48 protein-coding genes, 1 tRNA gene and 1 pseudogene (2 of these 50 cut by a window edge) are annotated in these 57,671 nt (G+C 73.8%); 25 read left to right on the top strand and 25 right to left on the bottom strand.

Annotated features, from left to right (window positions below):
* The 7 genes from ACWCPN_RS25770 to ACWCPN_RS25740 form a co-directional block, all read right to left on the bottom strand.
* Positions 1–641, bottom strand: the 5' portion of a protein-coding gene (locus ACWCPN_RS25770; protein ID WP_451210455.1) for a PP2C family protein-serine/threonine phosphatase. Its footprint begins 466 nt before the window's first position; the window shows 641 of its 1,107 coding nt (coding positions 1–641); its start codon is at positions 639–641; the stop codon falls past the left edge of the window.
* A 179-nt stretch (positions 642–820) separates the two neighbouring features.
* Entirely contained in the window at positions 821–1,711 is an 891-nt protein-coding gene (locus ACWCPN_RS25765; protein ID WP_451210452.1) for a Gfo/Idh/MocA family protein, read from the bottom strand.
* Positions 1,712–1,746: 35 nt separating this feature from the next.
* Positions 1,747–2,727 (bottom strand): ATP-grasp ribosomal peptide maturase, encoded by a 981-nt coding sequence (tgmB, locus tag ACWCPN_RS25760; protein WP_451210449.1) that lies wholly within the window; start codon positions 2,725–2,727, stop codon positions 1,747–1,749.
* Positions 2,728–2,744: 17 nt separating this feature from the next.
* The gene (gene tgmA / locus ACWCPN_RS25755) at positions 2,745–2,936 is read right to left on the bottom strand and encodes a putative ATP-grasp-modified RiPP (protein WP_020938095.1); all 192 of its coding nucleotides are present in this window, start codon (positions 2,934–2,936) and stop codon (positions 2,745–2,747) included.
* A gap of 158 nt (positions 2,937–3,094) precedes the next feature.
* Positions 3,095–3,961 (bottom strand): fructosamine kinase family protein, encoded by an 867-nt coding sequence (locus ACWCPN_RS25750; protein WP_451210445.1) that lies wholly within the window; start codon positions 3,959–3,961, stop codon positions 3,095–3,097.
* Positions 3,962–4,056: 95 nt separating this feature from the next.
* Positions 4,057–4,932 (bottom strand): SCO6745 family protein, encoded by an 876-nt coding sequence (locus ACWCPN_RS25745; protein WP_451210442.1) that lies wholly within the window; start codon positions 4,930–4,932, stop codon positions 4,057–4,059.
* A gap of 136 nt (positions 4,933–5,068) precedes the next feature.
* Positions 5,069–6,070 carry a Vgb family protein gene (locus ACWCPN_RS25740; RefSeq protein WP_451210439.1) on the bottom strand — a complete coding sequence of 334 codons (1,002 nt, stop codon included), beginning with the start codon at positions 6,068–6,070 and terminating at the stop codon, positions 5,069–5,071.
* A 343-nt stretch (positions 6,071–6,413) separates the two neighbouring features.
* Here ACWCPN_RS25740 and ACWCPN_RS25735 point away from each other — a divergent pair, with 343 nt between their 5' ends.
* Together ACWCPN_RS25735 and ACWCPN_RS25730 are read left to right on the top strand one after the other, a co-directional pair.
* Positions 6,414–7,097 (top strand): hypothetical protein, encoded by a 684-nt coding sequence (locus ACWCPN_RS25735; protein ID WP_392294553.1) that lies wholly within the window; start codon positions 6,414–6,416, stop codon positions 7,095–7,097.
* A gap of 111 nt (positions 7,098–7,208) precedes the next feature.
* Positions 7,209–7,940 carry a class F sortase gene (locus ACWCPN_RS25730; RefSeq protein ID WP_451210436.1) on the top strand — a complete coding sequence of 244 codons (732 nt, stop codon included), beginning with the start codon at positions 7,209–7,211 and terminating at the stop codon, positions 7,938–7,940.
* A gap of 22 nt (positions 7,941–7,962) precedes the next feature.
* On the opposite strand, the gene ACWCPN_RS25725 is transcribed toward ACWCPN_RS25730, so the two are convergent.
* Both ACWCPN_RS25725 and ACWCPN_RS25720 read right to left on the bottom strand, forming a co-directional pair.
* A complete protein-coding gene (locus ACWCPN_RS25725; RefSeq protein ID WP_451210433.1) occupies positions 7,963–9,159 on the bottom strand; it encodes a GDSL-type esterase/lipase family protein in 1,197 nt (398 codons plus the stop codon).
* Positions 9,160–9,191: 32 nt separating this feature from the next.
* A complete protein-coding gene (locus ACWCPN_RS25720) occupies positions 9,192–9,761 on the bottom strand; it encodes a TetR/AcrR family transcriptional regulator (protein WP_199209344.1) in 570 nt (189 codons plus the stop codon).
* Positions 9,762–9,987: 226 nt separating this feature from the next.
* On the opposite strand from ACWCPN_RS25720, the gene ACWCPN_RS25715 reads away from it, so the two are divergent.
* Positions 9,988–10,941 (top strand): LysR family transcriptional regulator, encoded by a 954-nt coding sequence (locus ACWCPN_RS25715; RefSeq protein ID WP_451210429.1) that lies wholly within the window; start codon positions 9,988–9,990, stop codon positions 10,939–10,941.
* Positions 10,942–11,099: 158 nt separating this feature from the next.
* Positions 11,100–13,037 (top strand): collagenase, encoded by a 1,938-nt coding sequence (locus ACWCPN_RS25710; RefSeq protein ID WP_451210427.1) that lies wholly within the window; start codon positions 11,100–11,102, stop codon positions 13,035–13,037.
* 71 nt (positions 13,038–13,108) lie between these two features.
* Here ACWCPN_RS25710 and ACWCPN_RS25705 read toward each other — a convergent pair whose 3' ends face one another.
* A complete protein-coding gene (locus ACWCPN_RS25705) occupies positions 13,109–14,566 on the bottom strand; it encodes a glyceraldehyde-3-phosphate dehydrogenase (RefSeq protein ID WP_392294557.1) in 1,458 nt (485 codons plus the stop codon).
* Positions 14,567–14,735: 169 nt separating this feature from the next.
* Here ACWCPN_RS25705 and ACWCPN_RS25700 point away from each other — a divergent pair, with 169 nt between their 5' ends.
* From ACWCPN_RS25700 to ACWCPN_RS25670, 7 genes and pseudogenes are all read left to right on the top strand, one after another.
* On the top strand, positions 14,736–15,944 hold the full coding sequence (locus tag ACWCPN_RS25700; protein WP_392294558.1) for a hypothetical protein: 1,209 nt from the start codon (positions 14,736–14,738) through the stop codon (positions 15,942–15,944).
* Positions 15,945–16,099: 155 nt separating this feature from the next.
* A complete protein-coding gene (locus ACWCPN_RS25695) occupies positions 16,100–16,222 on the top strand; it encodes a hypothetical protein (protein WP_451210423.1) in 123 nt (40 codons plus the stop codon).
* A 124-nt stretch (positions 16,223–16,346) separates the two neighbouring features.
* Entirely contained in the window at positions 16,347–16,667 is a 321-nt protein-coding gene (locus ACWCPN_RS25690; RefSeq protein WP_451210420.1) for a hypothetical protein, read from the top strand.
* A 117-nt stretch (positions 16,668–16,784) separates the two neighbouring features.
* Positions 16,785–17,660 carry a PP2C family protein-serine/threonine phosphatase gene (locus tag ACWCPN_RS25685; RefSeq protein WP_199209342.1) on the top strand — a complete coding sequence of 292 codons (876 nt, stop codon included), beginning with the start codon at positions 16,785–16,787 and terminating at the stop codon, positions 17,658–17,660.
* 59 nt (positions 17,661–17,719) lie between these two features.
* Positions 17,720–18,727: an MASE1 domain-containing protein gene (locus ACWCPN_RS25680; protein WP_451210416.1), complete on the top strand. Its 1,008-nt coding sequence runs from the start codon at positions 17,720–17,722 to the stop codon at positions 18,725–18,727.
* Between the two features lie 570 nt (positions 18,728–19,297).
* Complete coding sequence (gene selA, locus ACWCPN_RS25675) at positions 19,298–20,638, top strand: L-seryl-tRNA(Sec) selenium transferase (RefSeq protein ID WP_451210413.1); 1,341 nt, start codon at positions 19,298–19,300, stop codon at positions 20,636–20,638.
* Positions 20,548–22,383 (top strand): annotated as a pseudogene (locus ACWCPN_RS25670) (SelB domain-containing protein); the annotation flags it as partial. The gene selA and the pseudogene ACWCPN_RS25670, both read left to right, overlap by 91 nt.
* A gap of 35 nt (positions 22,384–22,418) precedes the next feature.
* Here the strand turns inward: ACWCPN_RS25670 and ACWCPN_RS25665 are convergent.
* Positions 22,419–22,511, bottom strand: a tRNA-Sec gene (locus tag ACWCPN_RS25665).
* A 35-nt stretch (positions 22,512–22,546) separates the two neighbouring features.
* Between ACWCPN_RS25665 and selD the strand changes: the two genes are divergently transcribed.
* Positions 22,547–23,557, top strand: a complete 1,011-nt coding sequence (gene selD / locus ACWCPN_RS25660) for a selenide, water dikinase SelD (RefSeq protein WP_451210410.1) — start codon at positions 22,547–22,549, stop codon at positions 23,555–23,557.
* Between the two features lie 52 nt (positions 23,558–23,609).
* Here selD and fdh read toward each other — a convergent pair whose 3' ends face one another.
* The 3 genes from fdh to ACWCPN_RS25645 all read right to left on the bottom strand — a co-directional run bounded on the left by fdh (position 23,610) and on the right by ACWCPN_RS25645 (position 29,089).
* Complete coding sequence (gene fdh / locus ACWCPN_RS25655) at positions 23,610–26,891, bottom strand: formate dehydrogenase (protein ID WP_451210407.1); 3,282 nt, start codon at positions 26,889–26,891, stop codon at positions 23,610–23,612.
* Positions 26,892–27,035: 144 nt separating this feature from the next.
* Positions 27,036–28,055: an NrfD/PsrC family molybdoenzyme membrane anchor subunit gene (gene nrfD / locus ACWCPN_RS25650; protein WP_451210404.1), complete on the bottom strand. Its 1,020-nt coding sequence runs from the start codon at positions 28,053–28,055 to the stop codon at positions 27,036–27,038.
* Positions 28,052–29,089: a 4Fe-4S dicluster domain-containing protein gene (locus ACWCPN_RS25645; protein WP_451210401.1), complete on the bottom strand. Its 1,038-nt coding sequence runs from the start codon at positions 29,087–29,089 to the stop codon at positions 28,052–28,054. Before ACWCPN_RS25645 ends, nrfD begins: the two co-directional genes overlap by 4 nt.
* Before the next feature lie 459 nt (positions 29,090–29,548).
* Here ACWCPN_RS25645 and ACWCPN_RS25640 point away from each other — a divergent pair, with 459 nt between their 5' ends.
* Positions 29,549–33,799: a HAMP domain-containing protein gene (locus ACWCPN_RS25640; RefSeq protein ID WP_451210398.1), complete on the top strand. Its 4,251-nt coding sequence runs from the start codon at positions 29,549–29,551 to the stop codon at positions 33,797–33,799.
* 133 nt (positions 33,800–33,932) lie between these two features.
* Positions 33,933–36,344, top strand: a complete 2,412-nt coding sequence (locus tag ACWCPN_RS25635) for a SpoIIE family protein phosphatase (protein ID WP_451210550.1) — start codon at positions 33,933–33,935, stop codon at positions 36,342–36,344.
* Between the two features lie 21 nt (positions 36,345–36,365).
* On the opposite strand, the gene ACWCPN_RS25630 is transcribed toward ACWCPN_RS25635, so the two are convergent.
* On the bottom strand, positions 36,366–36,815 hold the full coding sequence (locus ACWCPN_RS25630) for an ATP-binding protein (protein WP_451210395.1): 450 nt from the start codon (positions 36,813–36,815) through the stop codon (positions 36,366–36,368).
* A gap of 175 nt (positions 36,816–36,990) precedes the next feature.
* Positions 36,991–37,164 (bottom strand): CsbD family protein, encoded by a 174-nt coding sequence (locus tag ACWCPN_RS25625; RefSeq protein WP_199209338.1) that lies wholly within the window; start codon positions 37,162–37,164, stop codon positions 36,991–36,993.
* A 273-nt stretch (positions 37,165–37,437) separates the two neighbouring features.
* Between ACWCPN_RS25625 and ACWCPN_RS25620 the strand changes: the two genes are divergently transcribed.
* Positions 37,438–38,634 carry an ANTAR domain-containing protein gene (locus tag ACWCPN_RS25620; RefSeq protein WP_451210392.1) on the top strand — a complete coding sequence of 399 codons (1,197 nt, stop codon included), beginning with the start codon at positions 37,438–37,440 and terminating at the stop codon, positions 38,632–38,634.
* 34 nt (positions 38,635–38,668) lie between these two features.
* Here ACWCPN_RS25620 and ACWCPN_RS25615 read toward each other — a convergent pair whose 3' ends face one another.
* The 4 genes from ACWCPN_RS25615 to mgrA all read right to left on the bottom strand — a co-directional run bounded on the left by ACWCPN_RS25615 (position 38,669) and on the right by mgrA (position 41,863).
* A complete protein-coding gene (locus ACWCPN_RS25615; RefSeq protein ID WP_451210389.1) occupies positions 38,669–39,934 on the bottom strand; it encodes a cation:proton antiporter in 1,266 nt (421 codons plus the stop codon).
* A gap of 5 nt (positions 39,935–39,939) precedes the next feature.
* Positions 39,940–40,425, bottom strand: a complete 486-nt coding sequence (locus ACWCPN_RS25610; protein WP_451210387.1) for a cation:proton antiporter regulatory subunit — start codon at positions 40,423–40,425, stop codon at positions 39,940–39,942.
* A 111-nt stretch (positions 40,426–40,536) separates the two neighbouring features.
* Entirely contained in the window at positions 40,537–40,719 is a 183-nt protein-coding gene (locus ACWCPN_RS25605; protein WP_451210384.1) for a hypothetical protein, read from the bottom strand.
* A 100-nt stretch (positions 40,720–40,819) separates the two neighbouring features.
* Positions 40,820–41,863, bottom strand: coding sequence for an L-glyceraldehyde 3-phosphate reductase (mgrA, locus tag ACWCPN_RS25600; RefSeq protein ID WP_199209334.1), 1,044 nt, complete (start codon positions 41,861–41,863; stop codon positions 40,820–40,822).
* Positions 41,864–42,139: 276 nt separating this feature from the next.
* Between mgrA and ACWCPN_RS25595 the strand changes: the two genes are divergently transcribed.
* Positions 42,140–43,684: an MFS transporter gene (locus tag ACWCPN_RS25595; protein WP_451210381.1), complete on the top strand. Its 1,545-nt coding sequence runs from the start codon at positions 42,140–42,142 to the stop codon at positions 43,682–43,684.
* 145 nt (positions 43,685–43,829) lie between these two features.
* On the top strand, positions 43,830–44,675 hold the full coding sequence (locus tag ACWCPN_RS25590) for a chitosanase (RefSeq protein WP_451210378.1): 846 nt from the start codon (positions 43,830–43,832) through the stop codon (positions 44,673–44,675).
* Positions 44,676–44,690: 15 nt separating this feature from the next.
* Here ACWCPN_RS25590 and ACWCPN_RS25585 read toward each other — a convergent pair whose 3' ends face one another.
* A complete protein-coding gene (locus tag ACWCPN_RS25585; RefSeq protein WP_451210376.1) occupies positions 44,691–45,308 on the bottom strand; it encodes a DUF4328 domain-containing protein in 618 nt (205 codons plus the stop codon).
* 186 nt (positions 45,309–45,494) lie between these two features.
* Between ACWCPN_RS25585 and pgm the strand changes: the two genes are divergently transcribed.
* Positions 45,495–47,135, top strand: coding sequence for a phosphoglucomutase (alpha-D-glucose-1,6-bisphosphate-dependent) (pgm, locus tag ACWCPN_RS25580; RefSeq protein ID WP_451210373.1), 1,641 nt, complete (start codon positions 45,495–45,497; stop codon positions 47,133–47,135).
* A 59-nt stretch (positions 47,136–47,194) separates the two neighbouring features.
* Here the strand turns inward: pgm and ACWCPN_RS25575 are convergent, their stop codons facing one another.
* Both ACWCPN_RS25575 and ACWCPN_RS25570 read right to left on the bottom strand, forming a co-directional pair.
* A complete protein-coding gene (locus ACWCPN_RS25575) occupies positions 47,195–48,112 on the bottom strand; it encodes an SGNH/GDSL hydrolase family protein (RefSeq protein ID WP_451210371.1) in 918 nt (305 codons plus the stop codon).
* A 161-nt stretch (positions 48,113–48,273) separates the two neighbouring features.
* Positions 48,274–48,609: a DUF5133 domain-containing protein gene (locus ACWCPN_RS25570; protein WP_451210369.1), complete on the bottom strand. Its 336-nt coding sequence runs from the start codon at positions 48,607–48,609 to the stop codon at positions 48,274–48,276.
* Between the two features lie 208 nt (positions 48,610–48,817).
* Between ACWCPN_RS25570 and ACWCPN_RS25565 the strand changes: the two genes are divergently transcribed.
* A complete protein-coding gene (locus ACWCPN_RS25565; RefSeq protein WP_451210366.1) occupies positions 48,818–49,471 on the top strand; it encodes a maltokinase N-terminal cap-like domain-containing protein in 654 nt (217 codons plus the stop codon).
* 86 nt (positions 49,472–49,557) lie between these two features.
* Complete coding sequence (locus ACWCPN_RS25560; protein WP_199209330.1) at positions 49,558–50,409, top strand: lysozyme; 852 nt, start codon at positions 49,558–49,560, stop codon at positions 50,407–50,409.
* 47 nt (positions 50,410–50,456) lie between these two features.
* Here the strand turns inward: ACWCPN_RS25560 and ACWCPN_RS25555 are convergent, their stop codons facing one another.
* Both ACWCPN_RS25555 and ACWCPN_RS25550 read right to left on the bottom strand, forming a co-directional pair.
* The gene (locus ACWCPN_RS25555; RefSeq protein WP_451210362.1) at positions 50,457–51,581 is read right to left on the bottom strand and encodes an FUSC family protein; all 1,125 of its coding nucleotides are present in this window, start codon (positions 51,579–51,581) and stop codon (positions 50,457–50,459) included.
* Positions 51,582–51,649: 68 nt separating this feature from the next.
* A complete protein-coding gene (locus tag ACWCPN_RS25550) occupies positions 51,650–52,762 on the bottom strand; it encodes an AI-2E family transporter (RefSeq protein ID WP_451210359.1) in 1,113 nt (370 codons plus the stop codon).
* A 274-nt stretch (positions 52,763–53,036) separates the two neighbouring features.
* On the opposite strand from ACWCPN_RS25550, the gene ACWCPN_RS25545 reads away from it, so the two are divergent.
* The 5 genes from ACWCPN_RS25545 to hypF form a co-directional block, all read left to right on the top strand.
* The gene (locus ACWCPN_RS25545; RefSeq protein WP_451210356.1) at positions 53,037–53,198 is read left to right on the top strand and encodes a hypothetical protein; all 162 of its coding nucleotides are present in this window, start codon (positions 53,037–53,039) and stop codon (positions 53,196–53,198) included.
* 380 nt (positions 53,199–53,578) lie between these two features.
* Positions 53,579–55,297, top strand: coding sequence for an enoyl-CoA hydratase-related protein (locus ACWCPN_RS25540; RefSeq protein WP_451210353.1), 1,719 nt, complete (start codon positions 53,579–53,581; stop codon positions 55,295–55,297).
* Positions 55,294–55,884 (top strand): hydrogenase maturation protease, encoded by a 591-nt coding sequence (locus tag ACWCPN_RS25535; RefSeq protein WP_365128298.1) that lies wholly within the window; start codon positions 55,294–55,296, stop codon positions 55,882–55,884. Before ACWCPN_RS25540 ends, ACWCPN_RS25535 begins: the two co-directional genes overlap by 4 nt.
* 63 nt (positions 55,885–55,947) lie before the next feature.
* Positions 55,948–56,673, top strand: coding sequence for a hydrogenase nickel incorporation protein HypB (gene hypB / locus ACWCPN_RS25530; protein ID WP_451210349.1), 726 nt, complete (start codon positions 55,948–55,950; stop codon positions 56,671–56,673).
* Positions 56,670–57,671, top strand: the start of a protein-coding gene (gene hypF, locus ACWCPN_RS25525) for a carbamoyltransferase HypF (RefSeq protein ID WP_451210346.1). Its footprint extends 1,347 nt past the window's final position; only the first 1,002 of its 2,349 coding nucleotides appear in the window; it begins with the start codon at positions 56,670–56,672; its stop codon lies off the right edge, out of view. The genes hypB and hypF overlap by 4 nt, the downstream gene beginning before the upstream one ends.

The raw sequence follows: 57,671 nt of genomic DNA, 5'->3' as shown, positions 1-57,671 counted from the left end.
ACCGCCTCCAGGTCCGGCTGGTCGAGAGCGGCCTCGCGGAAGGCGCCCAGCAGGGACACCACCGTCGCCATGGCGGCCAGACCGTGCCCCCGCACGTCACCCATGACCGCCCGGACACCGCCGGGCCCGTCCCGTACGTCGAAGAAGTCGCCGCCCACCAGCGTCCCGTCCTGCGCCGCCCGGTAGAAACCGCCGCAGCCGATCCGCCCGACCCGCTCCGGCAGCGGGGGCATCACCGCTCGCTGCACGGCCTCCCCGATCGCCCGCTCCACGACCAGCTGGGCGTCCCGGTGACTGCGCACGTAGGACACGAACACGCTCAGCACGGCGACGAACACGATGGTGAGCAGATCGGTGTTGCCGGGGCGGTTCAGATGCGTGGCCGGCACATGGAGCACCACGACGACCGCGCCGCCCAGCGCTGCCGTCCCCCAGGGGCCGTACGACAGGACCGCGAGCGGCGGGATCGCGCCCAGCAGGAACCCGAGATCGCTCGCCGTCGGGGTGGTGAGCGCGGCCACGGTCACCACCACGAGCAGCAGCACCGGCAGCACCCGCACCCACCGCGGCGGCGGCGCGCCCCGCAGCCAGCCACGATCCTCCGCATTCTGACGCGACGCCCGGCCGCGCACCCCAGTCACATTCCCACGCTACGCCGACCCCGGGGCCCCCACCTCCGTCGGCGCCGCCGCCCGGCGGGGCGGCCGCCCCACGGGGCGGCCGTCGGGGCCCGCCCCTCGTCGATCCGCCGCCCGACCCCGGCGAACCCGCCCCCACGGCGGGCGGCCCGCCGGTCACGGGGGCGGGTTCGCCGGCAGGACTACTCGGTCGTGCGGCCGGCCAGGCGGGCCTCGGCCGTCGCGAGGATCTCGGTGACGCGGAGGCCGAAGCCGGCGTCGCAGGGGTGCCGACGGCCGGTCCGGGCCGCGGCCAGGAGGGCGTCGGCGGCCCTGGCGAGAGCGGGGACCGCGCCCTCGGAGCTCCTCGGCAGCACCGTCGTCCCGGTCTCACCGCGCAGCTCGAGATCGGCCCCGGCCGCCGCCGGCGGTGCCGTCAGGCTCAGGGTGACCGTACTGGACGCGCCGGTGGCGTGGTCGAGGACCAGGTGCACGGTGTCGGCGGGGCCGTGCACCGCGGCCGCGACCTGCCGGACATCGCCGAGCACCGGCAGCAGCAGGGAGAGCGCGTGCGGTCCCACGTCCCACAGCGCGCCCTTCTCCCGCCGCCAGGGGGAGTGCGCGAACGGGCTGTCACCGGTGAACACCGCTCCCAGCCACTGCGCCCGCGCCGTGAACCAGCCCGCCGTGGCGGCCTGTTCCTCGATCCACTCCTCCGGCTCCTTCTGGAAGCGGGTGGTGAAGAACACCACGGAGGCCACCTGGGCCCGATCCACCGCCTCGACGACGGCCCGCCCCTCGGCCACGCCCGCCGCCAGCGGCTTGTCCAGCAGCAGATGACGGCCCGCCCGGGCGGCCCGCACCGCCAGCTCCGCCTGCACGGACGGCGGCAACGCCATCGCGACCGCGTCCACGTCGGCGAGCAGCGCGTCCACGTCGTCGTACGCCCGCACCCCGTACCGCGCCGCCAGCTCGGCGGCCGCCTCCGGGCGGCGGCCCCACACCCCGGTGAAGTCCAGGCCGGGGTGCCCGGCGAGAGCGGGGGCGTGGGCCGCCTGGGCCCACGGGCCCGTTCCCAGCAGTCCGATGCGCATGTCGTCTCCCTTTCTCCGGACCGGATCCGACGGCGTCACGACGCCTCGTCCCGGTCGCCGCCCGCGTCCGGCACCGCCGGCTCGCCGGCCGCCAGCCACCGTGCGATGGTCTCGGCGATCGGCTGGCCGGTATCCATCTCCACGAAACCGAACTGGCCCGACTGGTTGCACTCGAGGAACCACCAGATCCCGTCCGTGTCCTCCGCGAAGTCGAAGGCACCATAGGCGAGTCCGGCGTCGTTCATGTAGCGGTGGACGGCCTCCGCGACGCGCGGCGGCACCTCCGCCGGGAGCCAGGGCGAGACCGACGGCGCGAAGCGCACGTCCACGTCGTCGGGGTGGCCGTCCGGGTCGGCCGGCTTGCGCGCGGCCAGCAGCCGGTCGCCGACGACGGTGAGCCGGATGTCGGCCCGCTTGGGTATCCGCCGCTGCAGCAGGGTCGGGCCGAAGGCGACGGCGGCGAAGTCCGCGTCCGGCGCGACCCGGCTGGTGGGCACGGACCGCGGCGGCTCCTGCGGATGCGCGCCGGAGACCGGCTTGACCACCAGGTCCGGGAAGCGTTCGGCGAACTCCCGGGCCGCCTGCGGGAAGGTCGTGATCAGGGTCGCCGGCACGGCGAGACCGCTGTCCTGCGCGAGCCGCAGCTGCCAGGGCTTGTGCCGGGCGCGGCGGGCCGCGTCCGGATGGTTCATCCAGCGTGCGCCGGTGGAGCGCAGCATGCCGTACAGCGCCTGGGCGGACTCCTCGGTCAGCCAGGCGGACGGCTGGGCGGCGCGGGCGGCCGCTTCCCCCGGCCTGCGCACCCAGACGGAGCGCAGGCCGCTCATGCTCACCAGGCGCCCGCCGACGGACAGATGCCCGCGACAGGCGCCGTGCACGAACTCGCCCGACAGGGCGACGCCGTTGGTGAGGTCTGCGGGATCCAGCCGGACCACGGGCACACCGGTCTGGCGCAGCCGGAGCACCACCATGTCCGCCGTCACGTCCTCTTCACTGGTCAGGATGAGCACGGTCATCTTCCGTGGGTCCGCGGTCAGTCGTCGAAGTGCGTCTTGGACCCGGCCGTCGAGGTCGTCGTCCCCAGTGCTCTCAACGTGGCGTGATCGGTGGCGGCTATCCGACCGTCCGGGAGGACGTTCAACTGCAGTCCGGAGTCGTACGCGTACGGAGTGGTGACGTCCAACTGCACTGCGGGGCGCGCGTAGTTGAGCGTGAACGGTTGCATTGGTCTCTCCCTGATTCGGCTTTCACGTCCTTATACGAATCGAACGGGTGATTGGTTTCCTTACGCTCCGTAACCATGGTCCGGAGCAAGGCCGTTCGCAGGCGTCAGGTACTAGGACGCCCGCCGGGGCCGCGAGGCTGCGCGCGGTCGGCGCGGATTCATCCGGACAGGGCCCCGTGTGCCGCGGCGACGGCGCGGTCGGCGTATCCGCGTCCGAACAGCACCACGTGCACCAGCAGCGGGAAGAGCTGGTGCAGACCCACCCGTCCGCGCCAGCCGTCCGCCAGGGGAGCGGCCTCCGTGTAGCCGGTCAGCACCCGGTCCAGACCCGGGCAGCCGAAGAGGCGGAGCATCGCCAGGTCGGTCTCGCGGTGCCCGCCGTGGGCGGCCGGATCGATGAGCCGCACCTCCCCGTCCGCACCCCACAGCACATTGCCGTTCCACAGGTCGCCGTGCAGCCGGGCGGGCGGCTCGGCCGGTCCCGCGAGGTCCGGCAGCCGCGCGCACACCCGCTCGATCAGGGCGGTCTCCTCGCTCCGCAGGACGCCGGCGTCGGCCGCGGCCCGCAGGTACGGCAGAACCCGCTGTTCGGCGTACCACTCGGGCCAGTCGGCCGCCGGGGTGTTGCGCATGGGCGCGGCGCCGATGTACGCCTCCGCGGGCCCGCCGGGCGGCGGCGCGCCGAACGCGGGCGCTCCGGCGGCGTGCAGGGCGGCCAGGTCGCGGCCGAAGCGAAGCGCCGCCGTGTCGCCCGGCCGCCCGGTCGGCACCCGCTCGGTGACCATCCACCGCTCGTCGTGGCCGAGCACCGCCGGCACCCGCACCGCGTCCGCCTCGCCCAGCCAGCGCAGCCCGGCCACCTCGGCGCGCACCGCGCCCGGGGCGTCACCGCGCTTGACCATCACCACCGTGCCGCCCTCGAGCGTCACTTCGGCCGGCGACCCGGACGGCGCCCGCGCGGCCGTGACCCGGCGCCCGGTGAGCCGGGACGCCGCCCGCCCTGGTTCCTCGTCTCGGTTGACCACGGCCTCAGCGTACGGCCCGTGAATGAGCCCTTTCTGAGGACGCTTCGGCCATTGCTCAGGCCGTTTTCAGCCGGACTCGCGCGCTCCGGCGGCGGTCACGGCCGCGCGGGCTCCCGCGGGGGCAGCCCCACCGGGTTGCCGGCCGGCAGCAGTCCCGACTCCCCGACGGTGCGGGCCAGCGGCTCCAGCAGCCCGGCCAGACGGCCGGTGCGCTCCGCGCCGAGCGCGCGCCAGGGACGCTCGGCCGCCCGGTCCGTCCACTGCTCGACGCGCGCCCGGCCCGCGACGCCCGCGCGGGTCAGCGAACCGTCCGCGGCGAGGAACCCGCGCTCGCGCAGGGTGTCCTCGGCCGCCGTCCAGTCCGCCGGCTCCCACATGCGGGTCTCCCGCAGGAACGGGCCGTCCGACTCGCCGGCGGCCGCCTTGAGCACCATGGCCTCCAGCGGACCGATCCCCACGCTCACCAGCACCGCCACATGGCCGTCGCCCCGGTGCTCCCGCAGCGTCGTCACCGCCTGCCACAGCCGCGCCGTCGCCCGTGCGGGCCGCTCCAGCGCCTGGTTCGCGGCGGCCAGCACCCGGCCCGTGGTGTCCGCCGCTGCCGCCGCCTCCCACGCGAGGTCGGCCGCCTCCGCGAACCGGGCGGACCGCGTCCGCTCCGCGCCGAACAGACGGGTCATTGCCGCGTCCATGGCCTCCTCCCGGGCCGCCAGCACGTCCGCGGGAGCGGCGTACTTCCAGGCGTCGGGGAGGGCGCGGGCGACCCGGGCGGGGTGGAAGACGCTGAAGGAACTCGTCACCACGCACGGGGCCACCGGGCCCAACGGGGCGGCGCGCAGCGCGAAGTACCCCATCCAGTACCCGCGCATCCCGAGGCCGTCCGCCGACTGCCGCGCCTCGGGCGCGAAGTACACCAGATCGTGCACCGGTTCGAACAGCTCCCACATCTCCCGCGCCGTCGTGTCCAGCACCGCTTCCTCCCCGCATGTCGCCCCGCCCGGCCGCCGTCGGCCCGGCCCCGGACCGTCGGACAGCCTGCTCTATGACGCCCGTCATAACAAGAGGCGTCCGGGAACGCGTGCGGACGCGCCGCACGGCGTCGCGGGGTCACCGCGGCATCGCCCGCACCCGTCCCACGGCGTTGCCGAGCAGTTCGGTGAACCACACGCAGCCGTCGGGCCCCGCCGTGACGCGGTACGGCACCCCGTCCGCGCCGCCCGGCACCGGGAAGGAGGTGATGACACCGCCCGCGCCGATCCGCCCGATCCGGCCGGTCTGGTCGGCGTACCACACCCGGCCGTCGGGACCGCGGGTGATACCGGCCGGCACGCTGTCCGGATCGGGCGGCCGGAACCCGGTCACACGGCCGGAGGAGTCGATCCGGCCGACCGGGTCCGGGCCGGACATGGTGAACCACATGCCGCCGGGCCCGGCGACGATCGCGTCGGGGAAGGCACCGCCCCGGGGCAGCGGGAACTCGGTGATCCCCCCGGTGACGCCGATCCGCCCGACCCTGCCGCCGGCCGGCTCCGTGAACCACAACGCGCCGTCGGCGCCCGCCGTGATGGAGCGGACGGCGGCGTCCGGGGTCGGCACCGGGTACTCGGTGACGCGGCCGGAGACGCTGATCCGGCCGATCCTGTTGCCGTTCTGCTCGGTGAACCACAGGGCGCCGTCCGGCCCGCTCGCGATGCCGGCCGGGAAGGCGTCCGGCGTCGGCACCCGGAACTCCGTGAGCCGCCCGGAAGTGGTGATCCGGCCGATCCGGTTCGCCTTCGCCTCGGTGAACCACAGCGCCCCGTCGGGGCCGGCCGTGATGTCGAGGGGGAGGCTGTCCGGGCCGCCGGCGGGGAAGTCGGTGACGTCGCCCCCGGCACTGATGCGCCCGATGCGGCCCGCTCCCGATCCCGCGAACCACAGTGCCCCGTCGGCCCCGGTGGTGATGCCGGCGGGAAGAGTGCCGGCCGTGGTGGTGATCGGATGCACCGTCATATCGCCCACGTCGGCCCGGGCCGGCGCCGCGACCACAAAGGCCCCGGTCAGCGCGCCCAGAAGGGCCACGAGGAAGCGGCAAAGCGGGTGCCGCCCGGTCAGGGTGAGACGCGGCATGGAGCCGCCCCTTTCTCGGCGGGCCGGGGGACGGGTGCGCCGCCGTCATGTGATGCATCGTCGGGTTCCCGGCACGCGCGCCGCCGCCGCACGGCCGGACCGGCCCGGAGGGGGGACCCCGTGTCCGGGACCATGGGCCGGCCGGCGCGCGCCCGGGTGACGAGTGGTGCCCCGGACGGGGCCTGCTCCGGCGTGTCGATGGGGCAGACGGGTGGCGCGATGACCCGGCTGGGCCGCCCGGATGGTGCGCCGCCACGGCCTGGCTGACGGTGGTTCATGTCGCGACCGGGTCCATTCAGCTGATGACGTATCCGCTGCCCGGCCACGGCGGAAGGACACCGATATGCGCTCTGCCCGCATTCTTCTCGCCACGGCGGCCGCCTCCGCCGCCCTGGCCTTCGCCACGCCCGGTGCGGCTTTCGCCGCGCCGGCCGCGGACGGCGGCGGCCGGGACGACTCCTCGTACAGCAAGGAGCACGACAGCGACTCCGACAGCGGTTACGACAAGGGTTCCGGCCGGGACCACGAAAAGGGCTCCGGCAAGGGTTCCGGCAAGGACTACGACAACGACTACAGCAGCGAGGACGACGGTGGCCGCAGCCACGACGGACCGCGCGGCGGAATGCACACGGGCGGCGGTGCGCTCGCCGCGGTCCGCGGTGGTGACGACTGGGGCTCGGGCGACGACAGCCGGTTCGACCCCGAGACCTACCGGGACAAGGGCAACGGCGGCGGCAAGGAAGGCGGCGGCGGTAAGGAAGGCGGGGGCAAGGAAGGCGGCGGTGGCAAGGAAGGCGGGGGCAAGGAGGACGGCGGCGGAAAGGACGACTGGGGCGGCAAGGACAGCGGAGGAGGCAAGGACGACTGGGGCGGCGGCGACCACGACAAGCCCCGTGGCGGCATGCACACCGGCGGCGGCGCCCTCGCCTCTCCCGGTGTCACCGCGGGCGGTCTGGCCGTGCTCGCCGTAGGCGCCACCGGCATGTACGCGATGCGCCGCAGGAAGGCCGGCGAGCCCGCGTCCTGACCGGCCCCCTCTCCTCCCAGGGCCGCGTTCGCCGCCGGCGCCCCGCGCCGGCGGCCCGCGCCCGGAGGAGCCCGACGCCTGTGCTGCCGTGCCCGAATGAGGTGATGTCCGATGGCAGCAGACCCCACGTCCCCGGACCCCTCCTCTCCTGACCCCTCGACCCCGGCCACCCCCGCGCAGGACCGGGCCGCGCAGCAAGCCGGCCGCGGCGGGCGGCTGACCCTGTGGGGCGTGGCGATCGTCTTCGTCGCCGTCAGCGTCTTCGGCGGCCACCGCGGTGACGGTGACGTCCCACAGGCGCCCGGCGGCACGACGGTGAGCGCCGGCACACCGGCCGGCACCGAACAGCCCGCCACGGACCAGTCCGGCACCGATCAGGCGGAGCGGTCGCTGCCCCGCGCCACACCGACCCGTCTGGTGATCCCGAAGATCTCCGTGGACGCCCCCTTCACCCCCCTCTCCCTCGCCTCCACCGGGCAGCTCCAGCCACCGCCGGCGGCCGACACCAACCTCGTCGGCTGGTACGTCGACGGCGTCACGCCCGGCGAGAAGGGCACCGCGATCATCGCCGGTCACGTGGACACGGTGACGTCGGCGGCCGTCTTCGCCAACCTCTACGAGCTCGGGCGCGGCGACCGGTTCACCGTGGACCGGGCCGACGGGCAGAAGGCGGAGTTCGTCGTGGACGACACGGAGACGTTCGCCAAGGACGCCTTCCCCAGCGACCGCGTGTACGCCGACGCCGACCGCCCGGAGGTCCGGCTCATCACCTGCGCGGGCGACTACGACCACACGGTGCGGGACTACACCGACAACCTGGTCGTCTTCGCCCACCTGGTGTGAGGTACCGGCCCGGCGGGGCCGGTCAGCCGGTCCGGGCGGCCGGGCGGCCGAGCGGGCCGCCCGGGGCGAGGGCGAGGGAGGCGAAGCGTTCGCCGATCCGGCGGTGCGCGGCGGCGTCCGGGTGGAGCCCGTCGGGCAGCGGCAGTTCGCCGAAGTCGGACTCCCCGTACAGTTCACGGCCGTCGAGGTAGTGCAGCCGCGGGTCCTCGGCGGCCCGTTCCCGCACGATCCGGGCCAGCTCCTCCCGGATGACGCGCAGGGTGAGCTTGCCCTGCGCGACCTCCGCCGGATCCCCGGCGGCCCGGTAGCGGAGCCGTCCGGAACTCAGGGCGGACAGGTCAGGCGCGCTCGGGCCCGGCGTGTCCTCGTGGAGGGGGCACAGGACCGGCGAGACGACGAGCAGCGGTGTGCCGGGATGCCCCTCACGAACGGTGTCGAGGAAACCGTGCACGGCCGGGCCGAGGGCGCGCAGCCGCATCAGGTCCGTGTTGACCAGGTTGATGCCGAGCTTGACGCTGATCAGGTCGGCGGGCGTGTCGCGCAGCGCGCGTGCGGTGAAGGGGTCGAGCAGGGCGCTGCCGCCGAGGCCCAGGTTGATCAGCTCCACCCCGCCGAGCGAGGCGGCCAGCGCCGGCCAGGTGGTGGTGGGGCTCGCGGCGTCGGAGCCGTGGCTGATCGAGCTGCCGTGATGCAGCCACACCGCGCGGCCCCGGTCGGGCACCGGTTCGACGGGCGCGTCGGTGCGCAGCGCGACCAGTTCGGTGGTCTCGTTGTGCGGCAGCCAGATCTCGACGTCCTTGTCCCGGTCCGGAAGGCCGGTGAAGCGCACGGTGGCGACCGGGCCGGGCCGGTGCTCGGCGGTGCCGGTGACCAGGTCGATCGTCAGGGTGTTCCCGCCGGCGGCGGTGGCCCGGCCGGCCGGGCGCCCGTCCACCAGCAGGTCGTACACACCGTCCGGGCGCGGTGGCGCGCCGGTGTAGACGCGCTTGGTGGGCAGGGTGTCGAGTTCGACGGCGGTGGCGCGGGTGCGCAGCGCCAGCCGTACGCCGGAGGGCTGGGACTCCGCCATCCGCAGCTGCGGATCGGCGCACTGGGCCCGGGCCCGGGCGGGCAGCCGGTGCGGCAGCAGCCCGTGCCCGGTGTGCTCCAGGTCGAGGGCGCCGCGCACGAGGCCGGCGGTCAGCGGGGTGGTGATCCAGTCGGACGGGGTGGAGGGCATCGTAAGCGCCTGTCTTGCCGGGGTTCAGGGGGTCAGGGGGCCGGCCACTCGCGCAGCAGCGCGTCGAGGGCGTCGAGGATGCGGGTCCACGACTCCTGGGAGTCGGGGGCGCTGTGGCTGAAGCCGCCGGCCGCCTCCAGATCGACGTAGCCGTGGAACACGCTGCCGAGCAGCCGGACGGCGTGGGTCTGGTCCGGTTCGGCCAGGTCGTAGCCGCGCAGGATCGCCCGGGTCATCTGCGAGTGCCGGCCGCCGGCACTCGCGGCGGCCGTCTCCGGGTCGAGCCGGAACCGTGCCGCCTGGTAGCGGCCCGGGTGCTCCCGGGCGTAGTCGCGGTAGGCGTCCGCGAAGGCGCGCAGGGCGTCCTTCCCGGCCCGCCCGGCCAGCGCCTCGGCGGCGCGGTCGGCGAGTTCCTCCAGCGCGAGCAGGGCGATACGCGTCTTCAGGTCCTGGGAGTTCCTCAGGTGCGAGTACAGGCTGGCCACTTTCACGTCGAAGCGCCGGGCCAGCGCCGACACCGTCACCTGGTCGAAACCGGCCTCGTCGGCCAGCTCCGCCCCTGCCCGGACCAGACGCTCCGTGGTCAGACCTGCGCGCACCATCAGCTTCCTCCTCTTGGCTGAATCAATTATGCACATGCCTAATGCCTTTAGGCAAAGAGGATAACGATATAGCCGGGCCGGACCGGCGCTCGGACCGGCGAGGAGGTGCGCCGGCGCGTCCGAGGAGGCGGTGGGCGGCCCTCTCGCGGGGGGTGGAGAATCGAGCGGGGCCGGTCGTGGACCGGCGCCGACTGTCGACGGTACGGCTGGGACGGGGAGTGGGCCGATGGAGCTGGAGCTACGGCACCTGAGGGTGCTGTGCGCGATCGCGGACGCGGGCAGCGTGGGCCGCGCCGCAACCCAGCTCGGCTACTCGCAGCCCGCCGTCAGCACCCAGCTCCGGCGCATCGAGCGCCATCTGGGCGAGCCGCTCTTCGAGCGCGGCGCGAGCGGGGTGCGGCCCACCCCGTACGGCGCCGAGGTCGTCGCCCAGGCCCGGGACGTCCTGGCCCGTGCCGACGCGATCGGCCACCGGCCGCCCGCCGGCCGCCCGGCCCGCACCCTGCGCGTGGCCGCGACCAACTCACCCATGCTCTCGGGCACCGTGTCCCGCGTCCGCACCCGGCTGCCGGACCTGTCCGTCGCCGTGACCAGCGTCTACGCCTCATCGAGGATCGTGGAACTGCTGGAGGAGGGGGCGGTGGACGCGGCCATCGCCGCCGACTACCCGGGCCGGGAGCTGGCCCACTCGCCCGCGGTGCGCCACCGCGGCATCGTCACCGAGCCGACGTTCGTCGCGCTGCCCGCCCGCCACCGTCTGCGCCAGAGCGCCCAGGTGCAGCTCGCCGACCTGGCCGAGGACCCGTGGTTCGTCACCCCGGACGACGGGGCCGGCTGGCCCGGGGTGTTCTACGACGCCTGTGCCGCGGCCGGGTTCACGCCCGTCACCGTGCACGAGTTCCTCGGCGACCAGACGCAGCTCCAGAGCATGATCGCCGACGGGCTCGGCGTGTCCATGGTCCAGCCCACCCTGCGCCCCATCCCGCACGTCGCGGTCAAGCCCCTGGCCGGATCGCCGCTCTGGTGCCGCTATGTGCTGGCCTGGCGGCCCGACACGGCCGGCGACGACGTCGTGGAGGCGCTGATGCAGTCGGCCACCGGGGCCTACCGCGAACTGGTCGCCGGGGCACCGCACTTGAGGGCGTGGGCCGCGCGCACCTGGAGCATCGCCGGGGCGTAGCGAGACGGCCCGCCGTCTACTCGCGGCACCTGAGATGTTATGAGCGAGCGGTGCCATGTGCTATGTCACACGCCATTGTTGCCGGAGCGGTGCGCTGAGACATTCCTCCCACGCCTCGCACCCCACAGAGGCGCACCCCCTTCGTGGAGGAATCCCCGATGCGCCATCGCTTCGCGCTGCCCGGACGGCTGGCCGGCGCCGCCGCCGTCTGCGCCACCGTGGCCGGCCTGCTGTCGGCCCCGGCCCAGGCCTTACCCGGACACCGGGCCGGCCCGGCGGCCGCTCCCGCCGCACACCTCACCGAGCCGCCGCCCACCGGACCGGCCACCGGCGCCACCGAACGTTCCGCCCCCGGCCGGGCACACCCGATCAGCCCGGCCCAACTGCCGCCCCAGGCGATGCCGTTCACCCACGGCACGGCACCCCTGTCGCCCGCCGCGGCGAAGGCCGCCGCCTGTGCGCCCGGCGACTTCGGCAGCCGTGGCGGGGCGGCGCTCGTGGCGCTCGTGACGTCCTCCACCGCGGACTGCGTCAACACCCTCTTCTCCGTCACCGGCACCGACGCCCGCGACGTGTTCCGCCAGCCGCAGATGCTCAGCGTCGCCCAGGGCTTCGCACGTGCGGCGGGGCGGTACCGGGGCGACAACTCCGCGGGCCTGCTGCAACTCGTCCTCTTCCTGCGCGCCGGCTACTACGTGCAGTTCAACCACCCCGGCGACGTGGGCCCGTACACCTCCCGCCTCACCGCCGCCACCACCGGAGGCCTGGACGCCTTCTTCGCGCGCCGCCACGCGCGGGACGTCACGGCGGTCAACGGCGACATCCTCGGCGAGACCGTGATCCTCACCGACAGCGCCGACCAGCAGGACCGCTATCTGTGGGTCTACCGGCGTCTGCTGGACGCCTACGACCGCTCGTACGACGCGATCGACAGCATGGTCAGGGCCGTCAACGACGTCCACACACCGCTGTGGCGCGGCAACTGGAACCCCCGGTACGTGACGGCGGTCGCCGCCGACCCACGCGTCACCGTTTCCCTGCACGACTTCGCGCTGAGCCACATGGACCTGCTCGGCACCGATCTGGCCTTCCTGGACACCAACGCCGGCATGAACCTGGCCCGTTACGTCGAGCACCCGGAACTGCGCTCCGCCGTAAGGCCGTTGACCAGGGACCTGCTGGACCGGTCGCGGATCACCGGTCCGACGGCCGGGCTCTGGGTGGCCGTCGCCACCCAGGCCTCCTCCTACGACGGCGCCGGCTGCTCCTACTACGAGGTCTGCGACCTGCCCGGCAGACTGACCGAGGCCGCGCTGCCCGTCACCCACAGCTGCGACGCGGACCACACCGTCCGCGCCCAGGCCCTCAGCGCGGACGAGCTGGACGCCGTGTGCGCCAGCGTGCTGAACCAGGGCGCCTACTTCCGCGGCATCGTCAGGGCCGGCGGACCGATACCCGGCCAGTACGTCTCGTCCATCCAGCTCGTCGTCTTCGCGAGCCGCGCCGACTACCGGACCTACGCGGGCGCGATCTACGGCGTCAGCACCGACAACGGCGGCATCACCCTGGACGGAGACCCGTCCGACCCGGCCAACCGGCCCACCTCGATCATGTACCAGAAGGACGTGGACGACGGTTTCCCGGCCCGGGTCTGGAACCTGAACCACGAGTACACGCACTTCCTCGACGCCCGCGACGACATGCGGGGCGACTTCACCGAGCAGACCTCGGTGCCGGACGTGTGGTGGATCGAGGGTCTGGCCGAGTACGTCTCCTACGGCTACCGGGGGCTGGCGTACGACCAGGCGGTCCAGGAGGCGGCGAAGCACACGTACCGCCTGAGCACCCTCTTCGAGAGCACCTACGGCAACAGCGACGTGACGCGCACCTATCCGTGGGGCTACCTCGCCGTGCGCTACATGGCCGAGCGGCATCCCGACGACGTCCAGCGCGTGCTCGCCCGCTTCCGCGCCGGTGACTACGCCGGCGGATACGCCGTGTACCACGACGGCATCGGCACCCGGTACGACGCCGACTTCGACCAGTGGCTCACCGCGTGCGCCGCGGGCGCCTGCGCCCGGCCGCGGCGGGCCTGACCGCGCCGTGCGCGAAGGCCGCCGCCCGGGAGCCCGGTCGGCGGCCTTCGTGTGCGCTGGGCGCCGCGGCGTCAGACCGCCGTCGCCGCCGGGTAGGTCGGGTACTCGACGCCCGAGACGTGCTGGACGACCCGGACGACCTGGCAGGAGTAGCCGAACTCGTTGTCGTACCAGAGGTAGAGGATCGCGTTGTCCCCCTCGACCTTGAGGGCGCCGGCGTCCACGATCGAGGCGTGGCGCGAGCCGATGAAGTCGCTGGAGACCGCGTCGGGCGCCGTGGTGAAGTCGATCTGCCGCTTGAGCGGCGAGGTCAGCGACACGTTCCGCAGGTAGTCGTGGACGTCCTCGCGGGTGGTCTCGCGGGCCAGCTGGAGGTTGAGGATCGCGATCGAGACGTCCGGCACCGGGACGCGGATCGAGCTGCCGGTGATCGGCGCCTTGAGGTCGGGCAGCGCCTTCGCCACGGCCGAGGCGGCACCGGTCTCGGTGATCACCATGTTGAGCGGCGCGGAGCGGCCGCGACGGTCGGCCTTGTGGTAGTTGTCCAGCAGGTTCTGGTCGTTGGTGAACGAGTGGACGGTCTCCACGTGGCCGCGCAGCACGCCGTACTCGTCGTCCATCGCCTTCAGCGGCGGGACGATCGCGTTGGTGGTGCAGGACGCGCAGGACAGGATCCGCTCGTCGGGCTTGATCGTGTCGTGGTTGACGCCGTGCACGATGTTCGGGACGTCGCCCTTGCCGGGCGCGGTCAGCACGACCTTGTCGATGCCGGGGCGCAGATGCTCGGAAAGACCCTCGCGGTCGCGCCACTTGCCCGTGTTGTCGATGAGGATGGCGTCCCGGATGCCGTACTCGGTGTAGTCGATGTGCGACGGGTCGTCGGCGTAGATGACCTTGATCGCGTTGCCGTTGGCGACGATCGTGCTGTTGTCCTCGTCCACCGTGATGGTGCCCTGGAACTGGCCGTGGATGGAGTCGCGGCGCAGCAGCGAGGCGCGCTTGACGAGATCCTCGGCGGCACGGCCGCCCCCGCCGCGGACGACGATGGCGCGCAGCCGCAGGCCGTTGCCCGAGCCGGCCTTCTCGATCAGCAGCCGGGCGACGAGGCGGCCGATGCGGCCGAAACCGTACAGGACGACGTCGCGCGCCTCGCGGCGCTCGATCTTGTCGGCGCCGGTGGCGCCGGCGACGGCCTCCGCGGTGAACTCCGCCACGCTCAGACCGCGGTCGTCGGCCTTGTAGGTGGCGGCCAGCATGCCGAGGTCGATCTGGGAGGGCCCGAGGTCGAGGGTGGTCAGGGCCTGGAGGAACGGCATGGTCTCGGTGACCGACAGCTCCTCACCGGCGATCTGCCGGGCGAAGCGGTGCGTCTTCAGGATGCTGACCACCGACTTGTTCACCAGGGAGCGGCTGTGCAGCAGGACGGTCACGTCCCGCTCGCGGTGCAGCTTTCCGATGATCGGGATCATGGACTCCGCGGTTTCCTCGCGGTGCATCCAGTTGGTGAACGAGTCGTCGTTGACAGTCACAGATCTATCTTTCGAGCTAGGCAGCGCTCATATGGTAACCACACCCTACTTCGATCTTTCCGGGGGTCCCGGCAGGGGGGTCTCCACCGTTCCTGAATCAGGGTGGAAGAGGCCGGGACACGCGGGTCGCGCATTGCACGCCCGTACCGCTCTGGCCAAGGTCGGGGGCGTGAGCACGTCTTCCGTACCCAGGCCCGATCCGGCCGCCCCGTCCGGTCCCCTCCGCCGCTCGGGACCGCCCCTGGTGGCCCGGCACCGGATGCCCGAGGGCGCCCTGGCGGCGCTCGCGCTGTTCGCGGCGGTGCGGCTCGCCGGGATCCTCGTGGTGATCGCCGCCGACCACCTCGCCGGCCGCACCCTGACCCGCAGCCTCGCCCACTCCTGGGACTCCCGCTGGTACCTGCACATCGCCACCCACGGCTACGGGCACCTCATCTGGATCACCCCGTCCGGCGCGGTGCAGACCGACTGGGCCTTCTTCCCCCTGTACCCGGGACTCGTCCGGGCCGTGCTCACGGTGCTGCCGTGCACTCCCGGGCAGGCCGGGCTGCTGGTCGCCTGGGCCGCCGCCGGCGTGGCCGCGTACGGGCTCTACCTCATCGGCCACCACCTGTACGGCCGGGGCGCCGCCACCGCCCTGGTCGCCCTGTGGGCCGTCCTGCCGCACTCCGTCGAGCTGACCATCGCCTACACCGAGTCCCTGTTCGCCGCGCTCGCGGTCTGGTCCCTGTACTGCCTGCTCAGGGGCCGCTGGCTGTGGGCCGGCTCGCTCGCCGCACTGGCCGGGCTGTCCCGGCCGACCGGGTTCGCCGTGGCCGCGGCCCTCGGGGTCGCCGCCGCGCACGAACTGCTGCGCCGGCGCGGCCGGGTACCGGCCGCCCTGTGGGCCGGTGCCCTGCTCGCCCCGCTGGGCTGGCTCGCCTACGTGCTCTGGGTGGGCGCCCGGACCGGCGACCTGTTCCGGGGCTACTTCACGGTCCAGAGCGCCTGGGAGTCGCGCTTCGACTTCGGCGCGGGGGCCGTGCGCTTCCTGCGGCTGCTGTTCCTGTACGGCGGCGGTGTCGTCTACCCCGCCGCGCTGCTCCTCGTCCTGATCGGTGTGGTCCTGTTCGGGCTGCTCTGCCTGGACCGCGCCCCGCTGGCCCTGGTGGTGTTCGCGGGAGTCCTGGTGCTGCTGGTGCTGGGCGGCTCGGGATCCTTCTCCTCCAAGCCCCGCTTCCTGCTGCCGGTCTTCCCGCTGCTGATCCCGCCGGCCCGCGCACTCGCCCGCACCTGGCGGGTGCGGCCGGCCCAGGCCCTGCTCGTCGGCGGTGCCCTCGCCGTCGCGTCCCTGCTCTACGGCGCCTACGTGACGGTGGTGGCGCACTCCCCGCTGTGAGCCGTGCCGGCCGCGCCGGGCGTGATCCGGGGCTTCGACCCGCGCTGGGAGGAAGCCGACGTGGACGTGGAACCGGCGACCATCGCCGACTGGGACGCGGCGACCGTCCAGGCCCTCCCCGACGCCTACGCGGTCAGCCGGACCCGGCGCGGCCCGTGGTGCCGTCGCTCGTGGTGCTGGCCGGCGCGAACAGCCTCGTACCGCCCGCCACGGCCGAGGAGCCGGCGCGGCGGGGCTTCGAGGTGCGCAGGGTGCCGGGCGCGGGCCACACCCTCTGACGACTTCGAGGGGTTCATGACCGCGCCGGACGGGTGGGTCCGACCCGGAGCGGCGCTGGTTCCGCGGCGCCGTGCGAACGCCGTGAAACGGGGTATGCGTGGAAGGCCCGAGGAAAGGATCGTCATGACGACCTACGTCATCACCGTGCCCGGTACCTTCACGACGGGAGTCGGGGACGAGGCCCGCGCGCGGCTGAGCCGGGCGCTCCGGCCGGCCGATCCGCACACCACGCGGATGGGCAGTGCCGAGGACCTGGACGTACTGAACGTCAACGAGGACAACACCTTCACCCTCCGTCTGACCGTCGAGGCGGACACCGGCCCGCACGCCGAGGAGGAGGCCCGCCGGCTCGCGGACTCCGCCCTGCGGGGCGCCGGGCTCGACGAGCGGACGGCGCCGCTGGGTCCCGCGTTCGTCACCGGCATCGACTCGGAGATCCGCTGACCGCGCGGTTCGTGGGGGCCGCACGGATCGGGTGGTTCTCCTCTGGGGGTAATCGCGACGAATGGGTAAAATCTAGGCGTTTGCTCTAAAAGGGTGCCGCCCAGTCGGATGTGATCGATGCCCCGCAAGCGCTCCATGGACGACGACGAGCTGCTGGTACGGCTCGGGATGCTCACCGCCCAGGCACGCGAGCGTGCGGAGCTGCAGCGCACCCAGGTGGAGCTGGCCATCGCCCTGCAGCGCGGCATGCTCCCCCCGGACCTGCCCACCGCCCCCGGTCTGCACCTGGCGGTGCGCTACACCCCCGCCTGCCACGGGCTCAATGTGGGCGGTGACTGGTACGACGCCTTCACCCTGCCCGACGGCCGCATCGGCATCTCCATCGGCGATGTGCAGGGGCACAACATCGAGGCCGCCGCGTTCATGGGGCAGGTGCGGACCGCGTTGCGGGCCCTCGCCTCCGTCAGCACCGAGCCGGGCGAAGTCCTCGCCCGGACCAACGAACTGCTGCTCTCGCTGGGTATCGAGCTGTTCGCCACCTGCACCTTCATGCGGCTCGACCCCGCCACGGGCGTCATGGAGAGCGCGCGGGCCGGGCACATACCCTTCGTCTGGGCCACCGCGGACGGCAAGTCGGGTGTCGCGGACGACGAGGGAGGCCCGCCGCTCGGCATCCAGCAGGGCGCGGCCTATCCCGTCGCCCGGCACCGGCTCACCACCGGCGGGGTGTTCGTACTGCTCACCGACGGCGTGGTCGAGGGGCCGTCGCTCCCCATCGAGGACGGCCTCGACCAGGTGGTCCGGCTCGCCGGCATCGCCGCCGTCGCCGGCCTCGAGGCGCACGCGCTGGCCGCCGCGGTGATCAAGGGCGCCGAGAGCGTGGGGCACGAGGACGACGCCGCCGTACTGGTCGTGGGCCTCGACGGACCCGGCGCGCACTGGCGGGACGCGGTGGCCGGAGGGTCGCGGCAGCGGTCCGGCGTTCAGCCATAGAGCGGGACCGGACGCCTCTCGCCTCGCACAGGGAGGGCCACCGGTGTGAGATTGCTGCTGTGGTGCCATTCCAGGATCCGCGCCGGCCGGGCGGCTACGCCGTCCAGCTTCTGGCGGTCGCCGCCTGCTACTACGGGTCGGCGCGCCTCGGACTCCTGCTCCATCTGGCCGTCGAGGGTGCCGTCGTCACCCCGATCTGGCCGCCCACCGGGGTGGCCGTGGCCGCCCTGCTGTTCTTCGGCCTCGGATGCTGGCCGGCCATCACGGTGGGCGCGCTGTTCGCCACCTGGTCGATCGGTACCCCCGGCCCGGACGTGATCGGCATCCTCTTCGGCCAAACGGTGGCACCGGTGGTCGCGGTTCTGCTGCTGCGCCGGTACGGCTTCCGCCCCACGATCAGCCGGCTGCGCGACGGGCTCGCCCTGGTGTTCCTCGGTGCGCTGGCGGCCATGACCATCAGCGCGACCTTCGGCGTCGGCATCCTCGTCCTCACCGACAAGCTGGCCCCGCGGGCCTTCGGGTCCGTCTGGCTGGCCTGGTGGGTCGGCGACGCGATGGGCGTCCTGCTCGTCACTCCGGTCCTGCTGCTGCTGCGGCGCACCCGCTGGCCACCACCGCTGAGGCGCTGGAAGGAGGCCACCGCGCTGGCCGTCGTCGCCTGCGCCATCGTGCCGCTGGCCGCCTACAGCTCGATCAGCCTGCTCTTCCTCGTCTATCCGCTGATCATCTGGGCCGCGCTGCGCTTCCGGCTCGCCGGCAGCATGGCCTGCGCCCTGGTGACCTCCGTCCTGGCCACCGTCACGGCCACGGACGCCGCCGGCGCCTTCGCCGGGCTGAACCGGGTCGAGATCATGGCGAAACTCCAGGCTTTCAACGGGACCATGGCACTGACCGCGCTGCTGCTGTCCGCCGTGATCACCGAGCAGCGCAACACCCGGCGTTCCGTCGAGAAGGCCTGCAAGGAACTGGTGGAGGTCCTGGCACACCTCACCGCGGGCGAGACACCTCCGCCCCGGCCGCCCCCGCGCTCCGAGGACCCGCCGCGGGAACCCGACGGCGGCCCGTGACACGGCCGGTCCACCCGGCGTGTCGAACGGCCGGGCAAGGGCACTGGACGATGAGCGATGCCCTCATCAGGGGCACGGCGGGCCCGGAGGAACGGGGGCGGCATGGAGGAGCGGATGGCACCCGGCAGGGACGGCCGTACCCCGGGCACCCCCGGAACCGGCTCCGGGGCCCCGGCGGGCCCGTGCCCCGGTCTCGCCGCCGGACACGGCTCCGGAGTCCCGGGTGGATCCGACGCCGATGCCCCGGCCGGTTCCGTGAACGACGCCGGTTCGGGCCGGCCGGGTGCGGGGCGTGGGGCCATGCGGCCGGCCGCGGCGCCCGCCCGCGGCGCTGCGGGCGGTCCCTCGGACGAAGGTGACGGGGTCGGCGCGAGTGCTCGGGCGGGACGCGGCTCCGGAGTCCCGGACGGACCGGACGCCGGTGCTCCGGCACGCACCCAGGCGGACGCCGGTCATCCGGCGAAGCCTCGGAAAGACGACAGGACTCCGGTAAGCCCTCCGACGCACGCCGGCACTCCGGCCGGACCTCCGACGGACACCGGCGCCCCGGCAACCGCCCCGGACACCGTCGTGCCCGCGCCAGGACCGGCGGTCGGGCGGACCGGTGGTGGCGACGCCCGGCGGCGGATTCCGCGGACCGACGTGGTGCTGCGCGACCCGCGGCTGGCCGAGGCCGTGGGTCGGCTCGGAGCGGATGTGGTCAAGGGCGCGGTCCGGCGGGCGCAGGGCCGGGCGCGGGAGGGCGGCATCACCCCGGAGCAGGTCCCGGACACCGCCGTCGCCCTGCTCCCCGGCACGGCCGGCGGGCTCCGGCCGGTGATCAACGCGACCGGCGTCCTGCTGCACACCAACCTTGGCCGGGCACCGCTGTCGGCGGCCGCCCGGCAGGCGGTGGCGGCGGCCGCCGGGCCGACCGACGTGGAACTCGACCTGGCGACCGGGGTGCGGGCCCGGCGCGGCCGCTCGGCCATGGCGGCGCTCGCCGGCCGCGTCCCCGCCGCCGGCGCCGTGCACGTCGTCAACAACGGGGCCGCCGCGCTCGTACTGGCAGCCACCGCCCTCGCGGCCGGCCGGGAGATCGTCATCAGCCGGGGCGAGATGGTGGAGATCGGGGACGGCTTCCGCCTGCCGGACCTGCTGGTCTCCACCGGCGCCCGGCTGCGCGAGGTCGGCACCACCAACCGCACCACCGCCGCCGACTACGCCGCCGCCGTCGGACCCGCGACCGGCTTCATCCTCAAGGTGCACCCCTCCAACTTCCGCATCACCGGATTCACCCGTGGCGCTGAGGTGAGCGAGCTCGCCGGGCTCCCGGTGCCCGTCGTCGTCGACATCGGCTCGGGTCTGCTCGCCCCGCACCCGGAACTGCCCGGGGAACCCGACGCCGCCACGGCCCTCGGCGCCGGGGCCGCCCTCGTCACCGCGAGCGGCGACAAACTGCTCGGCGGCCCCCAGTGCGGGCTGCTGCTCGGCCGCGCCGACCTCGTCCGCGCCCTGGCCAGGCACCCGCTGGCCCGCGCCCTGCGGGTCGACAAGCTCACCCTGGCCGCCCTGGAGGCCACGCTCACCGGACCGCCCACTCCGACCGCCACCGCCCTCACCGCCGACCCGGCCGGTCTCGAGGACCGCGCCGACCGGCTCGCCGCCGCCCTGTGCGGCGACGGGATCGACGTCCGGTCCGTCGCCGGCGCCGCCACGGTCGGCGGGGGAGGGGCGCCCGGCGTCACGCTGCCCAGCGCCGCGCTGTCGCTGCCCGAGCCGTATGCCGCGGCCCTGCGCACCGGCCGGATCCCCGTGGTGGGCCGGCTGGAGGCCGGGCGGTGCCTGCTCGACCTGCGGGCCGTGCCGCCGGAGGACGACGAACAACTGGCCGGGGCCGTACGGGCGGCCCGCCCGGCCGCGGAGAGGTAGGCGCCGTGCACGTCCTCGCCACCGCCGGCCACGTGGACCACGGAAAGTCCACCCTGCTGCGGGCGCTCACCGGTATGGAACCGGACCGCTACGAGGAGGAGCGCCGCCGGGGGCTGACCCTCGACCTCGGCTTCGTGTGGACGCGGCTCGAACCGGACGGCGGGCACCTCGCCTTCGTCGACGTGCCCGGGCACGAGCGCTTCGTCGCGACCATGCTCGCCGGTGCCGGCCCGGTGCCCGCCGTGCTGTTCGTCGTCGCCGCCGACCAGGGCTGGCAGCCCCAGTCGCAGGAGCACCTGGCGATCCTCGACGCGCTCGGCGTCCGGCACGCCGTCCTCGCGGTGACCCGCAGCGACCTCGCGGACCCCGAGCCGGTGCGCGCGGACGCCGCCGAGCGACTCGCCGCCACCTCCCTCGGCACGGCGCGGTCCGTGGCCGTCAGCGCGGTCACCGGGGCCGGACTCGACGCCCTGCGCGCCGAACTGGCGGCACTGACGGCCGAGTTGCCCGCCCCCGACACCGAGGCAGACGTACGCCTGTGGCTGGACCGGGCCTTCACCGTGCGCGGCCACGGCACCGTGGTCACCGGCACGCTCGGCGCGGGCACCCTGCGCGTCGGCGACCGGCTGGTCACCGCGGACGGGGACGTGCTGCGGGTGCGCGGCCTGCAGACCCTTCACGAGGACCGGACGGAGGCCGGCGCGGTGGCCCGGGTCGCCGTCAACGTGCACGGACCGGGGGCCGGCGGACTGCGGCGCGGCCAGGCACTGCTGACCCCGGACCGCTGGCTGACGACCGGCACCGCCGACGTCCGGATCGCCGGCGAGCCCGTCCGCGACCTGCCCCGCTCGGTCACCCTGCACATCGGCTCGGCCGCCGTCCCGGCGACCGTCCGCCCGCTGGGCGAGGACACCGCCCGGCTCACCCTGTACCGGACCCTGCCCCTGCGGATCGGGGACCGGGCGGTGGTCCGCGAACCCGGCGGCAGCCGCACCCCCTGCGGCGTCACCGTCCTCGACGTACGCCCGCCCCGCCTGACCCGGCGGGGCGCCGCCCGTGCCCGCGCGGCCGAACTCGCCGCGACGACCGGCCACCCCGACGGCGCCGCCGAACTGCGCCGCCGGGGTCTGGTCCGGCGCCGCGACCTGCTCGCCATGGGCGTCCCGCCGCCGTCCGAACCCGTCGCGGGGGACTGGCTGGCCGACGAGAGGTTCTGGACGGACCTCGGGGACCGGCTGGCCGCCGAGGTCGGCCGGTACGCCGGCACGCACCCGCTGGAACCCGGCCTCCCCGCCGAGGCGGCCCGCCGTCTGCTGGGTCTGCCCGACCGCACCCTGGTGGACGCCCTCGTCCGGGCGACCCCCCGACTCCGCGAGCACCAGGGCCGGTTGTACGACGCCGACGCCGGCCGGCCCGCGCTGCCCCCGCCCGTCCGGGCGGCCGTGGACGCCGTGCGCGGGGATCTGACCCGGACGCCCTTCCGCGCGCCCGAGGCCGGCCGGCTGACCCGACTGGGCCTGACCGGCGCGCCGTTGGCCGCCGCCGTCGCCACCGGCGCCCTGCTGCGGATCGCCGACGGCATCGTGCTGCTGCCCGGGGCGGACGCCGCGGCCGCCGCGGAACTGCGCCGGCTGCCGCAGCCGTTCACGCTGAGCGAGGCCCGGCGCGCCCTGGACACCACGCGCCGGGTGGCCGTACCGCTGCTGGAGCATCTGGACGCCCAGGGGTACACGGAACGCGTCGACGACCAGCGACGGCGCTGCCGGCCCGGGCCGGGGAGCGGAGGCGGACGGGAATCGAACCCGCCTGCCCGAGATCCTCGGGCACCTCGGTTTTGAAGACCGGGAGGGCCACCAGGCACCCACACGCCTCCACCGCTCGACCAGGCTAGTGCCCCGGGAGACACGCATGACACCGACCCGCCAAGCGTCCGTACGCCTCACGCAGTTCGCCCACGGCGGCGGCTGCGCCTGCAAGATCCCGCCCGGCGAGCTGGAGGACGTGGTCGCCGGACTCGGCGCGCCGCTGCCCGAGGGCGCCGGCCCGCTGCTGGTCGGCCTCGCCACCGGGGACGACGCCGCCGTCGTCGCGCTCCCCGGACAGGACTTGGCCATGGTGTGCACCGCCGACTTCTTCACCCCGGTCGTCGACGACCCCTACGACTGGGGACGCATCGCCGCCGCCAACGCGCTGTCCGACGTCTACGCCATGGGCGGCCGGCCCGTCCTCGCCGTCAACCTGCTCGCCTGGCCCCGCGACCGGCTGCCCTTCGAACTGGCCCGTGAGGTGCTGCGCGGCGGCCTGGACATCGCCACCGAGGCGGGCTGCCACATCGGCGGCGGGCACAGCGTGGACGACCCGGAACCCAAGTACGGCATGGCCGTCACCGGACTCGCCGACCCCGCCCGGCTGCTGCGCAACGACGCAGGCCGCGCCGGTCTGCCGCTGTCGCTGACCAAACCGCTCGGGCTGGGCGTGCTGAACAACCGGCACAAGGCCACGGGGGAGCGGTTCGGGCAGGCGATCGCCACGATGGCGGCCCTCAACCGGGACGCGTCCGCCGCCGCCCTGGCCGCGGGCGCCACCTGCGCCACCGACGTCACCGGCTTCGGGCTCCTCGGCCATCTGCACAAACTGGCCCGGGCCTCGGGCGTGACCGCCGTGGTCGACACCGCGGCGGTGCCGTACCTCGACGGCGCCCGGGAGGCCGTCCGGGACGGCTACGTCAGCGGCGGCACCCGGCGCAACCTGGACTGGGTCGCGCCGTACACCGACTTCGGCGGCGCGGACACGGACACCCGGCTGCTGCTGGCGGACGCGCAGACCTCGGGCGGGCTGCTCGTCGCCGGCGAGGTGCCCGGAGCCCCGGTGGTGGGGGAGCTGGTGCCCCGCGGGGACCACTCGATCGTGCTGCGGTGAGCCGCCTCGCGGCCTCGTCCCGGGCCGCTCGACCGGCCCGGGACGAGCCGCGCTACGGCTCCGTTCCGGTGTGCTCGTCGATGCCCGCCCGGGCCCGGTAGGACCGCACCAGCTCCGGCGACGCCGGACCCCGCGGACGGCGACCCGGACGGATGTCGACGGCGAACGCCTTGGACTCCTGGATGTGCGTGTTCGGGTCCAGGGACAGGTGCAGCAGTTCGTTGGCCGCGTCCCCGGTGCTGTAGCCGTTCGGGCCCCAGTGGTACGGCAGGCCCACCTGGTGCAGGGTCCGGCCCTGCACCCGCAGCGGCGCCATCCGGTCGGTCACCAGCACCCGCGCCTCGATCACCCCGCGCGCGCTGACGATCGTCGCCCAGCCGGTGTGCGCGAGGCCCCGCTCGGCGGCCAGCTCCGGGGAGATCTCGCAGAAGAACTCCGGCTGGAGCTCGGCGAGGTACGGCTGCCAGCGGGACATGCCGCCCGCGGTGTGGTGCTCGGTGAGCCGGTAGGTGGTGGCCACGTACGGGAACACCTCCGCACCGGGCTCGGTGCCGCTCGGCTGGTAGCGGTTGTCCGGGAGCGTCGGCATCAACTGCCGTACCGGATTGCGCTGCTGCCCGTACAGCAGGTTCGGGAACGGGGAGTCCTGCGGTTCGTAGTGCGTCGGCAGCGGGCCGTCGGTGAGCCCCGACGGCACGTACAGCCACGCCTTGCCGTCGGCCTGCATGATGAACGGGTCCCGGCCGGACAGCGCCTCGGGGCCGGTCGCGCCCTCGGGCGGCTCGTGACCGGGCGCCTTGTCCTTCTTGAAGTCGGGCACGTCGTGCCCGGACCACTCGCCGTGCTCACCCCGGTCCGGGTCCCACCAGACCAGGGCCTTGCGCTCGCTCCACGGCCTGCCCTCCGGATCCGCCGAGGCGCGGTTGTACAGGATGCGCCGGTTGGCCGGCCAGGCCCACGCCCACTCGGCCGCCACCCAGTCCTGCTCCCGGCCCGGTTTGCGGCGCGCGGCCTGGTTGACGCCGTCGGCGTACACCCCGCAGTAGATCCAGCAGCCGCAGGCGGTGGACCCGTCGGACTCGAGCTGTTCGTAGGACGAGAGCGGACGGCCACCGGCCCCGTGGCCGTTGATCTCGGCCAGCACGGCCTCCGCGTCCGGTTCGACCAGCTCGCCCCTGGTCGGGTAGTCCCAGGTCAGGTCGAGCACCGGACGGTCCATCTCGTCGTCGGACCCGGCCAGCCGCTGCCGGATGAGCCGCCCGAGGTGATACGTGAACCACAGGTCGCTGCGCGCCTCGCCGGGCGGCTCCACGGCCTGGTGGTGCCACTGCAGCAGCCGCTGCGTGTTGGTGATGCTGCCCTCCTTCTCGGTGTGCGCGGCGGCCGGCAGGAAGAAGACCTCGGTGCCGATGTCCTCGGTGCGCAGCTCCCCGGTCTCGATCTCCGGTCCGTCCTGCCACCAGGTCGCCGACTCGATGAGGGAGAAGTCCCGCACCACCAGCCAGTCCAGGTTGGCCATGCCCATGCGCATCAGCTTGGCGTTGGCGTTGCCGACCGCCGGGTTCTCCCCGACCAGGAAGTAGCCCTTGCACCTGCCTTCGAGCTGCGCCATGGCCGTCTCGTAGGCGGAGTGGGAGCCGGTCAGCCGCGGCAGGTAGTCGAAGCAGAAGTCGTTCTCCCGCGTCGCGGCGTCGCCCCAGTACGCCTTGAGCAGGCTCACCAGGTAGGCCCGCATGTTGCCCCAGTAGCCCTTGTGCGCCGCCTCGGCCTCCACGAACGCCTCGAGGTCCTGGTTCTGGTGGGCGTGCGGCATCGGGATGTAGCCGGGCAGCAGGTTGAACAGGGTCGGGATGTCCGTGGAGCCCTGGATGGAGGCGTGCCCGCGCAGGGCGAGGATGCCGCCGCCCGGGCGGCCGATGTTGCCGAGCAGCGTCTGCAGCACGGCGGCCGCGCGGATGTACTGCACGCCGACCGTGTGCTGCGTCCAGCCGACCGCGTACGCGAACGCCGTGGTCCGGTCCCGTCCGGAGTTCTCCGTGACCAGGTCGCACACCTGCCGGAACAGGTCCCGCGGCACCCCGCAGACCTCCTCGACCAGCTCCGGCGTGTAGCGGGCGTAGTGCCGCTTGAGCACCTGCAGGACACAGCGCGGATGGGTCAGCGTCTCGTCCCGCTCGGGCTCGCCCTCGCCGATCACGGCGCCGCCGGAGCCGTGCGCCTCACCGCGCGCCGCCTCGGTGACCGAGCTGTCGTCGGAGCGCTCACCACCGGTGCGCTCGTCGTACTCCAGATCGCGTTCGCCCGAGGCCGCCTGCATCTCGGTGCCCTCGTACCGCCAGCTGCTGTTGTCGTAGGAGCGGCTGTCGGTGTCCAGGCCCGAGAAGACGCCGTCCAGGTCCTCCGTGTCCCGGAAGTCCTCCCGCAGGATCACCGAGGCGTTGCTGTACGCCAGCACGTAGTCCCGGAAGTACTTCTCCTCCCGCAGGACGTGGTTGATGATGCCGCCGAGGAACGCGATGTCCGAGCCCGCGCGCAGCGGCACGTGCACGTCGGCCAGCGCGCTGGTCCGGGTGAACCGCGGGTCGACATGGACCACCTTCGCGCCGCGCGCCTTCGCCTCCATCACCCACTGGAACCCGACCGGATGGCACTCGGCCATGTTCGAGCCCTGGATGACGATGCAGTCCGAGTTCTGCAGGTCCTGCTGGAAGGTGGTCGCGCCGCCGCGTCCGAACGAGGTTCCCAGACCGGGAACGGTGGAGGAGTGTCAAACACGCGCCTGGTTCTCGATCTGGATCGCGCCCAGCGCGGTGAACAGCTTCTTGATCAGGTAGTTCTCCTCGTTGTCGAGCGTCGCCCCGCCCAGGCTCGCGATGCCGAGGGTGCGCCGGGTGCGCTTGCCGTCGGCCTCCCACTGCCAGCCGGCCCGCCGCGCCTCGACGACCCGGTCGGCGATCATCTCCATCGCCGTGTCCAGGGCCAGCCGCTCCCACCGGGTGCCGTGCGGTCGCCGGTACAGCACCTGGTGCTCGCGCGCGCTCCCCGTCGTGAGCTGCAGACTGGCCGAGCCCTTGGGGCACAGCCGGCCGCGCGAGATGGGGGAGTCCGGGTCGCCCTCGATCTGGGTGACCTCGCCGTCCTGGACGTACACGTTCTGCCCGCAGCCCACCGCGCAGTACGGGCAGACCGACTTCACCACCCGGTCCGCCGAGGCCACCCGGGGCTCCAGCCGCGCGCTGCGCCCGCTCTTGGCGGCGGCCCCCCGGCCCAGCGGGTCCGTGCCCGTGAGCTGGCGATAGACCGGCCAGGAGTCGATCCAGGTGCGTACGCCCACGACTCGCTCCTCCCGTCGACGCTCCTCGATTCTCACGCCACCGCGCGACGGCGGCATCCCGGCCCCGGTGTGCGGCGGGGTACCCCCGGCCCGAACGGCCAAACAGGCGTCGCCGCCCCGGGCCGCGCGCACCGGGGAACCGGTTCAGCCGCCGCGCGCCGCCAGCCGCTCGCGCTGCGGTACGACCGTGTACTTCGGGTCCTCGGCGGAGTCCACTCCGGCCTGGAACACCCCGAAGCGCAGGGCCGCCGAGCCGGACAGCAGCGCGACACCGGCCGCGAGGGCCAGGCGCCGGTCACGCACCCGCCCGGACAGCGCCCCCAGAGCGGCGCCGCCCGCCGTCAGCGCCTCGGCGGCGCGCAGCAACCGGTGCGGCCTGCCCGTGTCGTAGGGTTCGGCGGCCAGTCCGAGACGTCCCTTCATCAGCCGGAAGGCGCCCAGTTCCAGCGCGGCACCGAGGGCCGCCATCCGGCGCGCCGGGCCCGCCTGGCCGGCCGGGGCGGCGGCCAGCGCGAGACCGGAGGCCGCGGCGGCCGCAGATCCCGCGAAGACGTAGGGGAGCTGCCGGTAGCCCTCGTGCCAGGACGGCACCGCCGTGTCCGAGAGGAGCACCGCGGTGTAGGTCGCCACCGCCGGGCCGAGGACGGCGGCGCCCGCCGTGGCGGCCGAGCCCGCGAGACGGTAGCGGCCCGCGACGTCGGCGGCCGCCGCGGCCATCGTCAGCGGGGCGTAGCCCACCAGCAGCCACGAGCCCACGCTCATCGGCGACGTGGGCTTGAACACCCGGAGCATGTGGAGGAAGCGGGCCGGGCGGCCCAGGTCGTGCACGAGCGCGACCAGGGACAGCGAGATGGCGCCGGCGGCTCCGAGCTTCGCCGGCCGGGCCAGCCCCGGCCGCCCGCTGAGCGAACCCCCGGCCGCGAGCAGCGACGACGCCCCGGCCAGACCGCCGAGATACAGGTAGCCGGCGATGTCGAGCGCCTTCCACGTCGGCTTGTTCAGCACCGGTTTGCCGTAGTACGACGAGAACTCCGCCTCCGGGACCATCGGCTGCTCGCCCCGGCCGCGCCGGCGCCGGCGGCGCCCGGCCCGCGCGCCCGTCGGGGCCGCACGGCCGGGCCGCCCGCCCCGCATGCCGTCCCGGGTCACGTCCGAACCGCTCATCGCGGCCTCCTCACGAAGCTGGTGACGGCGAGCGCGGCGAGCGCGCCGGCGGCCAGCGCGGCGTGCCGCCACATGCCTGGCAGGTCCCGGGTGGTCACGACCGGGTCCGGGGGCAGGCCGTACACCTCCGGTTCGTCCAGCAGCAGGAAGAACGCGCCGTCCCCACCGACCCCGTCGTCCGGGCTCTCGCCGTACAGCCGGGCGTCGCTCACCCCGGCCTCCCGCAGCCGGGCCACCCGGGACGCGGCCCGCTCGCGCAGTTCGTCCAGCGGGCCGAACTGGATCGACTCGGTCGGGCAGGCCTTGGCGCAGGCCGGCTCCATCCCGACGCCCAGCCGGTCGTAGCACAGGGTGCACTTCCACACCCGGCCGTCGTCCCGGCGCTGGTCGATGACGCCGTACGGGCAGGCGGGCACGCAGTAGCCGCAACCGTTGCAGATGTCCTCTTGGACGACGACCGTGCCGAACTCGGTGCGGAACAGCGCGCCCGTGGGGCACACGTCGAGGCAGGCCGCGTGGGTGCAGTGCTTGCACACGTCCGAGGCCATCAGCCAGCGCAGCTCGGTGCGGCCGTCGGGCGAGACGGGGGAGATCTCCCCGGCCGGGGCACCCGCGGGCGCCGCGCGGGGCGGGGGAGCGGCGGCCCCCGGCCCCGGCGAGCCGGCGCCGGTGCCGAGGTCCGCCGCCGCGGCGAACACGTCGACGTCCTCGTGGACGACCCCGGGCTCGTGCCCGCCGAAGGGTTTGCGCTGCTCGATGAACGCCACGTGCCGCCAGGTGTCGGCGCCGAGGCCCTGCGTGTTGTCGTACGACATGCCGGTCAGTTCGAGCCCGTCCTCCGGGACGGCGTTCCACTCCTTGCAGGCCACCTCGCACGCCTTGCAGCCGATGCACACGGAGGTGTCGGTGAAGAAGCCCATCCTGGGCGGGGCGTCCGGATAGCCCGCGGCACCCGCGACATCCGGCTGGGGGCCGTACAGCAGATGCCCGGGTGCCGGTCCGGCGCCCCTCGTGCCGTCGTCGTCCGGGGTCATGCCGCACCCTCCTCGCTCGGCCCTCGCCCCGCCAGCCCGAGGCGCGCAGACGTCCTGGGTCCGGGTCCTGGTGCCCTGTCTCGAGCGTGGCACGGGTGCCCTCGCTCCGCGCGTCCGAAACGGCCCCGCGGCGGCCGCACCACCTCTGGGGCGACGCCGCCGGGCGGGACGTTCCGGGAGGCGCGCCGGGCGATGTCCCGGGAGGCGCCGAACGGAATGGGGTACCCGGGAAAACGCGCTGTACACCCCGGATCGCGGATCGCGCCGTGAAGTTCTTCCGGCCGGGCCGCTGCTTTGTGAGGCATCGTGAAAGTGGGTTAGCCTGCGACGTATTTTTCTCATCAGGCAAATCCGTGAACTGCGGAAATGCACACACCAAGGGCCGGGTCAGGCCGCGTGCCCGGTGGTGGTTCCGAGCCCTCTGCCCGAGGGCTCCTGGGGAGCGGAACGAGGGTGCGCATGGCCGGCAAGGCGACTGGGACGATCGACGCGGTCCCGGGTGAACAGGAACTGAGACGGCTCCTCGCGGGGCTGACGGCGGTCCGTGACGGTGACTTCGGCACACGACTGCCGGACGACTCCAGCGGACTGATGGGCGACATCGCCACCGTCTTCAACGGCATGGTCGACCAGTTGTCCGTGTTCACCTCCGAAGTGACCCGGGTGGCCCGCGAGGTGGGCACCGAGGGCACCCTCGGCGGCCAGGCGGAGGTGCCCGGCGTCTCCGGCACCTGGGCCGACCTCACCGACTCCGTCAACGCGATGGCGGGCAACCTCACCACCCAGGTGCGCGACATCGCCCAGGTCGCCACCGCCGTGGCCAAGGGCGACCTGTCGCAGAAGATCGACGTCCCCGCGCGCGGAGAGATCCTCCAGCTCAAGGAGACCGTCAACACGATGGTCGACCAGCTCTCGGCGTTCGCCGACGAGGTGACCCGGGTGGCGCGCGAGGTGGGCACCGAGGGGCGCCTCGGGGGGCAGGCGCAGGTGCCCGGAGTCGCCGGTGTCTGGCGGGACCTCACGGATTCGGTCAATTTCATGGCCGGAAATCTCACCGCTCAGGTACGTAACGTCGCCCAGGTCACGACGGCGGTGGCGCAGGGCGACCTGTCGCAGAAGATCACGGTGGACGCCCGCGGCGAGATCCTGGAGCTGAAGAGCACCATCAACACGATGGTGGACCAGCTCTCGGCGTTCGCCGACGAGGTGACCCGGGTGGCCCGCGAGGTGGGCACCGAGGGCCGGCTGGGCGGTCAGGCGGACGTCAAGGGCGTCAAGGGCACCTGGCGGGACCTCACGGACTCGGTCAACTTCATGGGCGGGAACCTCACCGCCCAGGTGCGCAACGTCGCCCAGGTGGCCACCGCGGTGGCGCAGGGCGACCTGTCGCAGAAGATCACGGTGGACGCCCGCGGCGAGATCCTGGAGCTGAAGAACACCATCAACACGATGGTGGACCAGCTCTCGGCGTTCGCCGACGAGGTGACCCGGGTGGCCCGCGAGGTCGGCACCGCCGGCAACCTCGGCGGACAGGCCACCGTGCGAGGGGTCTCGGGCACCTGGAAGGACCTCACCGACAACGTCAACGTGATGGCGTCCAACCTCACCGGTCAGGTCCGCTCCATCGCCCAGGTCGCCACGGCCGTCGCCAAGGGCGACCTGTCGCAGAAGATCACCGTCGAGGCCAAGGGCGAGGTCGCCGCGCTGGCCGACGTCATCAACACCATGGTCGACACGCTCTCCGCGTTCGCGGACGAGGTCACCCGCGTCGCCCGCGAGGTCGGCACCGAGGGCCGGCTCGGCGGACAGGCCCATGTGCCCAACGTGGCCGGTACCTGGAAGGACCTCACCGACAACGTCAACTCCATGGCCAACAACCTCACCGGCCAGGTGCGCAACATCGCGCTGGTGACCACGGCCGTGGCCCGGGGCGACCTGTCCAAGAAGATCGACGTGGACGCGCGCGGCGAGATCCTGGAGCTGAAGACGACCATCAACACGATGGTGGACCAGCTCTCGGCGTTCGCCGACGAGGTGACCCGGGTGGCCCGCGAGGTGGGCACCGAGGGCCGGCTGGGCGGTCAGGCCGAGGTCGAGGGCGTCTCCGGCACCTGGAAGCGCCTGACGGAGAACGTCAACGAACTCGCCGGCAACCTCACCCGGCAGGTGCGCGCCATCGCCGACGTGGCCAGCGCCGTCGCCGAGGGGGACCTGACCCGGTCGATCACCGTCGACGCCTCCGGCGAGGTCGCCGACCTCAAGGACAACATCAACTCCATGGTGGAGTCCCTGCGCGAGACCACCCTGGCCAACCAGGAGCAGGACTGGCTCAAGACCAACCTCGCCCGTATCTCCGCCCTCATGCAGGGCCACCGCGACCTGCCCGTCGTCGCGGAGCTGATCATGGACGAGCTGGTGCCCCAGGTCTCCGCCCAGTACGGCGCGTTCTACCTCGCCGAGGACGGCGAGAGCGGGCCCGAACTGCGGCTCGTCGGCTCCTACGGCCGGCCGGAGGAGGACAACCGGCCCGCCCGCATCCCGTTCGGCCGGTCCCTGGTCGGCCAGGCCGCGCGCAGCCGCCGCACGATCGCCGTGGACGAGCTGCCGGCCGGCTACGTCACCATCTCCTCCGGGCTCGGACAGGTCGAGCCCACCGCCCTGCTGCTGCTCCCCATCCTCTTCGAGGAGCAGGTCCTCGGCGTCATCGAGCTCGCCTCGGTCACCACGTTCACCCCCGTCCAGCGGGACTTCCTGCAGCAGCTCGTGGACACCATCGGCGTCAACGTCAACACGATCGTCGCCAACGCCCGCACCGACGAACTGCTGGAGGAGTCCCAGCGCCTCACCAGCGAACTGCGATCCCGTTCCGCCGAGTTGCAGGCACGCCAGGAGGAACTCCAGCAGTCCAACGCCGAACTGGAGGACAAGGCCTCCCTGCTGGCCGACCAGAACCGGGACATCGAGGCGAAGAACCTGCAGATCGAGCAGGCGCGGCAGGAACTGGAGGCCCGCGCACAGCAGTTGTCGCTCGCCTCGCGCTACAAGTCCGAGTTCCTCGCCAACATGAGCCACGAGCTGCGCACCCCGCTCAACAGTCTGCTCATCCTCGCCCAGCTCCTGGCCCAGAACCCCTCCCGCAACCTCACCCCGAAGCAGGTCGAGTACGCGGGCATCATCCACTCCGCGGGTTCCGACCTGCTGCAGCTCATCAACGACATCCTCGACCTGTCCAAGGTCGAGGCAGGGAAGATGGACGTCAGCCCCGAGCGGGTCCCGCTGCGGCAGCTCATCGAGTACGTCGAGGCCACCTTCCGCCCGATGACCTCGCAGAAGAGCCTGGACTTCACCGTCACCACCGCGCCCGGCGCCCCCGCCGACCTGCTCACCGACGACTCCCGGCTGCGCCAGATCCTGCGCAACCTGCTGTCCAACGCGGTGAAGTTCACCGAGCAGGGCAGCGTCGAGCTGCGCATCGAACCCGCCCCCGACGGCGAGGTGCCCGAGGGCGTGGTGCGGGGCGGAGCCGTCGTGGCCTTCCGGGTCAAGGACACCGGCATCGGCATCCCCGAACAGCAGCGGGAGACGATCTTCGGCGCCTTCCAGCAGGCGGACGGCACCACCAGCCGCAAGTACGGCGGTACCGGCCTCGGTCTGTCCATCACCCGGGAGATCGCACATCTCCTCGGCGGCGCCGTCACCGTCACCAGCACACCCGGCAAGGGCAGCACCTTCACCCTCTTCCTGCCGGTCGCCCGGGAGGACTTCGAGGACCTGCTGCGCAGCGCGCCGAAGCCGCCCGAGCTGTCGCCGGCCGGCGCGGCGCCCGGAACCGTGGCCCTGGAGGCAGGGCCCCCGGCGTCCGCCAAGCGGGAACGCCCGCGCCGCCTGCTGGTGGTGGAGGAACGGCCGCGCGGCCTGCTCACCCTCGTCGCCGAGAGCGTCGTCGGGGATCTCGGGCACGGCCGTGCCGAGGCCACAGCCGTCGACATCATCGCCGCGGTCGGCGCGCACGAGGCGGCCGGTGCCCTCGCCGCCGAACCCTGCCACTGCGTCGTCGTCGAACTCGGCGCGCCGGACGGGGAGTCCGCACGTTTCCTGCGGGCGCTGCGCGGCGACTCCGCGCTGGCGAGCGTCCCGGTCCTGGTGCACAGCTCGCACCGCACCGAGCACCTCACCGAGGACACCGGGGGCGGCTCGCTGGAGTACCTGTACAGCCTGGACGAGCTGCGCGAGCGGATCGCCCTGCACCTGGCGGCCGAGGAGCCCGGCGAGGTGCTCACCCTGGTCCGCGGCGAGGAGCCGCAGCTCACGGCGGTCCAGCCGGTCGACGAGCGGACCCGCGGCCGTACGGTCCTCGTCGTCGACGACGACGCCCGGAACCTGTTCGCGCTCAGCGGCATCCTCGAGCTGCACGGTTTCCGCGTGCTGCACGCGGAGAACGGCCGCAAGGGCATCGACACGCTGGTGAGCAACCCGAACGTGGAACTCGTCCTGATGGACGTGATGATGCCCGAGATGGACGGCTACACCGCCACGGCCGAGATCCGCAGGATGCCCCGGTACGCCGACCTGCCGGTCATCGCCGTGACCGCCAAGGCCATGCAGGGTGACCGGGAGAAGAGCCTCGCGTCCGGCGCCAGCGACTACGTCACCAAGCCGGTGGACACCCAGGACCTCATCGCCTGCGTCCGGCGCTGGCTGCCGGCATGAGGACGCACGCCATGACCACCGGCCGAGGGGCAGGTAACCGGTGAACGACCACGAACCGCTGACCGAGGCGGCCGGGCTGGACCCGGGCTCCGCCGGTGCCGGCCCGCTCGCCGTCCCCGGCCCGCCCGGGGCCCTGGCACCGTCCGGCCCGGCGGAGGCCGCGGCATCCTCCGGGCCGGCCGGGGAGAGCGTCCCCGCGGGCCCGTCCGGGACACCGGCCACCTCGCCCGTGGGCAGGCTGGCCGCGACCGTCGAGCGGCTGCGCGGGGAGGTGCGGGCGGCGCAGGCCGAGGCCGAGGGCCGGGCGCTGCTGGAACTGGCCAAGGGCATCCTGGTCGAGCGCCTCGGCTGCGGACCGGCCCAGGCCGCCCGGCAGCTCGCCGAACTCACCGAGCAGGCCCGGGTGACCCCGCTGGAGTTCGCGGTCGAGGTCATCAACCAGGCCGCCCGGGACCGGGTCTCGGAGGTCGCCAAGGCCTTCCTGGCCGCCACCGCGGATCCGGCCGGACAGGTCGAGGACTCCGCCGCCGTGCGGCTGCGCAGCGCCGAGAGCGGCGTCCTCGCCGCCCACGACACCCAGGCGGTGGCCGACTCGCTGCTCCAGCACGCCCTGCGGCCGCTCGGCGCGGTGGCCGTCGCGGTCTGGGCCACCGGCTCCGACGGGTCGCTGACCCTCGCGGGCAGCGCGGGGTTCGCGCAGGCCGAGGCGGACCGCTGGCGCTACGTCCCGCCGGACGTGGCCACCGTGGCCCGGCGCGGCCTGACCGAGCCGGACGGCCAGTGGCTGACGTCCCTGGCCGAGTCCGGCCTGCCCACCATCGGCCGCCGGGACTTCGCGGAGGGCGCCCGGGCAGCCGTACCGGCCGGCGTGGGCGGCCGCATCCACGGCGTCCTGGAGATCGCCTGGCCGGGTCCCGAGGGCCCGAAGCCGCCCCAGGTGGTCCGCCAGCTCGAGGCGCTCGCCGAACTGTGCGCGCACACCCTGGAGTCCCAGCCGCTGCTGCCCGGGGTCCAGGAGAACCGGGTGCTGCCCGACGTGGTGGAACTGATGGATCTGGCGGACGGGCTGCACGACCCGGCCCTGGTCCTGGTGCCGCACCTCGACGACACCGGACAGCTCGTCGACTTCCGTATCCAGCACGTCAACAGCCACTTCCTCGACCCGGCGGGCCGGCCACGGGCCGTCGTCGGCGGCGCCCTGCTGCTGGAGGCCTACCCGATGGCCGCCGGGACCAACGAGCTGTTCCAGCGGGTGGAGCGGGTCTACGCCACCGGCGAGCCGTTCCGCGCCCACCGCATGCGGCTCACCGCCCTGGTCGACCAGGTGCCGCTGTCGGCGGTCGCGGACATCAGCATCAGCCGGCACGGCTCCACCGTGCTGCTGATCTGGCGGATCGAGGACGAGGCGGCCCGCCTGGCCAGCCTGCTCCAGCACGCCCAGCGGCTCGGCCGCATCGGCGGCTTCGAGGAGAACCTGCTGACCGCCGAGATCACCTGGAACGGCCAGCTCTTCGACCTGTACGGGCGGCCGCCCACCAGCCCTCCGGTCCGGCTGGAGGACCTGGCCGCGCACGCCCACCCCGACGACGCCGTCGGCATCGGCCGGTTCCTGCGCACCCTGGTGCACCACCGGCGCCCGGCCTCCGTGGCCTTCCGGCTGCAGCGGCCGGAGGGGGTGACCCGGCACGTGCGGGTGGTGGCCGAACCCGTCCTGGACACCGACGGCCAGCTCCTCGTGATCCGCGGCGCCTACCAGGACATCTCCGCCCAGCACTGGACGGAGGTCGCGCTGTCCGCGACCCGTGACCAGCTCGCCCACACCGAGCAGCAGGCCGACGAGCGCAACCGGCTGGCCCTGCAGCTCCAGCACGCCATCATGCCGCCGACGCAGGCCCCCCTGGAGGTGCCCGACCTGCAGGTGGCCGTGCGCTACCGGCCGGCCGAGACGGAGCAGCTCGTGGGCGGCGACTGGTACGACGCGGTGGTGCTGCCCTCGGGCCTGGTACTGCTGTGCGTGGGCGACGTCGCCGGGCACGGCATAGAGGCCGCCACCAGCATGGTCGTCCTGCGCAACGCGCTGCGCGGACTGGCCGTGACCGGCGCCGGGCCGGCGCAGCTGCTGTCCTGGCTGAACATCGTCGCCCACCATCTGACCGGGGCGGTCACCGCCACCGCGGTGTGCGGTCTGTACGACGGTGAGCTGCGCACCCTGCGCTGGGCCCGCGCGGGTCATCTCCCGCCGGTCCTGGTGCGGGACGGGGAGGCCACCGCCATGCCCACGCTCAAGGGGCTGCTGCTGGGCGCCGTACCGGACGCCGTGTACGAGGAGACGGAGGTCCAGCTGGCGGCGGGGGACACCCTGCTGATGTACACCGACGGTCTGATCGAGCGACGGGACCGCTCCGTCCAGGAGTCCCTCTCGCACCTGCTGTCCATGGCCCGCTCGGCGCCCTGCGGTCTGGACCAGCACCTGGACCGGCTGCTCACGCACAGCAGGTCGGACACCGACGACGACACCTGCATCGTGGGGCTCAGGCTGGCCTGAGCCGGGCGGCGCCGCCGCGGGTCACCCGGCGGCGCCGCTGTGCAGGGCGACGGTGGCGGTGACGCGCTTGCCGCGCGGCAGTGGTGTGACCTCCAGTCCGCCGCTGAGCATGTTCACCAGGAGCAGTCCGTGCCCGCCCACCCGGCCCGGGTCGGGCGGAGGCTGTCGGGGCAGGTCGGGGGACGTGTCGACGACCGTGATGCTCAGCGCGGTGGCGCCGGGCGTCAGCTCCAGCCGGAGCGCGCACGGGCCGGGAGCGTGCTTGACGGCGTTGGTGACGAGCTCGCTCACGACGAGCTGGGCATCCTGGACCGCGCGCCGGCCCGGTGCGGGACGAGCCCGTGCCAGGAGGGCGCCGACCGCGTCCCTCGCCTCGGCGATGCAGGGCGCGCCCAGGTCCCAGGTGCGGCTGTCCCGCAGGGGCCCGGGGCGGGCCCGCGTGGCCGTGTGAGTCGACAGGTCGATGTCCATACCTCGTTGCCCTCTTCCTCCGGGGTCGGGGTCCCTTCCTGATCTGAGAGGCTCGTGCCGTCCTTGTCGCGGATACCCACTGGAGGGTCGATACACGCGAACCGGGACAGGCCGTGGACATCGGGTCGATCGATCTCCACGGCCTGCCCCGGCGTGCTGATCCGGTTGGTGCGCGTCAGTGCTTGAAGGCGTCCTTGCCCTTCTCCTTGGCCTGCCGGGCGTCGCCGCGCGCGCCCTCCATGCGGCCCTCCGCCTCCATGCGCTCGTTCCCGACGGCGCGGCCCACGGCCTCCTTGGCCTTGCCCTTGGCCTGCTCCGCCTTGGCCTTTGCCTTCTGGTTGCCAGCCATGGGTGGTCACTCCCATCGTCGTTGCGGTGTGCGGTCGACATCCGGTTTGCCGCTCTGACCCGGTCCAAACCAGATCTCCCCCCATCGCGCCAGGTTCGACTCGTCCCGCCGTGGGCCGCGACGCCGGTCGCCACCCCGGCCGTCCGGTCTCCGGTTGCCGTTTCACGACGGCTGAGAACAAGGTGAGAAAAGGAGCCGGCCGGCGGCGGACACGGGTCCGCGCCGACCGGATCGTGGCATGTACGTGTGTATGGATCCCGCGGGTCGCGCGCCATGACGGCGGGCGCCCGTCCGGCCGTGCTGCCGGTGGCCGACCGGGCCGTGGTTCTGAGCCTGTCGGGGGCCCTCGACAGGCACGGCGCCGGCATGCTCGGCCGTGAACTCGACCTGCGGCTGGCGCGCGCCGACCGGCGCGGGCTGCGCCTCGTTCTGGACGTCTCGGGCGTCAGCCGGATGAGCGCCGAGGCCCGGGACGCCCTGGACGCCCGCACCCGGGACCTCGGGACCGGACCGGTCCTGGTCAGCGGCGCCTGCCCCGAGGTGCGCGGCGTGCTCACGGCCGCCGAACTGCCGGGCGTCCGGCTGTGCCCCACGCTGGAGGCGGCCCTGGCCGCCGTGCGCCGCACGGCGCACGCCGGACCGGGGCGCGGAGCGGCGGAGGCGCTGCCGGAGGACGTGCGCAGCGAGGTGTTCGGGCTGCGGGCGAAGGCGCGCACCAGCGGGCTCATCGGCATCGCCCAGGGCATGCTGCTCGCCCGGTACGGCCTGACCGGCCCCGAGGAGGCGTTCGCCCTGCTCCGGGACGGCTCCCAGCACCACAACGTGCCGCTGCGGGTGCTGGCCGCGGCGGTGGTGAGCGCGCCGGCGCCGCACACGCCGGGGGAGTGGTTCCCCGGCCGCCGCCACCTGCCGCCGCCCGTCCTCGGTCTCGCGCCGCCCGGCCGGGTGGACGTGCGCGACCGCCGGCAGGTGCTCAAGGCGGCCGTGTACGCGGCGGTGACCCTGACGGACGCGGACGCGGCGGAGATCCACCTGACCGACCACACCCGCGAGGAGGCCCTCGTCCTGGAGGCCCACCACGCGCTGGACGCCGCCTACCGCGACTGCCTCGCCCTGGTCTGCGGTCCGCCCGCGGTGTGCGCCCGGGCCCGGGCGGCCGGCGGGCCGGTGACCGTGGCCGACGTGGCCGCCGATCCCGGGCTGGCCGGGCACCCCGTCGGCCGGGCCACGCTCGCCGCGGGCAGCCGTGCCGTGCACGGCACCCCGATGACGACGGCCGCGGGGGACTGCAAGGGAGTGGTCTGCGTGCACCGGGCGGACCCGGGCGTCTGGCTGGACCGGGGCCAGGAGGCCGCCCTCGACGAGGTGGCCGCCGACCTGGCGGCATGGCGCTCCTGGTACCGCCGCACCGTGGTGCTGGACGCCCTGGAGTACCTGCACGCACGGGGCGGTGAGCGGCGCGGCGGCTGAGGGGTGCGGGCCCCCGTGCCTCCCGGTGCCCGGGTCAGGAACGGCCGACCGTGTCCGGGTCCCGCAGCGCGGGCTCGGCCTCCCCGGCGAGTGACGCGTCGTCGTCCGCGGCGGTCCCTGCCGCCGGTTCCGGACGACGGCCGCCCAGGCCGGCGAGCCGGCGGGCGACGGGTTCCGTGTACCGGGCGGTGAGGGGGCCGAGGACGACCAGGATGAGGACGTACGCGGTGGCCAGCGGGCCGAGGTCGGAGTCGATGCCCGCGGTCACCGCGAGACCGGCGATGACGATGGAGAACTCGCCTCGGGCCACCAGGGTGCCGCCGGCCCGCCATCGGCCCTTCGCGGAGACGCCCGCCCGGCGCGCCGCCCAGTAGCCGGTCGCGATCTTCGTCAGGGTCGTGACGACCGCCAGGGCCAGGGCGGGGAGCAGGACCGGCGGGATGCTCGCCGGGTCGGTGTGCAGGCCGAAGAAGACGAAGAACACCGCGGCGAACAGGTCCCGCAGCGGCGCGAGCAGGTTGTGCGCGCCCTCGGCGACCTCGCCGGAGAGCGCGATGCCGACCAGGAACGCGCCGACCGCCGCCGAGACCTGGAGCTGCTGGGCCACGCCGGCCACCAGCAGGGTCAGTCCCAGCACGACGAGCAGCAGCTTCTCCGGATCGTCACTGGAGACGAAGCGGGAGATGTGCCGCCCGAACCGCACCGCCAGCAGCAGGACCAGCCCGGCGACGCCGAGGGCCACGGCCAGCGTGACACTGCCCGCCGCGAGACCGGTCCCGGCCAGCAGCGCGGTGACGACCGGCAGGTAGACCGCCATCGACAGGTCCTCCAGCACCAGGATGCTGAGGATCACCGGAGTCTCCCGGTTGCCTATCCGGCCGAGGTCGCCGAGGACCTTGGCGATGACACCGGAGGAGGAGATCCAGGTGATGCCGGCGAGGACGACGGCGGCGATCGGCCCCCAGCCGAGCAGCAGCGCCATGACGGCACCGGGCAGCGCGTTGAGGGTGGCGTCGACGATCCCGGCCGGGTACTGGGTCCTGAGGTTGGAGACCAGGTCGCTCGCGGTGTACTCCAGGCCGAGCATGAGCAGCAGCAGGACGACGCCGATCTCGGCGCCGATCGCCACGAACTCCTCGCTGGCGCCGAGCGGCAGCAGCCCGCCCTCGCCGAAGGCCAGCCCGGCCAGCAGGTACAGGGGGATGGGGGAGAAGCTCAGGCGCGCGGCGAGCCGGCCCAGCAGCCCGAGGCCGAGGATGATCGCGCCGAATTCGATGAGGAAGACCGCGGAGGAATGCATCCGCGTCACTCCCGGCCGAGGATGACGGCGGCCGCGCCGACGCCCTCACGGGTGCCGATCACGATGAGTGTGTCCCCGCCGGCCAGCCGGAATCCGGGACCGGGCGAGGGGATCGCCTCGGCGCGCCGCAGCACGGCCACGATGGAGACCCCGGTCTCGGTGCGCATCCGTGTGTCGCCGAGCAGCCGGCCGTTCCAGTGGGAGACCCCGGACAGCTCGATCCGCTCGGCCACCAGGCCCAGCTCCGTGGTGGAGAGCAGGCTGGGGCTGTGGTGCGTCGGCTGGAGCGCCTCGGCCAGCGCCTGTGCCTCTCCGCCGGTGAGGCGCGCGGACAGGGCGCACGCGTCGGGATCGTCGCCTTGGTACGCGCTGAGCGTTCTCGCGCCGTCGCGGTGGGCCACCACCGACAGGCGCCGCCGCTCCCGCGTCGTCAGGTCGTACCGCACACCGATTCCCGGCAACGGCGTACTGCTGGTGCGTGCTGCGCCCATGACCGCCCCCCTGCTCGACTTGAAGGTTTCTTGGGGAAACCATTACCGGGATCTTAACCCTTCGCGGCGCACGGCCGTTCGGGGTCCCGGTTCGAGCAGGGGTGGCGGGGACTAGGAGACGGACCCGGGGCCGCTCTCGCCGTCGCGTGGATCGGGCTGACAGGTGCGGCACAGCTCGTGCTCACCGTCGCGGGTGACGACGGTTCCCCAGCCGAGGCAGTGCTCGCAGTGACGGGCGAGGCCCAGGTCGGGGTGGGGCGGCGGGAAGGGGCTGTGGTGGGCTCCGTAAGCCATACGGGGAGCGGCTCCTCGAGTCGCGGTCGCGGTCCGGATGACTTCCATTATGTCCGACTTTTCCCTTATGTCTACGCCTTGTGTCACTCAGTGCCAGGAATCACCCGAGGGTTCCCTGGCGCGCCTCCCGCCACAGGTCCACGCCGCCGTCGGTGGCCAGCTTGTCGATCTCGGCCAGTTCCTCGGCGCTGAACTCGAGGTTCTCCAGCGCGGCCACGTTCTGTTCGAGCTGTTCGGTGCGCGAGGCGCCGATGACCAGCGAGGTGACCCGCTCGTCGCGCAGCGCCCAGGCCAGGGCGAGCTGCGCGAGGCTCTGCCCGCGGCGCGCGGCGACGTCGTTCAGGGCGCGCAGCCGGCTCCGCATGTCCTCGGTCAGCCAGGCCGGATCGAAGGACTTGCCGGCGGCGGCCCGCGAGTCCTGGGGCACACCCTCCAGATAGCGGCCGGTGAGCAGCCCCTGGGCGAGCGCCGTGAACCCGATGACGCCGAAGCCCTCCTCCTCGGCCGTGTCCAGCAGGCCGTCGGTCTCGATCCAGCGGTTGAGCATGCTGTACGACGGCTGGTGGATCAGCAGCGGTGTGCCCAGCTCGCGCAGGATGGCGGCGGCCTGCCGGGTGCGCTCGGCGTCGTAGGAGGAGATGCCGACGTACAGCGCCTTGCCCTGGCGGACGGCGGTGTCCAGCGCGCCCATCGTCTCCTCCAGCGGCGTGGTCGCGTCCAGCCGGTGCGAGTAGAAGATGTCCACGTAGTCGACGCCCATGCGGCTCAGCGACTGGTCCAGCGAGGCCAGCACGTACTTGCGGGAGCCGCCGCCCTGCCCGTAGGGGCCGGGCCACATGTCCCAGCCCGCCTTGGTGGAGATCACCAGTTCGTCCCGGTACGGCGCGAGGTCGCGGCGCAGCAGCCGGCCGAAGTTGATCTCGGCGGCGCCGTACGGCGGGCCGTAGTTGTTGGCCAGGTCGTGGTGGGTGATCCCGAGGTCGAAGGCGCGCAGCGCGATCTCGCGCTGGGTCTCGAAGGGGCGGTCGTCGCCGAAGTTGTGCCAGTAGCCCAGGGACAGGAGCGGGAGGTCCAGTCCCGAGCGGCCGGTGCGCCGGTAGCGCATGGTGCCGTCGTAGCGAGCGGGGTCCGCGACGTGGTTCATCGGGTCGTCTCCGGGTGGTGCCGTAGGGGGTGCCCTTCGTGTGCGAGGGGGCACGTCCACCCTGCGCCTCCATGATTCGTAAGTCCAACCACCGCCTGTCATGGCATTGAGCGGCCCGGCTTCTGAATGCGGCTGCGCGCGGCACCCGGTGTCAGGCCGCCGGGGTGATCACTTTGCTGTATGGCGGGTGCGAAGCGGGGCAGACGGGTGGGGCACGCGGTGAGAGGTGCCGGCCGATCGGGGGCCGGCCGGCGGGCAGTGGGAAGGGAGGCGCCCATGAGCGGGGTGACGCCTGAGGGCGAGCGCCGGGCCGGGGTGAGGCCGAGGACTACGAAGGCCGTCGCGGAACTTCCGCGCCAGGTCCGCGAGGAGCTGACCCGCAGGCTGCGCCGCAACCGCCGGGCCTTCGGCAAGGACGACGTCCAGGTCGTCGAGCCGCCGCTGCTCAGGCGCGCGGTCGGCGCCTCCGCGCTCGGCAACTGCATGGAGTGGTTCGACTTCGGCGTCTACAGCTACCTCGCCGCCACCATCGGCAAGGTGTTCTTCCCCGGTGCCTCCCCGGCGGCCCAGGTGATCTCCTCCTTCGCGACCTTCGCCGCCGCCTTCGTCGTACGGCCCCTCGGCGGGCTGGTCTTCGGGCCGCTCGGTGACCGTGTCGGACGGCAGAAGGTCCTCGCGACCACCATGATCATGATGGCGGCCGGAACCTTCGCCATCGGAATCATTCCCGGCTACGCCACCATCGGCATCGCCGCTCCGGTGCTGCTCCTGCTGGCCCGTATGGTGCAGGGCTTCTCCACCGGCGGCGAGTACGGCGGCGCCACCACGTTCGTCGCCGAGTACTCGCCGGACCGCAGGCGCGGATTCCTCTCGAGCTGGCTCGACTTCGGCACCTTCGTCGGCTACGCCCTCGGCTCCGCCCTGGTGACCGCGCTGAACCTGATGCTGACCGACGCCCAGATGCTCTCCTGGGGCTGGCGGGTCCCCTTCCTGATCGCCGGGCCGCTCGGCGTGATCGGCCTCTACATGCGGCTCAAGCTGGAGGAGTCGCCGGCCTTCCAGCAGCAGCTGGACGACCACGAGAAGAGCCTGGCGCAGGAGTCGGCGGGCAGCGAGTTCAAGGACATCGTCAAGAACCACTGGCCCGCCCTGCTCATCTGCATGGGCCTGGTGCTGCTCTACAACGTCACCAACTACATGGTCACCGGCTATCTGCCGACCTATCAGACCGAGACGCTGCACCGCTCCAGCGGCTCCGCCGACGTCCTGGTGCTGATCGGCATGGTGTGGATCGTCCTGCTGATCACCTTCCTCGGCCGGCTCAGCGACCGCGTCGGCCGGCGCCCGCTGTACGCCGTCGCCGCGGCCGCCATGATCGTGCTGGCCGTTCCCGCGTTCCTGCTGATCAAGGCGGAGGGGACCTGGCCGCCGATCCTCGGCGTGCTGCTGCTGTCCACCCTGCTGGCCTGCTTCGCCGCGCCCAGCGCGGCCACCCTGCCCGCGCTCTTCCCGACCGCCGTCCGCTACGCGGCCATGGGCATCGGCTTCAACATCGCCGTCGCCGCGTTCGGCGGCACCACACCGCTGGTCACCGCCGCGCTGGTCGGCGCCACCGGTGACGACCTGATGCCGGCCTACTACCTGATGCTGGCCGGCGCGATCGGCCTGCTGACGGTGAAGTTCCTGCCGGAGAGCGCCCAGGTGCCGCTCAGCGGCTCGCAGCCGATGGTCGGTTCGCAGGAGGAGCGGCGGGAGCTGATCACCACCTCGAAGGAGCTGTACGCCGTCGCGCGGGAGCGGGCCGGGGCGCCGCGGGGCTGAGTCCCGGGGGTCCGCGAAGCGGACTGTTCGATCCTACGAACTTCGCGCCGGACGGGTTACAGGTCCCCGCCGGACACGATAGGAAACTTTCCTATCAGTCAGGCACGGACCAACTCCCAGCCCCCCACCTCCCTTTGGAGTCCCTGTGGCGTACACAGACCGCCGCCCGGCAGCCTCCCGCACTGCGTTCTCCCGCCGCTGCGCCGTCGCCCTGCTGGGCGCCGCCGCCACCGGCACCCTGCTCGCCGGCGTCCCGCGTACCGCGCGGGCCACGGCGGCCGCGCCCGGCCTCGACGACCCGGCGAAGAAGGAGATCGCCATGCGGCTCGTCTCCAGCGCGGAGAACTCCTCGCTCGACTGGAAGGCCCAGTACAAGTACATCGAGGACATCGGCGACGGACGCGGCTACACCGCCGGCATCATCGGCTTCTGCTCCGGCACCGGCGACATGCTCGACCTCGTCCAGCTCTACACCGACCGCGCGCCCGGCAACGTCCTGGCCCGCTACCTGCCCGCCCTGCGCCGGGTCGACGGCAGCGACTCGCACGACGGCCTGGACCCCGACTACCCCCGGGACTGGCGCAGGGCCGCCCAGGACCCGGTCTTCCAGCGGGCGCAGAACGACGAACGCGACCGGGTCTACTTCGGCCCCGCCGTCGCCCGGGGCAAGGCGGACGGGCTGCGCGCACTCGGCCAGTTCGCCTACTACGACGCCATCGTCATGCACGGCGACGGCGACGATCCCACCAGCTTCCGCAACATCCGGAGCCGGGCCCTGCGCGTCGCCGGGCCGCCGGCGCGGGGCGGCGGCGAGACGGCGTACCTGAACGCCTTCCTCGACGCGCGGGTGTGGGCCATGAAGCAGGAGGAGGCGCACAGCGACACCAGCAGGGTCGACACCGCTCAGCGGGTCTTCCTGCGCAACGGCAACCTCGACCTGAACACGCCGCTGGACTGGAAGGTGTACGGCGACAGCTACCACATCGGCTGAGGCCCCCGGCCGGAATCACGACAGACGCGGCAGGCTCGCGGCGCCCGGGACCGGGAGCGTCGATCCCAGCGCGGTGGCCTGCCGCCCCGTCACCCGCTGGATCACCGCGATCGCCAGGGCGCCGGCCGCCAGTTCGAGTCCCTCGGCCACCAGGAGCAGGGCCAGGGGCGTCCGCTGCCCCGGTCCGCCGCTCACGCCGGCGACGAGCGCGTGCCCGATCCACGTCGCCCACCAGACGTTCACCAGCACCCGGTCGCGCCGCCCGGCCGCGCCGGGACCGCCGGCGCGGAGTACGTCGAGGACCAGACCGCGCGGCGCCCACAAGTTGATCACCGGGATCAGCCAGGAGAGCACGGCCCACGGGGCCGAGCCCCGGAGAGGGCTCGGGGACAGCGCCTGTGCGATGCGCCGGGAGCGGGTGAACCAGACCAGGAACAGCACCGCCGCGACGATCATCAGGTTCACGTACACCTGGGAGACCCGCCCCGACGTGCTCTCGGGCGTGTCCGGCGGATGCAGCGCGTGCACGCGCACCGTCACCGCCCGGACGGCCTCCGCCACGGCCGCGGCGGCAACAGCGGCCTGAGCGAAATGGGCGAGCAGCCAGGGGGCCTTGACGGTGGGTCCGGGCACGGGAGGGTACCTGCCTGTCGTGGAGGCGCACGGGAGCGTGGCCGAAGATGATCGTCGGAGAAGCGGATCATAGGGCAGTCCGCGGCCGGTGCGCCCCGCTCGATGCGGGCGCACTCGCACGCCGGGGCCCCGACGGGGAAAGATGGCCCCGAGCGATCGATCACACCGATGCGGAGGAGCGGACTCATGCCGCACGAGCGAGCGGGACGGCCGGCCGGCCCCGAGGACCTCATCGACGTGGCCCGGCTGGTCACGGCGTACTACGCGCTGCGCCCCGACCCGGCCGACCCCGGCCAGCGGGTGGCGTTCGGCACCTCGGGACACCGTGGCTCGTCCCTGGCGAGCGCGTTCAACGAGGACCACATCGCCGCCACCAGCCAGGCGATCTGCGAGTACCGCGCGGCACAGGGCGTGGACGGTCCGCTGTTCCTCGGCGCCGACACGCACGCCCTGTCCGAGCCTGCCCGGGTCACCGCGCTGGAGGTGTTCGCGGCCAACGACGTGACCGTGCTCATCGACAGCGCGGACGGATACACCCCGACCCCGGCCGTCTCGCACGCCATCCTCACCCACAACCGGGGCCGCGACGCGGGGCTCGCCGACGGCGTCGTCGTCACCCCCTCGCACAACCCGCCCGCCGACGGCGGCTTCAAGTACAACCCGCCCAGCGGCGGCCCGGCGGCCTCCGACGCGACCACCTGGATCCAGGACCGCGCCAACCAGATCATCACCGGCGGGCTGAAGGAGGTACGGCGGCTGCCGTACGCCCGCGCGCTCGCCGCAGGCACCACGCGGCGCCACGACTTCCTCGGCGCCTACGTCGGCGACCTGCCCAGCGTCCTGGACCTCGACGCGATCCGCGCGGCCGGTGTGCGCATCGGCGCCGACCCGCTCGGCGGAGCGTCCGTCGCCTACTGGGGCCGGATCGCGGAGCAGCACCGCCTCGACCTGACCGTGGTCAACCCGCACACCGACCCCACCTGGCGGTTCATGACGCTGGACTGGGACGGCAAGATCCGCATGGACTGCTCGTCGCCGTACGCGATGGCGTCGCTGATCGAGCAGAGCGACCGGTTCCGCATCGCCACCGGCAACGACGCCGACGCCGACCGGCACGGCATCGTCACCCCGGACGCGGGCCTGATGAACCCCAACCACTACCTCGCCGTCGCCATCTCCTATCTGTACCGGCACCGCGAGCAGTGGCCCGCCGGCACCGGCATCGGCAAGACCCTGGTCTCCTCCACGATGATCGACCGGGTCGCCGCCGACCTGGACCGGCCGCTGGTCGAGGTGCCGGTCGGTTTCAAGTGGTTCGTGGACGGGCTCGCCGACGGCACCATCGGCTTCGGCGGCGAGGAGTCGGCCGGGGCGTCGTTCCTGCGCCGGGACGGCTCGGTGTGGACCACCGACAAGGACGGCATCCTGCTGGCCCTGCTCGCCGCCGAGATCACGGCGGTCACCGACCGGACCCCGTCGGAGCACTACGCCGGCCTGACCGCCCGCTTCGGCGAGCCCGCGTACGCCCGTATCGACGCACCGGCGACCCGGGAGCAGAAGGCGCTCCTCGCCAAGCTGTCCCCGGCCCAGGTCACCGCCGACACCCTGGCGGGCGAGGCGGTCACCGGCGTCCTCACCGAGGCGCCCGGCAACGGCGCCGCCATCGGCGGGATCAAGGTCACCACCGCCAACGCCTGGTTCGCGGCCCGGCCTTCGGGCACCGAGGACGTCTACAAGGTCTACGCCGAGTCCTTCCTCGGCCCCGACCACCTGGCCCGGGTGCAGGAGGAGGCCAAGGGCGTGGTCCGGGCCGCGCTCGGCGGCTGACCCCGCGGACCGTACGACGGCCCCGGCGTGCTCGCGCCGGGGCCGTCGCCGCGCGGTGCTCAGCCGCGCCCGCGCCCGTGGTCCAGCCGGTCCAGCACGGCCCGCGCCATGGCGTCCTCGCCGAGCGCGTTGGGATGCGCCGGAGCCGCGGGCGCGGCCGGCCGCAGCGGCTCGATCCAGCGGTCGGCGGGCGCCTTGCACATGTCGTGGCCCACGGTGGGCCCGTAGGTGTCGACGTACTCGACCCGGTTCCAGGCGGCGACCGCCCGCAGCATCAGGTTCAACCGCTTCTCGGTGTCCCGGAGATAGGAGAAGTCCTTCGCCGCGAACGGCACCGCGGGGAAGCAGCCGACGCCGTCGTCGGGGAGCAGGTCCGGGTAGCCGACGAGGAGGACCCGGGCGTGCGGTGCGCGCCGGTGCACGGCCCGCAGCACCTGGTCGATCTTCGGCGCGGTGCGCAGGACGGCGAGCGCCAACTGGTCGTACCCGCCGGCCTTGTACGAGCGCTCACAGGGGTTGCCGGCCGGATCCTGGACGCCGAGACGGGCGCAGGTGCTGATGATCGAGCCGAACCCGACGTCGTTGCCGCCGATCTGGACCGTCACCAGGTCGTCGTTCCGGTCCAGCGCGTCGAGCTGGGCCGCGTTGCCTCCCTGCGCCTGCCACATCTCGTTCGTCGTGGCCCCGGCGCAGCTCACGTCCTCGAACGACTTCGTCCCGCGCCACGACGCCAGCAGCGAGGGGTAGTTGTGGTCGGAGCGGCCGCATTCGGCGTTCACCTGCTGCGGGATGAGCGGGCCCGAGGTGTAGGAGTCCCCGAGGGAGACGTAGTCGAGCTCGTGGCCGGGTCCGGCGGGACGGGCGGCGGCGGGCACCGTGGCGGCGGCGACGAGGGCGAAGCCCCCGAGTGCCGTCCCCAGTACGGTCGTCCGCCGCCGGCCTCTCGCCCCGTCGGCCGCGCGCGTGTCGTTCGCCATGGTTCCTCCCCCAGAGGCCGGGCCCGCGGAGCGCCCCGAGCGGCGCTCCGCGATTCAACTGGGCCTGTATACCGCCCAGTAGGTCGCGCGGGCCATAAGCGGGAAGGAACATTCGCCGGGGGAGGAGCGGGCGACCGCGCGCCGCCGCGGCGGCCGGACCGTCAGACCCCGGAGGCGGGTTCCGCCGCGGCGGCCGGGTCCGTCAGGGCGGCCGGTTCCATCACGGGAACCGCGGGAGCCGGAGGGGCCACGGCGGCCGGGTCCAGCACCGCGGTCGGCCCCAGCAGCGAGTCGTCCTCGGGGCGCGCCCCGGACAGCCGGTGGCGGGCGGCTATCAGCGCCATGTCGACGTCCTTGGTCCCCGTGGCCACGCACAGCGAGTAGGCGATGTCCGCCAGCCGCTGCCGGGCCTGCGGACTCTCCTCGGCGCCGAGCAGCGTCAGGGTCTCGTACTGGGCGATCAGGTCCTTCAGTACCGCGGGGTGTGCCATCAGCATGAGATCCGCCTTCCTGGTGCGTAGCCGAGGTCGATCAAGTCGAGAGCCGACTACCCGCGCCCCGCCCCGGCATGTCCCCCGATCCGCCGCGAAACCGATCCACCCCGGTCCCGGCGCGGCCCGGCGGTCCCGGCGGAGCCGATCATGCCGTCGTACGGATGTGAAAGGCTGGGGGCCCATGACACCCCGGCCCAGGAGGAGTTGCCGCATGGCCGTCATCCACCGCACCACCCTCACGCCGACCAAGCTGGAACTCCTCGCCGCATGGCTGCCCACCCGCCCCTGGTACCGCGGGGGACCTGTCCCCGAGCTGGAGAAGTCCGGCGGCTTCCGGCTGGACGATCCGGCGGGCGAGGTCGGGATCGAGTTCATGCTGACCACCGAGACCTCCGGCCCCGAGCCGGTCGCCCACCTGGTCCCGCTCACCTACCGCGGCGCTCCGCTGACCGGCGCCGAGCACGCGCTGATCGGCACCTCGGAGCACGGTGTGCTGGGCAAGCGCTGGGTCTACGACGGCTGCCACGACCCGGTGCTGGTCACCGAACTGCTCTCGCTGATCGAGGGCCGGGCCCGGGCCATGGCGCAGAGCGTCACCGACACACCCGACCGGGAGGTGAGCCGCGCCTACACCGGTGAGCCCTTCCCGCGGGGCGGGCTCACCCCGCGCCCCACCGACGACGCACACGGCACCCACCTGCCCGCACCGCACGGCACGACCCTCCATGTGCACCGCGTCCCCGTCCCCGTCGCCGGGAACCCGCCGCTGCCCGGCGGTGACCCGCTCGGTCATGTCGCGTGCGGCTGGCCCGGACCGGACGGCACCCGCCTCGGCGCCGTGCTCATGACCCTGAGCCCCCGCTGAGCGCCGCACCCGCATGGCCCAATGTCCGGCCGGAGTGACACCGCACGGCCGAACCCGGAGTGCGGCGCCGTCCGACCCCGGGTCAGATGGATCCCGTGCGAAGCCATATAACCCTTCACAGCCGCCGCTCACGCTGGTCCGTCACCGGCGCTCTGACCGGCCTTCTGCTGTCACTGACGACACCCGCGGCCGTGCCCTCGCCGGCCGGCGGGTCAACGCCCGAGCGCGGTAGCGCCTACATGGGCATCGGAGTGCTGACCCACGACGGCACCGGCCCCACGGACGAGGCCACGCCGACGGTTCCCCGGGCGACCCAGACCGAAGGCGTGGACGTCGCCAGCTACCAGGGCAACGTCGCCTGGCCGACGCTGTGGAACAGCGGCGTCCGCTGGGCCTACACCAAGGCCTCGGAGGGGACGTACTACACGAACCCCTACTTCACCCAGCAGTACAACGGGTCCCGTGACGCCGGCATGATCCGCGGCGCCTACCACTTCGCGACCCCCGACACCACCAACGGCGCCACCCAGGCGGACTACTTCGTCGACCACGGCGGCGGCTGGTCCAAGGACGGCAAGACCCTGCCCGGTGTGCTCGACATCGAGTGGAACCCGTACGGCGCCGACTGCTACGGGAAGTCACAGAGCGGGATGGTCACCTGGATCCGGGACTTCCTGAACCGCTACAAGACCCGTACCGGCCGCCACGCCGTCATCTACACGGCCACGAGCTGGTGGACCCAGTGCACCGGCAACTACGGCGGCTTCGGCGCGAACAACCCGCTCTGGATCGCCCGTTACGCCTCGTCGGCGGGAACGCTGCCCTCGGGTTGGTCGGCGTACACCATGTGGCAGTACACCTCGACCGGTCCGACGGTCGGCGACCACGACAGGTTCGACGGCTCGGTGGACAAGGTCGTCGCGCTCGCCAAGGGATGAGCCGCCGCCGGGCGGCGGACGGCACTGCCGTCCGCCGCCCGGCCGCGTCACGACGGGACGACCAGGCGGTCCGCCAGGCGGTGGGCCTGGGCGAGCAACGCCCCGTAGGTGGCGATGTCGTCCGGGTCGTCCGTCGTCGAACGGACCAGGTCCCGGCGCAGTTCCTGGAGCGTGCCGCGCAGTTCCGCCACCGCCTCGCGCAGTCCGTCCTCGCTCGAGTGACCGAACCGGCTGTGGCTGTAGAGCCGCAGGGCGTGGGCGGTCTGGGACAGGAACGCCGCGTAGCGGCGCGCGAGTTCCGGGTGCGGCCGCGGCGCGGGGCGGTCCTGCGCCGCGGCCTCGAGCACCGTGCGGGTCACGCCCGCGGTGTGCACGGCCGCGTAGTCCAGCACCAGGACGGCGTCGTCGTACCCCTTGCCGGGCAGCGCCGCGGCTCCGTTCCGGCGGCGCGGGTTGGCCCGCAGGCTCTCCCGGCCGAGGTCCACCGCGGCGTGGGCCTGCTCCACCCGGGAGCGCAGACGCAGGGCGCGCTCGTGCCGGGCACCGGCCTCGTCGGCGTCCCAGCGGCCCTCGGCCAGCCCGTCGGCCACGTCGCGCAGGATGTCGTGGGCCTCGTCGGTGGCGTCCCGCAGCACCGCGCTGGTGTCGCGCAGGTACACCGGCGGCCGGATCAGCGCGTTGACGGCGATACCGACCAGGGCGCCGAAGAGGGCCTCGCCGAGCCGGGCCGCCGAGGTGCCGACCGACACGGACCCGCCGGTCAGCACGAACAGGGCACCGGTGGCCGCGTAGATCCCCTGGCTGCCCAGCCGCCGCCAGTACCCCAGCAGCATCGCCGTGGGCAGGACGATCGCCATCGCGGCCATCGTGTCGTTCAGCAGCAGCCCGACGACGGTGGCGACGACCGTGCCGGCCGCGATCGCGGCGAGCTGCTGCAGTCCGCGCGCGATGGACCGGTACACGGTCGACTCCACCAGGACCACCGCCACCCAGGGCGCGACGAACGCCATGGGTGCCTCGAGCCACCAGCCCGCCACCGCCCAGGCCACCCAGGCGGCCAGCGCCGCCTTCAGCGCCTGCACGATCAGATCCCGTTCCCGGCCGGGCGCCGCCGCGGCGCGGCGGACCGCCGCCACCGCCTCCGACAGGTCCCGCCGTACCGCTTGCCACATCAATACCGTTCCACGCACGACGCACCGGGTGCCACCAGGAGCGGGTGTCCATGCAGGATCCGCCGGGCTCAGGTCGGAGCCGGGCGGAGCGCGCGCAGCACCGCCCAGACCACGGAGACGAACGGGACGGCCACGACCGCCCCGATCACTCCCCCCACGATGCTGCCCGCGATGACGGACACGGCGACGACGAGCGGGTGCAGCCGGACCGCCCAGCTCAGCACCAGCGGGTGCAGCACGTGCCCCTCGAACTGGCCGATGACGACGATGAGCGCCAGGACGGCCACGGCCGTCAGCGGCCCGCGCCCGGCAAGGGCCACCACGGTGGCCACCCCGAGCGCCACCGGCGAACCGACCAGGGGCACGAACGCGGCGAAGAACTCCAGCAGCGTCAGGGGCAGCGCCAGCGGTACCCGCAGCACGAGCAGGGCGATGCCGACGAGCACGGCGTTGGTGGCGGCGACGATGATGATCCCCCGGGTGTACCCGGCGAACGTCCGCCAGGCCGTGCTCCCCGCCCGGTCCCAGGCGCCGCGCGCCCCGCTCGGCAGCAGCTGGTCGCGCGCCCAGGCCCACAGGCGCTCACCGGAGTGGATGAAGAAGACCGAGGCGAAGAGCGCCAGCGCGCCGCCGGTGACCAGTTCCACGACCTTGCCGAGCTGGGTCACCGCGCTGCTGAGCAGCCTGGACCGGTGGGCGTCGATGTAGTTCGTCACCTGGTTCTCCAGGGCGGAGAGCCGGCCGGCGCTGAGCCGCAGCGGCGGACGCTGCAGCCACAGTTCGATCCGGTGCACCCCGCCGCGGAACTCGCCCGCCAGCGTCGCCGACTCGCTCGCCACCGCGTTGCCGACGAGGGCGAGCAGGGAGAGCAGCAGCAACAGGCTGCCGACCAGGGCGACGGCCACGCTCAGCGGCCGGGGCAGGAAGCGGTCGAGCAGATCGGCGAGCGGGCGCAGGACCGTGGTGACGATGAGGGCGAGGAACAGCGCCACGGCGATGAGCTGGAAGCGGCCGAGCACGGTGAAGACGCCGTACACCACGGCGCCGACCAGGATGAGCCGCCAGGCGTAGGCGGCCGTGATCCGCAGCCACGGCACGACCCGCGCCGTCACCGCGGCGTCGTGGCCGGGGCGGGCGCCCGCCGGGAGACGTACGGTCCGCGCGGGCCGGCTGCCCGGCACCGTCCCACGTGTCCGGCGTCCCCGGCCCGTCCGCCGTCCCGGACCGCCCACCCGGCCTCCCGTGCGCTCGAAGTGACGATCATGTGACTTTCGGTCACCGTCGAGAACGTTACGGGCAGCCGGGCACCGTACCGGACCAACGCGCCCGGGCCGCGCGCCGCGGACCGTTTCCACCGGCGCGCCGGGGCGTCACAGGACCTTCACATGCCGTGGATGTTGGGAGGGCGGCGGCACGGGCACTCGGCCGCCGTACTCGCAGGGAGGAGTTCCTCCAGTGGTCCTTGTCGCACTTCTGCTGCTTCCCGCGCTCGGCGTGCTGCTCTTCGGCCTCGACCAGGTCGAGGACCGCTGGGTCACCCGGCCGGCCGGGGCGCGCCACGCCCGGCGGCGGTCCTTCCTCCGGCGCCCCTGGGTGCGGGTGCCGCACCACCGGTGACGGACGGCCGCTCCGGCCGCGCCCCCGCCGCTACTCCCCGCCCTCTCCCGCTGCGCGCTCCACCGGGAGCAACTTCCGGACATCCGCGGGAAGCGCTCCGGCCATCCGTTCGGTCAGCTCCGGGGCGAGGGCCGCGTCGAGCGCATCCAGGACGGCCGCGGCCTCCGTGATTCCCGGCGGGTCACGGACAGCCGGCAGCGCTCACCCGCCACCGGACCGGCGCTCACCGCCCGACGGCCCCGCCCCCGGCGACAACGAACGACGCCGAACGTTCGGAAACGCGCGATGCGAGCCGGTTGGCGGAAGGTATCCGACCGAGCCTGACGAAACGCCGCACCGGTTCTTCACGGCACCCCGTGAAGGGACGAACATGCCCCGTCATGGACATTCTGCTCGTCGCAAGCGCGTTCAACAGCCTCTCCCAACGGGTGTACGCCGAGCTGTCGGACCTGGGCCACCGGGTGGACGTCGTGCTGGCCACGCAGGGCACCGAACCGGTCCGGGCCGCCGTCCGCGAGCTGCGCCCCGACCTGGTCGTCGCGCCGATGCTGAAGTCGGCCCTGCCCGAGGACGTCTGGCGCGACCACACCTGCCTGATCGTGCACCCGGGGCCCCCAGGTGACCGGGGCCCGTCCGCACTGGACTGGGCGATCACCGAACAGGCCCCGACCTGGGGCGTGACCGTCCTGCAGGCCGAGGCGGCCATGGACGCGGGCGACATCTGGGCGTCGGAACCCTTCCCGGTACCGCCCGTCGGCAAGAGCGACCTGTACCGCAACGAGGCCTCCGACGCCGCCGTGGCCGCCGTCCTGCTCGCCGTGCGCCGGTACGCCGACGGCTCGTACAAACCCCGCTCGCAGACCGATGACCCGGCCACCGCGCCGCACATCGTGTGGCGCGGCTTCCTCCGGCAGGAGCGGCGCCGGATCGACTGGGAGAACGACGGCACCGAAGCCGTGCTGCGCAAGCTGCGCGGCGCCGACTCCCAGCCGGGCGTCCTCGACGAACTCCTCGGCCGGGAGGTGTTCCTGCACGGCGGGCACCCCGAGGACCTGCTCCGCGGCCGCCCCGGCGAACTGCTCGCCACCCGGCACGGGGCGGTCTGCCGCGCCACCCGCGACGGCGCCGTCTGGATCCCGGAACTGCGCCCGCGCAGGAACTCCGGCGACCCCGCGCCCTTTCGCCGCCCGGCCGCCTCCGTGCTCGCCTCCTTCCCGGACGCCCCCCGCCTGCCCGAGGACACCTTCCCCCTGGAACCGCCCCCGGACCGGCGCACCTGGAGCGACATCCGCTACCGGCGGCGCGGCGACGCGGGCTTCCTGACCTTCTCCTTCCCCGGCGGGGCGATGAGCACCGAGCAGTGCCGCAGGCTGCTCACCGCCTACCGGTACGCCCTCGCCCGCCCCACCCCCGTACTCGTGCTCGGATCGGACCGGGACTTCTTCTCCAACGGCATCCATCTGAACGTCATCGAGGCGGCCGCCGACCCGGCCGAGGAGTCCTGGATCAACCTCAACGCCATGGACGACCTGGTGGAGGCGGTGCTGCGCACCACCGACCGGCTGGTGGTGACGGCCCTCCCCGGCAACGCGGCCGCCGGCGGCGCCATGCTCGCCCTCGCCGCCGACGAGGTGTGGTGCCGCACCGGCACCGTCCTCAACCCGCACTACCGGCGCATGGGCCTGTACGGCTCCGAGTTCTGGACCTACACCCTGCCGCGCCGGGTGGGAGACGGCCTGGCCCACCGGCTGACCTGCGAGGCGCTGCCGCTCAGCGCCGCCTCGGCCGGCCGGATCGGACTGGTGGACCGGATGGTGCCCGCCGCGCCCGGCGAGTTCGGCGCCCAGGTCGAGCGGCTGGCCGTGGACCTCGCCGCCGCCCCGGACCTCGCCCGGCGGATCGCCGACAAGGACACGGCCCGCCGCCTGGACGAGGCGCGGCGGCCGCTCGCGGAGTACCGGCGCGACGAACTCGACCGTATGCACGCCGTCTTCTTCGACCCCGGAGCCCCGTACCACGCCCTGCGCTCCGCCTTCGTGCGCAAGAAGCCGGCCGGCTCCGTCCGGCCACTGGCAGCGGTCACCGGAGACCTCGGATGAGCGCCCCGCCCGGCCGGCTGCTCGTGGCGGGCGTCGGCAACATCTTCCTCGGCGACGATGCCTTCGGCCCCGAGGTGATCAGCGCCCTGGAGCGGCGCCCGCTGCCACCCGGCGCCGCGGTGCGGGACTTCGGCATCCGCGGCATGGACCTCGCCTACGCCCTGCTCGGCGGCTGCGCCACCGCGGTCCTGATCGACGCGGCCCCGCGCGGGCACCGCCCCGGCACGCTCACCCTGGTCGAGGCCGAACCGCCCGACGGGAGCGTCGCGCCCGAGGCGCACGGCCTCGACCCGGAGAAGGTGCTGGCCCTCGCCACCCACCTGGGCGAGGAGCCGCTGCCCCGCGTCCTCGTGCTCGCCTGCGAGCCCGCCGTCCTGCCGGCCGGCGACGAGGACATCCTGCCGGGGCTGAGCGAACCGGTGCGGGAGGCCGTCGACCGGGCCGTCGACGCACTGCACGCGCTCGTTCCCGTCCTGCTGGCCGACCCCGCCGCCCCCGCGCCCCCGTTGGGCCGCCCGATGGAATCCGGGCCCCCGCACACGGCTGCGCTGCACCGCCTCACGGCCGACGCGGCCGAAGATCGGTGAGACCCCGGGCCGCACAGGGCGTGGCCGGGGCCTTCCGTCCCACGACCGCGAGGAGCTGCGCCCATGTGCCGGTCCGACGTCAAGCAGGCCGTCCTGGCGAAGAACGACGACCTGGCCGCGAGCCTGCGCGAGGACCTGGCCCTGAAGGGCGTGACGGTGGTCAACCTGCTGTCCAGCCCCGGCAGCGGGAAGACCGAACTCCTCGGCCGGGTCCTGGCGCGGGCGGTGGAGCGGGGCGTGCCCGTCGCCGCGCTCACCGCCGACCTCGCCACCGAGAACGACGCCGTCCGGCTGGCGCGCTCGGGCGCGCCGGTCCGGCAGTTGCTCACCGACGGGCTGTGCCATCTGGAGGCCCGGCAGGTACGCGGTCACCTCGAGGGCTGGCTGCCGGAGGACACCGCGGTGCTCTTCGTGGAGAACGTCGGCAACCTCGTCTGCCCGGCCTCCTACGACCTCGGCGAGACCCTGCGGATCGCGCTGATGGCGGTCACCGAGGGCGAGGACAAACCGCTGAAGTACCCGACCGCGTTCGGCTCCGCCCACCTGGTCGTCATCACCAAGACCGACCTGGCCGAGGCGGCCGGCTTCGACGAGGCCGCCTTCCGCGCCAATGTCCAGCGCGTCAACCCGGGCGTGGAGATCGTACGGTCCTGCGCCCGCACCGGCGACGGGTCCGACACCCTCCTGGACCACGCCCTCGCCGCCCGCGACGCTGCCCCGCCGCACCGGCCGCCGCTCGCCCCGCACCCCCACGGGCACCACCACCCCGCCTCCGCCCCCGCCTCGTGACCGCGCCCTTCACCGGCCGGGTGCGCCGCCGGATCACCGTGTACGGCACGGTGCAGGGCGTCGGCTTCCGGCCGTACGTGCACCGCCTGGCCGCCGAGCTGGCGCTGGCCGGGTTCGTCGGCAACACCGCGAGCGGCGTGCTCATCGAGGTCGAGGGCCCGGCGCAGGACGTGGCCCTCTTCCACGACCGGCTCGTGAAGGATCCGCCCCCGCTGGCCGTCGTGACCGGCGTCGGCCGTGAGGACATCCCCGCCACCGGTGCCGCCGGCCCCTTCACCATCCACCGCACCGGCGATTCCACGGGCCGCACCCAGCTCCCGCCCGACACCGCGACCTGCCCGGACTGCCTGCGCGAACTGGCCGATCCCGCCGACCGCAGGCACCGCCACCCGTTCATCACCTGCACCCACTGCGGCCCCCGCTTCACCATCGCCACCGCGATGCCCTACGACCGCGCGGCCACGACCATGGCCGGCTTCCCGCTGTGTCCCCCCTGCGCCCGTGAGTACGGCGACCCCGCCGACCGGCGCTTCCACGCCCAGCCCGTCGCCTGCCCCGACTGCGGCCCGCGGCTCACCCTGACCCCGGCCGCCGGCACCGGCGTCCGCCCGGCCCGGGACGCCGGCGCCCTGGCCTCGGCCCGGGCGCTGCTGGCCTCCGGCCGCATCGTCGCCGTCAAGGGCGTCGGCGGCTACCACCTGGCCTGCGACGCCACCGACGCCCGGGCGGTCGCCACCCTGCGGGACCGCAAGGAGCGCGGCGGCAAGGCCTTCGCCGTGATGTGCGCCGACGTGGGCACCGCGCAGGACATCGCCGTCCTCACCCCCGCCGAACGTGCCGCCCTCACCAGCGCCCGCCGCCCCGTCGTCCTGCTGCGCCGCCACCGGGCCCCGGCCGGACCCCGGCTCGCCGACCAGGTCTGCCCGGGCAGCCCGTACATCGGCGTCATGCTGCCCTACACCCCCCTGCACACCCTGCTCCTCGGACTGCCCGGAGAT

The sequence above is a fragment of the Streptomyces sp. NPDC002386 genome (genome assembly GCF_053593175.1).
Note: the sequence above shows the minus strand (reverse complement) of the source record. Positions and strands in the feature narration are given on the sequence as shown.

Coding starts and splice junctions, on each gene's coding strand:
- tgmA (WP_020938095.1), bottom strand. CDS start 2,936: ATGCAACCGTTCACGCTCAACTACGCGCGCCCCGCAGTGCAGTTGGAC.
- hypB (WP_451210349.1), top strand. CDS start 55,948: ATGTGCCGGTCCGACGTCAAGCAGGCCGTCCTGGCGAAGAACGACGAC.
- ACWCPN_RS25685 (WP_199209342.1), top strand. CDS start 16,785: ATGCCCCGCAAGCGCTCCATGGACGACGACGAGCTGCTGGTACGGCTC.
- ACWCPN_RS25595 (WP_451210381.1), top strand. CDS start 42,140: ATGAGCGGGGTGACGCCTGAGGGCGAGCGCCGGGCCGGGGTGAGGCCG.
- ACWCPN_RS25690 (WP_451210420.1), top strand. CDS start 16,347: ATGACGACCTACGTCATCACCGTGCCCGGTACCTTCACGACGGGAGTC.
- ACWCPN_RS25715 (WP_451210429.1), top strand. CDS start 9,988: ATGGAGCTGGAGCTACGGCACCTGAGGGTGCTGTGCGCGATCGCGGAC.
- ACWCPN_RS25630 (WP_451210395.1), bottom strand. CDS start 36,815: ATGGACATCGACCTGTCGACTCACACGGCCACGCGGGCCCGCCCCGGG.
- nrfD (WP_451210404.1), bottom strand. CDS start 28,055: ATGAGCGGTTCGGACGTGACCCGGGACGGCATGCGGGGCGGGCGGCCC.
- ACWCPN_RS25710 (WP_451210427.1), top strand. CDS start 11,100: ATGCGCCATCGCTTCGCGCTGCCCGGACGGCTGGCCGGCGCCGCCGCC.
- ACWCPN_RS25620 (WP_451210392.1), top strand. CDS start 37,438: ATGACGGCGGGCGCCCGTCCGGCCGTGCTGCCGGTGGCCGACCGGGCC.
- ACWCPN_RS25610 (WP_451210387.1), bottom strand. CDS start 40,425: ATGGGCGCAGCACGCACCAGCAGTACGCCGTTGCCGGGAATCGGTGTG.
- ACWCPN_RS25740 (WP_451210439.1), bottom strand. CDS start 6,070: ATGCCGCGTCTCACCCTGACCGGGCGGCACCCGCTTTGCCGCTTCCTC.
- ACWCPN_RS25645 (WP_451210401.1), bottom strand. CDS start 29,089: ATGACCCCGGACGACGACGGCACGAGGGGCGCCGGACCGGCACCCGGG.
- ACWCPN_RS25555 (WP_451210362.1), bottom strand. CDS start 51,581: ATGTGGCAAGCGGTACGGCGGGACCTGTCGGAGGCGGTGGCGGCGGTC.
- ACWCPN_RS25535 (WP_365128298.1), top strand. CDS start 55,294: ATGAGCGCCCCGCCCGGCCGGCTGCTCGTGGCGGGCGTCGGCAACATC.
- ACWCPN_RS25640 (WP_451210398.1), top strand. CDS start 29,549: ATGGCCGGCAAGGCGACTGGGACGATCGACGCGGTCCCGGGTGAACAG.
- ACWCPN_RS25735 (WP_392294553.1), top strand. CDS start 6,414: ATGCGCTCTGCCCGCATTCTTCTCGCCACGGCGGCCGCCTCCGCCGCC.
- ACWCPN_RS25730 (WP_451210436.1), top strand. CDS start 7,209: ATGGCAGCAGACCCCACGTCCCCGGACCCCTCCTCTCCTGACCCCTCG.
- ACWCPN_RS25575 (WP_451210371.1), bottom strand. CDS start 48,112: ATGGCGAACGACACGCGCGCGGCCGACGGGGCGAGAGGCCGGCGGCGG.
- ACWCPN_RS25765 (WP_451210452.1), bottom strand. CDS start 1,711: ATGCGCATCGGACTGCTGGGAACGGGCCCGTGGGCCCAGGCGGCCCAC.
- ACWCPN_RS25725 (WP_451210433.1), bottom strand. CDS start 9,159: ATGCCCTCCACCCCGTCCGACTGGATCACCACCCCGCTGACCGCCGGC.
- pgm (WP_451210373.1), top strand. CDS start 45,495: ATGCCGCACGAGCGAGCGGGACGGCCGGCCGGCCCCGAGGACCTCATC.
- ACWCPN_RS25560 (WP_199209330.1), top strand. CDS start 49,558: ATGGATCCCGTGCGAAGCCATATAACCCTTCACAGCCGCCGCTCACGC.
- selD (WP_451210410.1), top strand. CDS start 22,547: ATGACACCGACCCGCCAAGCGTCCGTACGCCTCACGCAGTTCGCCCAC.
- ACWCPN_RS25540 (WP_451210353.1), top strand. CDS start 53,579: ATGGACATTCTGCTCGTCGCAAGCGCGTTCAACAGCCTCTCCCAACGG.
- ACWCPN_RS25615 (WP_451210389.1), bottom strand. CDS start 39,934: ATGCATTCCTCCGCGGTCTTCCTCATCGAATTCGGCGCGATCATCCTC.
- ACWCPN_RS25625 (WP_199209338.1), bottom strand. CDS start 37,164: ATGGCTGGCAACCAGAAGGCAAAGGCCAAGGCGGAGCAGGCCAAGGGC.
- ACWCPN_RS25605 (WP_451210384.1), bottom strand. CDS start 40,719: ATGGCTTACGGAGCCCACCACAGCCCCTTCCCGCCGCCCCACCCCGAC.
- ACWCPN_RS25570 (WP_451210369.1), bottom strand. CDS start 48,609: ATGCTGATGGCACACCCCGCGGTACTGAAGGACCTGATCGCCCAGTAC.
- ACWCPN_RS25720 (WP_199209344.1), bottom strand. CDS start 9,761: ATGGTGCGCGCAGGTCTGACCACGGAGCGTCTGGTCCGGGCAGGGGCG.
- mgrA (WP_199209334.1), bottom strand. CDS start 41,863: ATGAACCACGTCGCGGACCCCGCTCGCTACGACGGCACCATGCGCTAC.
- ACWCPN_RS25565 (WP_451210366.1), top strand. CDS start 48,818: ATGGCCGTCATCCACCGCACCACCCTCACGCCGACCAAGCTGGAACTC.
- tgmB (WP_451210449.1), bottom strand. CDS start 2,727: ATGACCGTGCTCATCCTGACCAGTGAAGAGGACGTGACGGCGGACATG.